The 55,347-nt window shown below is 71.3% G+C and carries 56 protein-coding genes (1 of these 56 only partly in view); 26 read left to right on the top strand and 30 right to left on the bottom strand.

The window, feature by feature from the left end:
* Positions 1–110 precede the first annotated feature (110 nt).
* On the bottom strand, positions 111–1,595 hold the full coding sequence (locus J2Y42_RS18115) for a DHA2 family efflux MFS transporter permease subunit (protein WP_309861461.1): 1,485 nt from the start codon (positions 1,593–1,595) through the stop codon (positions 111–113).
* A 92-nt stretch (positions 1,596–1,687) separates the two neighbouring features.
* On the opposite strand from J2Y42_RS18115, the gene J2Y42_RS18120 reads away from it, so the two are divergent.
* The 6 genes from J2Y42_RS18120 to J2Y42_RS18145 are packed head-to-tail and all read left to right on the top strand — an operon-like array spanning position 1,688 to position 6,400.
* Positions 1,688–2,401 (top strand): TetR/AcrR family transcriptional regulator, encoded by a 714-nt coding sequence (locus tag J2Y42_RS18120; RefSeq protein WP_309861464.1) that lies wholly within the window; start codon positions 1,688–1,690, stop codon positions 2,399–2,401.
* Complete coding sequence (truB, locus tag J2Y42_RS18125; RefSeq protein ID WP_309861467.1) at positions 2,398–3,309, top strand: tRNA pseudouridine(55) synthase TruB; 912 nt, start codon at positions 2,398–2,400, stop codon at positions 3,307–3,309. Before J2Y42_RS18120 ends, truB begins: the two co-directional genes overlap by 4 nt.
* On the top strand, positions 3,306–3,674 hold the full coding sequence (locus J2Y42_RS18130) for a hypothetical protein (protein WP_309861469.1): 369 nt from the start codon (positions 3,306–3,308) through the stop codon (positions 3,672–3,674). The genes truB and J2Y42_RS18130 overlap by 4 nt, the downstream gene beginning before the upstream one ends.
* Positions 3,675–3,705: 31 nt before the next feature.
* Positions 3,706–4,221: a hypothetical protein gene (locus J2Y42_RS18135; protein ID WP_309861472.1), complete on the top strand. Its 516-nt coding sequence runs from the start codon at positions 3,706–3,708 to the stop codon at positions 4,219–4,221.
* Entirely contained in the window at positions 4,218–5,180 is a 963-nt protein-coding gene (locus J2Y42_RS18140) for a bifunctional riboflavin kinase/FAD synthetase (RefSeq protein ID WP_309861475.1), read from the top strand. Before J2Y42_RS18135 ends, J2Y42_RS18140 begins: the two co-directional genes overlap by 4 nt.
* Positions 5,180–6,400, top strand: coding sequence for an MFS transporter (locus J2Y42_RS18145; protein WP_309861478.1), 1,221 nt, complete (start codon positions 5,180–5,182; stop codon positions 6,398–6,400). The genes J2Y42_RS18140 and J2Y42_RS18145 overlap by 1 nt, the downstream gene beginning before the upstream one ends.
* Positions 6,401–6,493: 93 nt before the next feature.
* Here the strand turns inward: J2Y42_RS18145 and J2Y42_RS18150 are convergent, their stop codons facing one another.
* Positions 6,494–7,468 (bottom strand): ROK family protein, encoded by a 975-nt coding sequence (locus J2Y42_RS18150; RefSeq protein ID WP_309861609.1) that lies wholly within the window; start codon positions 7,466–7,468, stop codon positions 6,494–6,496.
* A 106-nt stretch (positions 7,469–7,574) separates the two neighbouring features.
* Between J2Y42_RS18150 and J2Y42_RS18155 the strand changes: the two genes are divergently transcribed.
* The 5 genes from J2Y42_RS18155 to J2Y42_RS18175 all read left to right on the top strand — a co-directional run bounded on the left by J2Y42_RS18155 (position 7,575) and on the right by J2Y42_RS18175 (position 12,654).
* Complete coding sequence (locus tag J2Y42_RS18155) at positions 7,575–8,543, top strand: sugar-binding transcriptional regulator (protein ID WP_018190379.1); 969 nt, start codon at positions 7,575–7,577, stop codon at positions 8,541–8,543.
* Positions 8,544–8,572: 29 nt separating this feature from the next.
* Positions 8,573–9,610, top strand: coding sequence for a deoxyribose-phosphate aldolase (gene deoC, locus J2Y42_RS18160; protein ID WP_309861482.1), 1,038 nt, complete (start codon positions 8,573–8,575; stop codon positions 9,608–9,610).
* Between the two features lie 14 nt (positions 9,611–9,624).
* The gene (locus tag J2Y42_RS18165; protein WP_309861485.1) at positions 9,625–11,130 is read left to right on the top strand and encodes an aldehyde dehydrogenase family protein; all 1,506 of its coding nucleotides are present in this window, start codon (positions 9,625–9,627) and stop codon (positions 11,128–11,130) included.
* On the top strand, positions 11,127–11,987 hold the full coding sequence (locus tag J2Y42_RS18170; protein ID WP_309861488.1) for an aldehyde dehydrogenase family protein: 861 nt from the start codon (positions 11,127–11,129) through the stop codon (positions 11,985–11,987). The genes J2Y42_RS18165 and J2Y42_RS18170 overlap by 4 nt, the downstream gene beginning before the upstream one ends.
* Before the next feature lie 73 nt (positions 11,988–12,060).
* Positions 12,061–12,654 carry an SGNH/GDSL hydrolase family protein gene (locus J2Y42_RS18175; protein ID WP_309861490.1) on the top strand — a complete coding sequence of 198 codons (594 nt, stop codon included), beginning with the start codon at positions 12,061–12,063 and terminating at the stop codon, positions 12,652–12,654.
* Positions 12,655–12,756: 102 nt separating this feature from the next.
* On the opposite strand, the gene J2Y42_RS18180 is transcribed toward J2Y42_RS18175, so the two are convergent.
* The 9 genes from J2Y42_RS18180 to J2Y42_RS18220 all read right to left on the bottom strand — a co-directional run bounded on the left by J2Y42_RS18180 (position 12,757) and on the right by J2Y42_RS18220 (position 22,920).
* Positions 12,757–14,271: a helix-turn-helix domain-containing protein gene (locus J2Y42_RS18180; protein ID WP_309861493.1), complete on the bottom strand. Its 1,515-nt coding sequence runs from the start codon at positions 14,269–14,271 to the stop codon at positions 12,757–12,759.
* Entirely contained in the window at positions 14,268–15,296 is a 1,029-nt protein-coding gene (locus J2Y42_RS18185) for a DUF917 family protein (protein WP_309861496.1), read from the bottom strand. Before J2Y42_RS18185 ends, J2Y42_RS18180 begins: the two co-directional genes overlap by 4 nt.
* Before the next feature lie 38 nt (positions 15,297–15,334).
* Positions 15,335–16,480 carry a DUF917 domain-containing protein gene (locus J2Y42_RS18190; protein ID WP_309861499.1) on the bottom strand — a complete coding sequence of 382 codons (1,146 nt, stop codon included), beginning with the start codon at positions 16,478–16,480 and terminating at the stop codon, positions 15,335–15,337.
* Positions 16,477–17,571: a DUF917 domain-containing protein gene (locus tag J2Y42_RS18195; protein WP_309861502.1), complete on the bottom strand. Its 1,095-nt coding sequence runs from the start codon at positions 17,569–17,571 to the stop codon at positions 16,477–16,479. Before J2Y42_RS18195 ends, J2Y42_RS18190 begins: the two co-directional genes overlap by 4 nt.
* Positions 17,568–19,121, bottom strand: a complete 1,554-nt coding sequence (locus tag J2Y42_RS18200; RefSeq protein WP_309861504.1) for a hydantoinase/oxoprolinase family protein — start codon at positions 19,119–19,121, stop codon at positions 17,568–17,570. Before J2Y42_RS18200 ends, J2Y42_RS18195 begins: the two co-directional genes overlap by 4 nt.
* Positions 19,122–19,165: 44 nt before the next feature.
* The gene (locus J2Y42_RS18205) at positions 19,166–20,551 is read right to left on the bottom strand and encodes a cytosine permease (RefSeq protein ID WP_309861506.1); all 1,386 of its coding nucleotides are present in this window, start codon (positions 20,549–20,551) and stop codon (positions 19,166–19,168) included.
* A gap of 222 nt (positions 20,552–20,773) precedes the next feature.
* The gene (locus J2Y42_RS18210) at positions 20,774–22,099 is read right to left on the bottom strand and encodes a M20/M25/M40 family metallo-hydrolase (RefSeq protein ID WP_309861509.1); all 1,326 of its coding nucleotides are present in this window, start codon (positions 22,097–22,099) and stop codon (positions 20,774–20,776) included.
* Positions 22,096–22,632 (bottom strand): O-acetyl-ADP-ribose deacetylase, encoded by a 537-nt coding sequence (locus tag J2Y42_RS18215; protein ID WP_309861512.1) that lies wholly within the window; start codon positions 22,630–22,632, stop codon positions 22,096–22,098. Before J2Y42_RS18215 ends, J2Y42_RS18210 begins: the two co-directional genes overlap by 4 nt.
* Before the next feature lie 9 nt (positions 22,633–22,641).
* Entirely contained in the window at positions 22,642–22,920 is a 279-nt protein-coding gene (locus J2Y42_RS18220) for a metal-sensitive transcriptional regulator (protein WP_018190392.1), read from the bottom strand.
* Positions 22,921–23,113: 193 nt separating this feature from the next.
* Here J2Y42_RS18220 and J2Y42_RS18225 point away from each other — a divergent pair, with 193 nt between their 5' ends.
* The 3 genes from J2Y42_RS18225 to J2Y42_RS18235 all read left to right on the top strand — a co-directional run bounded on the left by J2Y42_RS18225 (position 23,114) and on the right by J2Y42_RS18235 (position 26,329).
* Positions 23,114–23,542 (top strand): RbsD/FucU domain-containing protein, encoded by a 429-nt coding sequence (locus J2Y42_RS18225; RefSeq protein ID WP_309861516.1) that lies wholly within the window; start codon positions 23,114–23,116, stop codon positions 23,540–23,542.
* A 109-nt stretch (positions 23,543–23,651) separates the two neighbouring features.
* The gene (locus J2Y42_RS18230) at positions 23,652–23,999 is read left to right on the top strand and encodes a DUF6804 family protein (RefSeq protein ID WP_309861519.1); all 348 of its coding nucleotides are present in this window, start codon (positions 23,652–23,654) and stop codon (positions 23,997–23,999) included.
* 170 nt (positions 24,000–24,169) lie between these two features.
* Positions 24,170–26,329, top strand: coding sequence for a DEAD/DEAH box helicase (locus tag J2Y42_RS18235; RefSeq protein WP_309861522.1), 2,160 nt, complete (start codon positions 24,170–24,172; stop codon positions 26,327–26,329).
* A 97-nt stretch (positions 26,330–26,426) separates the two neighbouring features.
* Here J2Y42_RS18235 and J2Y42_RS18240 read toward each other — a convergent pair whose 3' ends face one another.
* Entirely contained in the window at positions 26,427–26,627 is a 201-nt protein-coding gene (locus tag J2Y42_RS18240; RefSeq protein ID WP_309861525.1) for a hypothetical protein, read from the bottom strand.
* Between the two features lie 62 nt (positions 26,628–26,689).
* Positions 26,690–27,082 (bottom strand): DUF3224 domain-containing protein, encoded by a 393-nt coding sequence (locus J2Y42_RS18245; RefSeq protein WP_309861529.1) that lies wholly within the window; start codon positions 27,080–27,082, stop codon positions 26,690–26,692.
* Between the two features lie 76 nt (positions 27,083–27,158).
* Here J2Y42_RS18245 and J2Y42_RS18250 point away from each other — a divergent pair, with 76 nt between their 5' ends.
* From J2Y42_RS18250 to J2Y42_RS18265, 4 genes are all read left to right on the top strand, one after another.
* The gene (locus J2Y42_RS18250) at positions 27,159–27,773 is read left to right on the top strand and encodes a CYTH domain-containing protein (protein WP_309861531.1); all 615 of its coding nucleotides are present in this window, start codon (positions 27,159–27,161) and stop codon (positions 27,771–27,773) included.
* 117 nt (positions 27,774–27,890) lie between these two features.
* Positions 27,891–28,919, top strand: a complete 1,029-nt coding sequence (locus J2Y42_RS18255; RefSeq protein ID WP_309861534.1) for a 6-phosphofructokinase — start codon at positions 27,891–27,893, stop codon at positions 28,917–28,919.
* 86 nt (positions 28,920–29,005) lie between these two features.
* The gene (locus J2Y42_RS18260) at positions 29,006–29,929 is read left to right on the top strand and encodes an NADP-dependent oxidoreductase (protein WP_309861537.1); all 924 of its coding nucleotides are present in this window, start codon (positions 29,006–29,008) and stop codon (positions 29,927–29,929) included.
* A gap of 16 nt (positions 29,930–29,945) precedes the next feature.
* Entirely contained in the window at positions 29,946–30,353 is a 408-nt protein-coding gene (locus J2Y42_RS18265; RefSeq protein ID WP_309861539.1) for a hypothetical protein, read from the top strand.
* Here J2Y42_RS18265 and J2Y42_RS18270 read toward each other — a convergent pair.
* The 3 genes from J2Y42_RS18270 to J2Y42_RS18280 form a co-directional block, all read right to left on the bottom strand.
* Positions 30,350–30,826 (bottom strand): acetyltransferase, encoded by a 477-nt coding sequence (locus tag J2Y42_RS18270; RefSeq protein ID WP_309861542.1) that lies wholly within the window; start codon positions 30,824–30,826, stop codon positions 30,350–30,352. The two genes, J2Y42_RS18265 and J2Y42_RS18270, sit on opposite strands and share 4 nt — an antisense overlap.
* 36 nt (positions 30,827–30,862) lie before the next feature.
* Entirely contained in the window at positions 30,863–32,158 is a 1,296-nt protein-coding gene (locus J2Y42_RS18275) for an alpha-hydroxy-acid oxidizing protein (protein ID WP_309861546.1), read from the bottom strand.
* 111 nt (positions 32,159–32,269) lie between these two features.
* A complete protein-coding gene (locus J2Y42_RS18280) occupies positions 32,270–32,917 on the bottom strand; it encodes a LysR family transcriptional regulator substrate-binding protein (protein WP_309861549.1) in 648 nt (215 codons plus the stop codon).
* 33 nt (positions 32,918–32,950) lie between these two features.
* Here J2Y42_RS18280 and J2Y42_RS18285 point away from each other — a divergent pair, with 33 nt between their 5' ends.
* A complete protein-coding gene (locus tag J2Y42_RS18285) occupies positions 32,951–33,343 on the top strand; it encodes a DUF5997 family protein (protein ID WP_018190405.1) in 393 nt (130 codons plus the stop codon).
* Positions 33,344–33,358: 15 nt separating this feature from the next.
* Here the strand turns inward: J2Y42_RS18285 and J2Y42_RS18290 are convergent, their stop codons facing one another.
* A complete protein-coding gene (locus J2Y42_RS18290) occupies positions 33,359–33,784 on the bottom strand; it encodes a DUF1622 domain-containing protein (RefSeq protein WP_018190406.1) in 426 nt (141 codons plus the stop codon).
* Positions 33,785–33,813: 29 nt separating this feature from the next.
* On the opposite strand from J2Y42_RS18290, the gene J2Y42_RS18295 reads away from it, so the two are divergent.
* A complete protein-coding gene (locus tag J2Y42_RS18295) occupies positions 33,814–35,316 on the top strand; it encodes an SDR family NAD(P)-dependent oxidoreductase (protein ID WP_309861552.1) in 1,503 nt (500 codons plus the stop codon).
* Between the two features lie 40 nt (positions 35,317–35,356).
* Positions 35,357–37,348, top strand: coding sequence for an amino acid transporter (locus tag J2Y42_RS18300; RefSeq protein WP_309861554.1), 1,992 nt, complete (start codon positions 35,357–35,359; stop codon positions 37,346–37,348).
* A gap of 163 nt (positions 37,349–37,511) precedes the next feature.
* Here J2Y42_RS18300 and J2Y42_RS18305 read toward each other — a convergent pair whose 3' ends face one another.
* From J2Y42_RS18305 to J2Y42_RS18315, 3 genes are read right to left on the bottom strand one after another with little or no spacing between them, the layout of a single operon-like run.
* Entirely contained in the window at positions 37,512–37,778 is a 267-nt protein-coding gene (locus tag J2Y42_RS18305) for a DUF6510 family protein (RefSeq protein ID WP_309861556.1), read from the bottom strand.
* Entirely contained in the window at positions 37,775–38,524 is a 750-nt protein-coding gene (locus J2Y42_RS18310; RefSeq protein WP_309861612.1) for an FAD-binding oxidoreductase, read from the bottom strand. Before J2Y42_RS18310 ends, J2Y42_RS18305 begins: the two co-directional genes overlap by 4 nt.
* Positions 38,525–38,538: 14 nt before the next feature.
* Positions 38,539–39,132 carry a sulfite oxidase-like oxidoreductase gene (locus J2Y42_RS18315; protein WP_309861558.1) on the bottom strand — a complete coding sequence of 198 codons (594 nt, stop codon included), beginning with the start codon at positions 39,130–39,132 and terminating at the stop codon, positions 38,539–38,541.
* Positions 39,133–39,211: 79 nt separating this feature from the next.
* Here J2Y42_RS18315 and moaA point away from each other — a divergent pair, with 79 nt between their 5' ends.
* Together moaA and J2Y42_RS18325 are read left to right on the top strand one after the other, a co-directional pair.
* Positions 39,212–40,303: a GTP 3',8-cyclase MoaA gene (gene moaA / locus J2Y42_RS18320; RefSeq protein WP_309861561.1), complete on the top strand. Its 1,092-nt coding sequence runs from the start codon at positions 39,212–39,214 to the stop codon at positions 40,301–40,303.
* The gene (locus J2Y42_RS18325) at positions 40,296–40,541 is read left to right on the top strand and encodes a MoaD/ThiS family protein (protein ID WP_089912416.1); all 246 of its coding nucleotides are present in this window, start codon (positions 40,296–40,298) and stop codon (positions 40,539–40,541) included. Before moaA ends, J2Y42_RS18325 begins: the two co-directional genes overlap by 8 nt.
* Before the next feature lie 134 nt (positions 40,542–40,675).
* Here J2Y42_RS18325 and J2Y42_RS18330 read toward each other — a convergent pair whose 3' ends face one another.
* The 9 genes from J2Y42_RS18330 to J2Y42_RS18370 form a co-directional block, all read right to left on the bottom strand.
* Complete coding sequence (locus tag J2Y42_RS18330) at positions 40,676–41,716, bottom strand: ABC transporter ATP-binding protein (RefSeq protein ID WP_309861565.1); 1,041 nt, start codon at positions 41,714–41,716, stop codon at positions 40,676–40,678.
* Positions 41,713–42,528: an ABC transporter permease gene (locus J2Y42_RS18335; protein WP_309861568.1), complete on the bottom strand. Its 816-nt coding sequence runs from the start codon at positions 42,526–42,528 to the stop codon at positions 41,713–41,715. The genes J2Y42_RS18330 and J2Y42_RS18335 overlap by 4 nt, the downstream gene beginning before the upstream one ends.
* 16 nt (positions 42,529–42,544) lie before the next feature.
* Positions 42,545–43,357, bottom strand: a complete 813-nt coding sequence (gene modA / locus J2Y42_RS18340) for a molybdate ABC transporter substrate-binding protein (RefSeq protein WP_309861571.1) — start codon at positions 43,355–43,357, stop codon at positions 42,545–42,547.
* Positions 43,354–43,758: a TOBE domain-containing protein gene (locus tag J2Y42_RS18345; protein ID WP_309861574.1), complete on the bottom strand. Its 405-nt coding sequence runs from the start codon at positions 43,756–43,758 to the stop codon at positions 43,354–43,356. Before J2Y42_RS18345 ends, modA begins: the two co-directional genes overlap by 4 nt.
* A gap of 36 nt (positions 43,759–43,794) precedes the next feature.
* On the bottom strand, positions 43,795–44,208 hold the full coding sequence (locus tag J2Y42_RS18350; RefSeq protein ID WP_309861576.1) for a molybdenum cofactor biosynthesis protein MoaE: 414 nt from the start codon (positions 44,206–44,208) through the stop codon (positions 43,795–43,797).
* Positions 44,205–45,197, bottom strand: a complete 993-nt coding sequence (gene moaCB, locus J2Y42_RS18355) for a bifunctional molybdenum cofactor biosynthesis protein MoaC/MoaB (protein WP_309861579.1) — start codon at positions 45,195–45,197, stop codon at positions 44,205–44,207. Before moaCB ends, J2Y42_RS18350 begins: the two co-directional genes overlap by 4 nt.
* On the bottom strand, positions 45,194–46,423 hold the full coding sequence (gene glp, locus J2Y42_RS18360; protein ID WP_309861583.1) for a gephyrin-like molybdotransferase Glp: 1,230 nt from the start codon (positions 46,421–46,423) through the stop codon (positions 45,194–45,196). The genes moaCB and glp overlap by 4 nt, the downstream gene beginning before the upstream one ends.
* A 596-nt stretch (positions 46,424–47,019) precedes the next feature.
* Positions 47,020–48,150: a ThiF family adenylyltransferase gene (locus J2Y42_RS18365; protein WP_309861585.1), complete on the bottom strand. Its 1,131-nt coding sequence runs from the start codon at positions 48,148–48,150 to the stop codon at positions 47,020–47,022.
* A 42-nt stretch (positions 48,151–48,192) separates the two neighbouring features.
* Positions 48,193–49,719 carry a molybdopterin-dependent oxidoreductase gene (locus J2Y42_RS18370; RefSeq protein WP_309861588.1) on the bottom strand — a complete coding sequence of 509 codons (1,527 nt, stop codon included), beginning with the start codon at positions 49,717–49,719 and terminating at the stop codon, positions 48,193–48,195.
* Positions 49,720–49,811: 92 nt separating this feature from the next.
* Between J2Y42_RS18370 and J2Y42_RS18375 the strand changes: the two genes are divergently transcribed.
* The 3 genes from J2Y42_RS18375 (at position 49,812) to J2Y42_RS18385 (ending at position 54,103) form a co-directional block, all read left to right on the top strand.
* Positions 49,812–52,415, top strand: coding sequence for a DUF3516 domain-containing protein (locus J2Y42_RS18375; RefSeq protein WP_309861591.1), 2,604 nt, complete (start codon positions 49,812–49,814; stop codon positions 52,413–52,415).
* Between the two features lie 144 nt (positions 52,416–52,559).
* Positions 52,560–53,774: an anion permease gene (locus J2Y42_RS18380; protein WP_309861594.1), complete on the top strand. Its 1,215-nt coding sequence runs from the start codon at positions 52,560–52,562 to the stop codon at positions 53,772–53,774.
* On the top strand, positions 53,771–54,103 hold the full coding sequence (locus J2Y42_RS18385) for a peptidase (RefSeq protein ID WP_309861597.1): 333 nt from the start codon (positions 53,771–53,773) through the stop codon (positions 54,101–54,103). Before J2Y42_RS18380 ends, J2Y42_RS18385 begins: the two co-directional genes overlap by 4 nt.
* Before the next feature lie 26 nt (positions 54,104–54,129).
* On the opposite strand, the gene J2Y42_RS18390 is transcribed toward J2Y42_RS18385, so the two are convergent.
* Positions 54,130–55,347 carry the end of a MucBP domain-containing protein gene (locus J2Y42_RS18390; RefSeq protein ID WP_309861600.1) on the bottom strand. The gene runs 1,257 nt beyond the window's last position, so 1,218 of the gene's 2,475 nt are visible here — the last part of the coding sequence; the start codon falls outside the window, past its right edge; it ends in the stop codon at positions 54,130–54,132.

Here is a 55,347-nt window from a genome sequence, read left to right on the forward strand (position 1 = left end):
CCCCGCCGCGCCGCCCGCGCCGCCGCCCCCGGGCGGCCCCCCCCTCCTAGTGGGGGAGTTTGGGTTTTCGCGCCGGTCAACACCCAAGCGCCCCCACGAATCTGTGGTGATCAGTCGGCGAGGACGGGGATGGGCTCGGCGTCGGCGAGGGCGGAGGCGGCCGACTCCGGCGCGGCGGCGCGGGCCGCTGCCCGGCGGCCCGGCAGAGCCAGCGAGATCAGGGCCGCGGCGCCGAGCACCCCGGCGCCGACCCAGACGGCCGGGATGGCCGCATCCACGTATCCGGTCGGCGTGAGCGTCCCGCCCGCGCCGGTGAACACCGCGGTGAGGACGGCGACGCCGAGCGCGACCCCGACCTCCCGGAGCGTCGAGTTCGTGCCGGACGCCTTGGCGTGGTCGGCCGGCCGCATGTTCGCGAGGACGGCCGTCGAGCTGGGCGCGAAGACGAGGCCCATGCCGATGCCGGCCAGGAGGAACGGGGGCCACATCTCCGAGTAGGGCAGCGTCGCCGACAGCGTCAGCGCGATCCAGCCCATCGACACGGCGAGAAGGGTCAGGCCGACGACCACCGGGAGGCGCGTCCCGGTCCGCGACGACAGCAGGCCGGTGAGCGGAGCGACGACCATCGGGGCGAGCGTCCACGGCATGGTCATCACGCCCGCCTCGAGCGGAGTGTGGCCCTGCACGACCTGGAGGAACTGGATGAGGATGAAGATCGCCCCGAAGATGCCGAAGCTGAACGTCACACCGACGAGGTTCGCCACCGTGAAGCTGCGGTCGCGGAACAGCCGGAGCGGCAGCAGCGGCGCCGACGTGCGCGACTCCCAGAAGACGAAGGCCACGAGCAGGGCCGCACCGGCGATCAGGGGGATCAGGACTTCGGCGCTGCCCCATCCCGCGTCGTTGCCGCGCACGATCGCCCAGACGACCCCGAGCACACCGGGTGCGGCGAGCAGCAGGCCGACGACATCGGCGCGGACGCGTGCTCCGAAGCTGTTCGGCAGGGCGAGGAGCACCAGCGGGACGGCGATGACGCCGAGCGGGACGTTCAGCCAGAAGATGGCCTGCCAGTTCCATCCCTCGACCACGGCGCCGCCGATGAGCGGGCCGAGCGCGACGCCGAGGCCGGAGATACCGCCCCAGATGCCGATGGCGGCGGGCCGCAGGCGCTCGCTCACGCTTCCGGCGAGCAGGGTCAGCGATAGGGGCAGGAGGGCCGCGGCGCCGGCGCCCTGGAGCGCACGGGCGCCGATGAGCTGCCACGGCTCGGTCGAGAGGGCCGCGGCCGCGCTTGCGAGCGTGAAGATCGCGATGCCGCCGAGGAAGACGGAGCGGCGGCCGAGCCGGTCGCCGAGGCCGACGGCCATCAGCATGAGCGTCGCGAAGGTGAGGGTGTACGCGTTGACCACCCACTGGAGCTCTTCGATGGAGGCGCTGAGGTCCTTGGCGATGACGGGCAGCGCGCTGGTGACGACGAGGTTGTCGAGGGTGGCCATGAACATCGGCAGCGAGGCGGCGACGATCGCCAGCCAGATCGGGATGCGCCGCGAGCGGGCGGTCGTGCTGCCGGCGTCGCGGGTGAGGGGAGCGGACATGCACGCCTCCAAGAAGTGTGGTGGATCGGGAAATGTGGTTATCGGATGATTACAAGAGCTGACACTAGTAATCGGCTGATAACCTGTCAAGCGTGACAGACAAAATCAGCGAGAGGATCCCCTCGGCCGAGCGCCGCGAGCAGATCCTCGAAGCCGCCAGCCGGGTGTTCGGCGAACGCGGCTACTTCGGCGCGACGACGGATCAGATCGCCAAGGCTGCGGGGATCAGCCAGCCCTACGTCGTGCGGATGTTCGGCGGCAAGGAGAACCTGTTCGTCGGCGTGCTGTCGCGGTCGCTCGACCGCCTGCTGGTCGCCTTCACCCGCACGCTGGAGGAGTGGAAGGCTGACGGTTCGCCCGCCGCCCCGACCGTCCCTTCTGTCACCGACGGCACGCCGGTCGCCGGCGCGCAGGGCGCACACGGCGAAATCGGCCGTCGCCTGGGCCTCGCGTACGTGAACCTGATCGAGGACCGCGGTCTGCTGCTGTCGCTCATGCAGGCGTTCAGCATGGGGCAGGACCCGACGATCGGCGCGAAGGCGCGCGACGGATTCCTCGCCATCTACCGGCTCCTGCGCGACGAGGCGGGCTTCGCGCCAGAGGAGGTGCGGTCGTTCCTCGCCGAGGGGATGCTGCTGAACACGCTCCTGGGGCTGCGGCTGCCCGATGAGTACGGCCGGGACGAGGCTGCGACGGAGCTGCTGGAGTGCACGTTCCGGACCAAGCTGGCGCTGGTGCTGGATGTCGCGGCCGAGAGCGGCGGGGGCGTCGCCGGGTCCGCCACGGCGAAGGCGCAGGGCGCATGACCGGCAGCGGTCTCATCCTCGTCGACAAGCCGGCGGGCATGACGAGCCACGACGTCGTCTCCCGGGTTCGGCGCGCCGCGGGAACCCGGAAGGTCGGCCACGCCGGGACGCTGGATCCGATGGCGACCGGGCTCCTCATCCTCGGCATCAACTCGTCCACGCGCTTGCTGACCTACATCGTCGGCGCCGACAAGGAGTACCTCGCGACCATCCGGCTGGGGGCGTCGTCGACGACCGACGACGCCGAGGGCGAGCTGGGGGAGCAGGCGCCGCAGGCCGCGCTCGACGCGGTGACCCCCGAGGCGATCGCCGCGGGCATCGCCGAGCTGACGGGCGAGATCGAGCAGATCCCCTCGTCCGTCAGCGCGATCAAGGTCGACGGCAAGCGCGCGTACGCCCGCGTGCGTGCGGGCGAAGCGGTCGAGCTGAAGCCTCGCGCGGTCACCGTCGCGGAGTTCGAGCTCATCGCCAGCCGCCGCGTCGCGGGCGCGATCGACCTGGACGTACGGGTCGTCTGCTCGTCGGGGACGTACATCCGCTCGCTCGCCCGTGACCTCGGCGCTGGCCTCGGCGTCGGCGGTCACCTGACGGCGCTGCGTCGCACCCGGGTCGGCGCCTACGACGTGCGCGACGCGCACGACCTCGCTACGCTCGACGCGGACGCCGCGCTGATCCCGGCGGTGGATGCGGCCGTCCGGCTGTTCGAGCGGCTCGACCTCACCGAGCAGCAGGCGATCGACCTGACGCACGGCCGTCGCATCCACATCGCCGACCGGGAAGGCGCAGGCGGTGTGCCGGTCGCGGCCGTCGCCCCGAACGGAGCGCTTGTCGGACTCATCGAGTTCCGCGGAAAGGAAGCACGGACCCTGGTGAACTTCCCGACGGACGAAGCGGTCGGCCCCGCATGATCGAGTGGTTCGTCACACTCCAGGTGATCGTCGCGTGCGCTGCCGGCATCCTGTGCATCGTGCTCGGGCTGATCGGTCGTCTGCCGGGCGACGTGTCGATGGGCGCGGTCGCGCTCGTAGAGGTGCTGCTGCTGCTGCAGCTGGTCATCGCGATCATCGCGCCCGCTGCGGGCAATCCGCCGTCCGGCAGCCTCGCCGAGTTCTACATCTACCTGATCTCGGCGATCATCCTGCCCCTGGCGGGCGGATTCTGGGCCCTGGTCGAGCGCAACCGGTGGAGCACCGTCATCCTGGGCGGCGTCTGCCTCGCCATCGCGGTGATGGTCTACCGGATGGGTCAGATCTGGTTCGTGCAGGGCGCGTGACCGTCTCCGCGGGCAAATAGAATCGAAGGCGATGTCCCACCACACCATGTCCGCGCGCACCGACTCCGATCCGTCCTCCCCGAGGCGGCGGATGACGGGGGTGGGCCGGGTGCTCGTCTTCGTCTACGGCGTACTGGCGCTGGCGGCGACCGGCCGCAGCGTATTCCAGATCATCGACCGCTTCCACGAGGCGCCCGTCGCGTTCACGCTGTCCGGGCTCGCCGCCGTCGTGTACATCGTCGCGACCGTCGCCCTGATCGCACCGGGCCGCTTCTGGTACCGCGTCGCGTGGGTCACCATCAGCTTCGAGCTGGCCGGGGTGCTGATCATCGGCACGCTCAGCCTGTTCGCGCCCGCCGTGCTCGGGCTGCACGACATCGACCCGTTCGGCCGCGACGCCACAGTGTGGTCGGTGTACGGGATGGGGTACCTGTTCATCCCGCTGGTGCTGCCGGTGCTCGGGATGCTGTGGCTGCGGAAGCACCGGCCGGCGGACGCTCCCGGAGATGGTGCGGCGGCTGTGGCCGACGCGGGGGCGGCCTCGTGAAGGTCTTCCATGCGGTCTCCGAGGTGCCCGACGGCTGGGGGCCGAGTGCCGTCACCATCGGTAAGTTCGACGGGGTGCACACCGGCCACCGCGCGGTGATCGACCGGCTGCGCACCGTCGCCGCGGAGCGCGGACTCGTCTCGACGATCATCACGTTCGACCGCAACCCGCTCGAGGTGCTCGCTCCCGACAAGTGCCCGCCGTCGCTCGTCAGCAACGCGCAGAAGCTCGACCTGCTCGCGTCGACCGGCGTCGACGCCACCCTCATGGTCACGTTCGACCGGGCGCTCGCGGGGCTCGAGCCCGAGGAGTTCGTGCACCACACCCTCGTCGACCGGCTGCATGCCGCGGCGGTGCTCGTGGGCAGCGACTTCCGGTTCGGTGCGCGCGGCGCAGGTGACGTCGAGCTGCTCCGGCGGCTCGGCGAGACGTACGGCTTCACCGTCGAGCTCATCGACGACGTGCGGCCGGAGCACGGCCGGCGGGTCTCATCCACCTGGATCCGGGAGCTGCTCGCCGACGGCGACGTCGCGCACGCGACCCAGCTGCTCGGCGCCCCTCCGACCGTGCGCGGGCTCGTGGTGCACGGTGCGGCACGCGGGCGCGAGCTGGGCTTCCCGACCGCGAACCTCTCGCCGGAGTCGGAAGGACTCATCCCCGCCGACGGTGTCTACGCCGGCTGGCTGACCGACGCGGGGGAGCGGTACCCGGCCGCGATCTCGGTCGGCAACAACCCGACCTTCGAGGGCGTTCCGCAGAAGCAGGTGGAGGCGTACGTGCTCGACCGCGAGCTCGACCTCTACGACCACACGGTCGAGGTCGCCTTCGTCGAACGCATCCGCGGGATGGTCGCGTACACGGGCATCGAGCCGCTCATCGCGCAGATCGCGGACGACGTGGAGCAGGCGCGGCGCATCCTCGGCGTCGTCCCGGCGGCCGACGCCGACGAGCGCTCCTGATGGCGGGCGTGAACCCGGCTGCCGACCGGCGGCCGCTCTGGCACGGGCGCGCGATCGCGCTGCTCGGCATCCTGCTGGTCGCGGCGAACCTCCGCACCGCCGTCGCCGCGCTGTCGCCGATCTTCGCCGAGATCCGCACCGACTTCGACGTGTCGAGCATCGGCGTCGGACTGCTCGGGATGCTGCCGCCGGTGTGCTTCGCGGTGTTCGGCCTGGTCGCGCCGACCTTCACGCGGCGGCTGAGCCTCGAGGCCGTCGTCGTGCTCGCGCTCGGCGTCATGCTGGCCGGCCACCTCATCCGTGCGGCCGCGCCCTCGTTCGCGGTGCTGGCGATCGGGTCGGCGGTGACCTTCGCGGGCATGGGCGTCGGGAACGTGCTGCTGCCTCCGCTGGTCAAGCGGTACTTCCCCGACCGGATCGGGTTGGTCACTTCGTTGTACGCGACCATCATGTCGGTGTCGACGCTGCTGCCGCCGCTCGTCGCGGTTCCGGTCGCCGATGCGGCCGGATGGCACGTCTCCGTCGGGATGTGGGGCGTGGTCTGCGCGCTCGCCATCCTGCCGTGGCTGCGCATCCTGATCACGCACCGTCCGGCTCATCCCGACCGCGATGTGGAGGTCGAGAAGGCGCAGCCGGCGATGGCGGGGCGCGTCTGGCACTCGCCGCTCGCGTGGGCGATGGCCGTGCTGTTCGCCGTGTCGAGCCTCAACGCGTACGCGATGTTCGCGTGGCTTCCGGAGATCCTGCACGACGTGGCCGGGCTGACCCCGCTCGAGGCGGGAGCACTGCTGTCGGTGTATGCCGGGATGGGCATACCGGCCGGGCTGCTGGTCCCGATGCTGGCCGCGCGGATGCGGAATGTCGCCTGGCTGATCTACGCGGGCGTCGCGTTCTTCGTCCTCGGGTACCTCGGTCTCATCCTCGCGCCCGGCGTCGCGACGTGGTTGTGGGTGGCGCTGGCCGGGCTGGGGCCGCTGCTGTTCCCGCTGTGCCTCGTGCTGATCAACATGCGGACGCGGACGCACGCGGGCTCCGTCGCGCTCAGCGGGTTCACGCAGGGTCTCGGCTACACGCTCGGCGCCCTCGGCCCGCTCGCGGTCGGCGTGCTGCACCAGCTCACGGGCTCCTGGACGCTCGCCCTCGTGGTGCTGACCGCCACGGCTCTCGCCGCCGCCGCGGCCGGCGCCGTCGCCGCCCGCCCCAAGTACCTCGAAGACTGACCCCCGCCCCAAGCCAACAGCTCCTGACTTTTTCCGCGAATCCGGCTGAAATCGGCGGAAAAACTCAGGAGCTGATGGCTTGGGGGTGGGGGATTAGGGGAGGAGGGAGGCGCGGTGGATGAGGGCGGCGGCCCCGATGAGCGGACCCTCGGAGGAGAGAGCGGACGGGACGATCCGCACCTTGCGCACGAACGGGAAGTAGTGGTGCTCGATGACCTCGCGCATGTGGTCGAAGAGGTCCGGCGTCGAGTGCGAGAAGCCTCCGCCGATCGCGACGAGCTCCAGGTCGAGCAGCGCCGTGGCCGACGCGATCGCGCGGCCGACGGCCTCGCCGGTGCGGGCGATCGCCTCGCGCGCGACGAGGTCGCCCGCGACGTACGCCGCCGCCAGCTCCTCGCCGGTCGTGCCCTCGAAGCCCTGCTGCCGCGCCCACGCGACGGTGTGCGGCCCGGAGGCCATGGCCTCCAGCGCGTACGGGTTGCCGAACGTGTCCTCGCCCTTGATGTCGCCGACCTCGACGTGCCCGATGTGGCCCGCATTGCCGGTCGGGCCGGTGATCACGCGGCCGCCCACGATGAGCCCGCCGCCGATCCCGGTCGAGATGACCATCCCCATGACGTTGTCGACGCCCTGCGCCGCGCCCACCCAGTGCTCGGCCATGGTGATCGCCACGCCGTCCATCTCGAGGGTCACGGGAACGTCGAGGGAGAGCTCGGCGGCGACACCGGCGACAAAGTCGCGCATCGGGTAGTCGCGCCAGTGCGGCACGTTGAGCGGCGAGACGAGTCCGCGCTGCCGGTCGATCGGGCCGGCGCTACCGATGCCGACGCCGATGATGGCGGCGTCGGAGGGGAGGGATGCGGCGGCCGCGCGCACGACGCCGCCGACCGACTCCTCGAGCTCCGGGACGGTGGCGTTCCGCCCGGTCGGACGGCGGTGCCGGGAGCCCTCGACGAGGCGGCCCTCCGCATCCACCAGGGCGGCTTCGACCTTCGTTCCGCCGAAGTCGACGGCCAGGACGTAGGGGGTGGGCGCGGTGGCGGCTGTCAGCGCGGGGTCTGCGAGCAAGGGGTCTGTGGGCACGACCCAACGATAAACGAAACGGCCACTGCTCATTTGAGCATCCACCACGCACATGTTGCTCACGCGCGCACGCCGTTCCTAAGCTGGACGGGTGGCCCTGAACGATTCGGACGAGATCCTCGCCGTCAAAGCCGCGGAACTGTACTACGAGGCCGGCAAGACGCAGGACGAGATCGGCGTCGCCCTCAACGTCTCGCGCTGGAAGGTCGGCCGCCTGCTCGTCGCCGCCCGTGAGCACGGCTTCGTGCGCATCGAGATCGTCCACCCCAGCGCGCGCCGCTTCTCGCTCGAACGCGAGCTGTGCGGCTTCTACGGCCTGATGGATGCGGTGGTCGTGCCCGCGGCGGAGTCCGACTCCGAGGTGCAGGGCCGGGTGGCGCAGGCCGCCGCCGACTACCTGACCACGCTGCGTCCCGTCCCGCGCACGCTCGGCGTGAGCTGGGGCCGCACGCTCCATGCCGTGGCCGCACGCTTGCGGCCGGGCTGGGCCGTCGGGGTCAACCCCGTGCAGATCAACGGAAGCGTCTCGTCCACGCGCCAGGCGACCGCCGCCGCCGACACGGCCGTCGTCATCGCGCGCAAGGCGCAGGGCACCGCGACCCTGCTCCCGAGCCCGGCGATCTTCGAGCACGCCGCCACCCGGCGGGCGATCGAGGCCGACCGCTCGGTGCAGAGCGTCCTCGAACTCGCCCGCGACGCCAGCGCCTATCTGTTCAGCGCGGGCGTCGTCGACACCAGTTCCGTCCACGTCGACTCCGGCTACCTCTCGGTGGAGGATGTCGCCGCACTCGCCGAGAAGGGCGCGGTCGGCGACGTCGTCGGCCGCTTCATCACCGACGACGGACAGGTCGCCGACCCGGAGCTCAACTCGCGGACGCTGGGGCTCAGCCTCGACGAGCTCCGCTCGGCCCGCACCTCCATCGCCGTCATCGCCGGGGAGGCCAAGCACCGCGTCGCCCACGCCGTCGTCGCGAGCGGCCTCTGCACCACGCTCATCACCGACGAATCCACCGCCAACGACCTGCTCGGGCGCGCGGCGCCCGGCACCACCGCTCCGTAGCATCCGAGCTGCACCACCTGGAGGAACACGTGACCATCGAGACAACGCCGCCCGTGCGCACCCTCGCACCCGCGGCCCGCGCCGTCGAGGTGCTCGGCGGCGACCTGACGGAGGGATCGCTCCGGCGGTACCTCAACGGCATCCCCGGAGTGGATGCGGTGGGCCTGGAGCAGCGCGCGGCCGGCCTCGGCACCCGCTCCATCAAGACCACCAGCAAGAAGTGGGCGCTCGACACCGTCATCGAGCTGATCGACCTCACCACCCTGGAGGGCGCCGACACCCCCGGCAAGGTGCGGTCGCTCGCGGCCAAGGCGCTCACGCCCGACCCGTCCGACCCGTCCACTCCGCGCCCCGCCGCGGTCTGCGTCTACGGCGACATGGTGCCGTACGCCGTCGAGGCCCTGGGCGCCGCGCACGCCGGCGCCGTCCGCCGGGCCGGAGGCACCGGGGGCGTCAACGTCGCCGCCGTCGCGACCGCCTTCCCCAGCGGACGCGCCTCCTTGAAGGTCAAGCTGGCCGACACGGCGGATGCCGTCGCCGCGGGCGCGGACGAGATCGACATGGTCATCGACCGCGGCGCCTTCCTCTCCGGTCGCTACGGGCTCGTCTTCGACGAGATCGTCGCCGTGAAGGAGGCCTGCCGCCGCGAGGACGGCACGTACGCGCACCTCAAGGTGATCCTGGAGACGGGCGAGCTGAACACGTACGACAACGTGCGCCGCGCCTCCTGGCTGAGCATCCTCGCCGGCGGCGACTTCATCAAGACGTCCACAGGCAAGGTGTCGCCCGCCGCGACGCTCCCGGTGACCCTGCTGATGCTGGAGGTCGTGCGCGACTGGCACCGGCTCACCGGCGAGGAGATCGGCGTCAAGCCGGCCGGCGGCATCCGCTCGTCGAAGGACGCCATCAAGTACCTCGTGACCGTGGCGGAGACGGTCGGCGAGCAGTGGCTGCAGCCGCACCTGTTCCGGTTCGGCGCCTCCAGCCTCCTGAACGACGTGCTCCTGCAGCGCCAGAAGCTGGCCACCGGGCACTACTCCGGCGCCGACTACGTGACGATCGACTGAAAGCTGACCAGACCATGAGTTTCCTCGAATACGCACCGGCTCCCGAGTCGCGGTCGATCCTGAACCTGCGCGACCAGTACGGCCTGTTCATCGACGGCGAGTTCGTCGACGGGCACGGCACGCCGTTCCAGACGATCTCTCCCGCGACGGAGGAGCGCCTGGCGACCATCGCCACCGCCGACTCCTCCGACGTGGATGCGGCCGTCGCCGCCGCCCGCCGCGCCTACGACCGCGTCTGGTCGCGGATGAGCGGCAGCGACCGCGGCAAGTACCTCTTCCGCATCGCGCGGCTCGTCCAGGAGCGCGCCCGCGAGCTCGCCGTGGCCGAGAGTCTCGACAACGGCAAGCCGATCAAGGAGAGCCGGGATGTGGACGTCCCGCTCGTCGCCGCCTGGTTCTTCTACTACGCGGGATGGGCGGACAAGCTCGAGCACGCCGGCCTCGGCCCCGCGCCCCGCGCGCTCGGGGTCGCCGCGCAGGTGATCCCGTGGAACTTCCCGCTGCTGATGCTCGCGTGGAAGATCGCCCCGGCCCTCGCCGCGGGCAACACGGTCGTGCTGAAGCCGGCCGAGACCACCCCGCTGACCGCGCTGCTGTTCGCCGAGATCGTGCAGCAGGCCGACCTCCCGGCGGGCGTCGTGAACATCGTCACCGGTGCCGGGGAGACCGGGCGCGACCTGGTCGCCCACCCGGACGTGAACAAGGTCGCCTTCACCGGCTCCACCGCCGTCGGGCGAGAGATCGCCCGCACGGTCGCCGGAACATCCAAGAAGCTGACGCTGGAGCTCGGCGGCAAGGCCGCCAACATCGTCTTCGACGACGCCCCCATCGACCAGGCGGTCGAGGGCATCGTCAACGGCATCTTCTTCAACCAGGGCCACGTCTGCTGCGCGGGCAGCCGTCTGCTGGTGCAGGAGAGCATCCACGACGAGGTCGTCGAACGGTTGAAGAGCCGCCTGTCGACGTTGCGCCTCGGCGATCCGCTCGACAAGAACACCGACATCGGCGCGATCAACTCGGCCGAGCAGCTGCAGCGCATCCGCGAGCTGTCCGACATCGGAGAGGCGGAGGGGGCGGAGCGCTGGACGGCGGACTGCGAGATCCCCGAGAACGGCTTCTGGTTCGCGCCGACCATCTTCGACAACGTGTCCACCAGCCACCGCATCGCCCGCGAGGAGATCTTCGGCCCCGTGCTGTCGGTGCTGACCTTCCGCACCCCGGCCGAGGCGATCGCGAAGGCGAACAACACGCCGTACGGGCTGTCGGCCGGCATCTGGTCCGAGAAGGGCAGTCGCATCCTGGCCGTCGCCGATAAGCTGCGGGCCGGCGTCGTCTGGGCCAACACCTTCAACCGCTTCGACCCCGCCAGCCCGTTCGGCGGCTACAAGGAGTCCGGCTACGGCCGCGAGGGCGGTCGCCACGGTCTGGGCGCGTACCTCGTGCCCGGCCGCTCGTCGGCGCCCGCGTCGCCGCTCCGCATCCCCGCCGTCCGCCCGACCCGCAAGGGAGCCTCCAAATGAGCCGACTGGCTGTTCCGAAGACCTACAAGCTGTACATCGGCGGGAAGTTCCCGCGCAGCGAGTCCGGCCGCACCTACGAGGTCGTCTCCGCGAAGGGCGCGTTCCTGGCGAACGCGGCCAAGGCCTCCCGCAAGGACGCCCGCGACGCGGTCGTCGCCGCGCGTGCTGCCGTCTCCGGCTGGTCCGGCGCCACCGCCTACAACCGCGGCCAGGTGCTCTACCGGATCGCGGAGCTGATGGAGGGGCGTCGCGCCCAGTTCATCGACGAGATCCAGAAGTCCGAAGGCGTGTCGGCGTCCGCGGCGACCGCGCAGGTCGACGAGGCCATCGACCGCTGGGTCTGGTACGCGGGATGGGCCGACAAGTTCGCGCAGGTCGCGGGCAACGCCAACCCGGTCGCCGGCCCGTACTTCAACATCTCGGTGCCCGAGCCGACCGGCGTCGTCGCGATCGTCGCACCGCAGGACTCCAGCCTTCTCGGGTTCACCAGTGCGGTCGCCCCCGCGCTCGTCGCCGGCAACACGGTCGTCGTGATCGCGAGCGAGCGCTTCCCGCTCTCGGCGATCAGCCTCAGCGAGGTGCTCGCGACGAGCGACGTGCCGGGCGGAGTCGTCAACATCCTGACCGGGTCGCCGGCCGAGATCGCGCCGTGGCTGGCATCGCACGCCGACGTCAACGCGCTCGACCTCGTCGGCGCGGGCGACCTCGACTGGGTCGATCTGCAGATCGCCGCGGCCGACACGCTCAAGCGCGTCCTCACGCCCGAGAACGGCCCGGACGCGGCCGCGCCGTCGCTCGACCGGATCTCCTTCTTCACCGAGACGAAGACGGTCTGGCACACGAAGTCGCTGCTCTAGCCCGCTCGCGCCCGCTTTCCTTCCCCTCGTCGCGGATGTGGGGGAGGATGGGGGCGAGGAACGGGGACACGGTATGACGGATGAGTGGAGACCCGAACGCGGTGAGCTGGCCCTCGTCGGCGACAGCCTGACGCAGGGAGGCGACTGGGATGCGCTGCTCCCGGGCGAGGCGGTCCGCAACTTCGGGATGGCCGGAGACACCACCGACGACGTGCTCGCTCGGCTCGGTGACGTGATCGACACGCGGCCGGCCCTGGTGGCGCTCCTCATCGGCACCAACGACCTGGCCTGGCGCCGCTCGGTGGAGCACGTCGTGCGCAACGTCGAGACCATGCTCGTCACTCTGCGCAAGGAACTGCCGGAGACGCGCATCCTCGTCCAGTCCGTGATGCCGCGCGGTCACGAGTTCGCCGACCAGATCCGCGACATCAACCGACACCTGTGGCAGTTCGCGCCGACCGTGCACGCGGGCTGGCTCGACCTGTGGCCGGCGATGGCGCTGGAGGACGGCGAGCTGAACCCGGCGTACACCGAGGACCGCCTGCACCTGAACGCCGAGGGCTACCGCGTGTGGGCCGGCGAGCTCGTCCCGGCGCTGGAGCGCCTCCGCGAGCTGCCCCCGTCGAGCCGCGCCATCACCCTCCCCGACCTCGGCGGCGCCGCCTAACCCCTCCCGCGCCTCCCCCCTCCGCCCACCGTCGAGTGCGCAAACTTTGCACGCGACGCCCCGCGGGGGCGTGCAAAATTCGCGGACTCGACGGTGGGCGGATCAGCGGCGGAGCGCACGGCACGCGAGATGCACGGCGAGGCGCGTCTCGGGGTCGGACAGGTCGAGACCGAGCAGCTCCTGGGCGCGGGCGACGCGTGTGGAGACCGTGTTTCGGTGGAGGCCCAGGGCCTCGGCGGTCGCGGCGATGCCCGACTCGTGATCCAGGTACGCGGCGAGCGTCTCGACGAGTTCCGGCCCGCGGGCGATCAGCGGGGCCAGCAGGGATTCGGCGGCCGGGACGAACGTGTCGCTCTCCGTCCACGACAGCAGCAGCTGCTCCAGTCCGAGCGCGTCGATCCGCACGAAGTAGCCGGTCGCCGAGCGGCCCGCGGCGATGCGGGCGGCATCCGACGCTCCGTCGATCGTGGCGACCAGCCCCGCCGCTCCGCTCTCCAGCGTCCCGACACCGGTCGCGACGTTGAACACCCGGCGGGCGGCGGTGTGCACTGCCAGCAGTGCCCGCACGCTCTCCTCGACGCGGCTCGGCGGGGGAGGCGCGGCGAAGCTGAGCCAGCCCGTCACGCCGCGTCCGCTGGTGGCGGCGTGGGAGTCGACGGGCAGCACCGTCAGCTCCCTGGTGACTAAGCGCAGCAGCTGGAGTGTGTCGACGCGGGAACGCCCGACCAGCCGGAACCCCAGGTGGTATCCGGTCGTGCGCCAGCCGCGCTCGAGCATCCGCTGCTCCAGATCGGAGTCGCGGCTGTCGCGAAGCTCGAGGAAGTCGCGCAGCAGGCCCGACGCGACGGCGGCATCGTTCACGTCGGCGACCTCGTCGATGAGGATGCGCGCCGCCACCGCCGGCATGGCGACCTCCGCCGCGACGGCCAGGGCGCTCAGCTGGACGGGTCCCAGACCCTGCCCGAACACTGCCAGCCGTAGGCCCGCTCGGCTCGGGCTGTCGACGCGGACGGAGGCGGCGGAGCCCTCCGGCAGCTCGACCGTGCTGATCCACGGGCCGAAGTCGATCGCGGCGTGAACGGCAGGCGGGAGCGACTCTCCGGCCTCCAGCAGCACGCCTTCGCTGTCGATCAGGGCGACGCCGTGGCCGACGCTGGCCGAGAGGTGCCGCAGCAGGTCTGCGAGGTTGTCGGCGTGGTACTCGATCGACTGCGCGACGCGGCGGACGTAGCCGAGGGTGAGCGCATCCCGGCCCTCGCGCAGCTCCCAGCCCGCACGCGCGAGCGCCATCGGGTCGGTCGCGCCGAGGAGCGCCAGCCCTAGACGCTCCGCGAGCGAGCGGGTGCCGCTGCCGAATCCCTCGGCCTCCGGGAGCACCAGCCCCCGGTAGCCGCGGTCGCGCACGCGGCGCACCAGCGCATCCTGCTGCCACGGCGTCGCCGGAGGCGGGACGGTGAGCACCGCCAGTCGTCCGTCGCCGTCGGCCGGCAGCCCGGACTCGTCCGCGGCGACGATCAGCTCCCGCCAGACGACCGATGGATGCGCTCCGGCGATCCCGCGCAGCCCGCCGTTCGCGGGATGCGCGAACAGCGCGGCGAGGTCGAGTCCGTCGCTCACGCGGGCACCTCCAGCCCGCGCAGCCCAAACCCGGCGGGCGTGATGTGCCGTTCCCGGTCGGGGGAGGACGTCCACCATGCCGGGGCCTCCAACGCCAGAACGATCACGTTGCGGGCGAGGGTGATCTCGTCGACCTGGAGGACGTCGCCCGAGACCGAGTCGAGCGCCACGATGATCTCGGGGCTCGCGGCGGTGGTCACGCCGTCGCGCACGACGGCCAGCAGCTCCGACCGCGCCACCAGCCGAAGGAGCGCGCCGCCATCGTCGTCGAGCTGGATGGCGCTCACGTACGGGTCTTCGATCGAGGCCTCGACTCCGGCCACACGGCCCGTGCCGAGGAGCCGAGCGCCGAGCGCTTCCGCGAGTGCGGCCGGCGCCAGGCTCCGGTCGGCGCCGCCTTGGCCGAGACGGAGGGCCCGCGTGGGGGTGCCGAGCACCCCGTGCTCGGTGAGATCGCCGACGGTGAACCCGGCGATGAGCACGGCGCCCGCACCACCGGCCTGCACGATGGCGGCGCGCACTTGGCTCTCGACATCGGCCGGGCGCGCGGTGTCGATCACGACGACACCGCCTCCGGTGTCGCAGACCGCGACGACGCCGGGCACCACATCCACCAGCAAGGAGATCTGGTCGAGCCGGGGAAGCGCGCGCCCCATCAGGTCGGCGTCCACCAGCTCGAGGCGGTCGGCCAGGAGCAGCGGGCTGAGCCCGTTCATCCCGGCTCCCTCGAGCCCGCACACGGCGCGGGCGCGCACGCCCGTCCAGCGCTCGGCGGCGGCCAGGAGCGGCCCGAAGGCGTCCGCGGCGGGAAGACGCTCGGTCAGGAGGTAGGTCGACCCGGCGAACGCCACCGCGACGCACGGCGTGGACGGGTCGAACTCGTCCGGCTCCCGCAGGGTGATCGGCCAGATCGGGGCGTCCTGCACCATGAGCTCGAGCATCGTGGTGGCCCCGCCGCCTCCGGAGCCGAGCAGGGAGTACCCCCGGGCGAGAGCCGGCAGGCTCTCCTGACCGAGAGTCCTCATGCCCTCCAGAGTAGGCGGAGACCGCCGCGGCGACGGCGTCAGACCAGCGCCTGCGCCGTCTCGACGGGCACGAACTCCTCGGTCAGCCCGAACGCGCGCGGGCCGAACGCGGCGAGCGCCGCGGGCGTCCGCATCATCTCCGGGGTGGAGATGCCGAGCACGCGCACGCGCTGTCCGTAGCGCAGACCCTCGGTGGTGATCGGCTCTCCCGACTCGATGTCGGTGACGCAGATCAGGTCGGGCACGATCGCGACGAGCTCGCCGTCGCGATGCGCCGTGAGGTTCTCGTTCTGGAAGCGGATCTCGAGCGTGCTGCCCGAACCGCCGGAGCCGCTCGGGCCGCTCGTCGCGTCGAGCGACGAGATCGTCGCCCGGCCCTTCGCGAAGCCCTCGGTGGTGCGGCGCTCCACGTCCGTCACCTTGCCGGCGAACAGCTCCCGTACCTCCGAGTACAGCGTGGTGGAGAGGGTCTGCGCGATCGCCTCGAAGGGCGAGCGGTGCTCCTCCCGCGCCTCCCGGATGGCCCGGCCCAGGGCGAGCGCCATCGAGAGCGTCCGCGGGACGGCGGTGCGCTTCACGTCGGCGCCGCTCATCGCGTACTCCGCGATGTGCCCGACCCCGCCCAGCCGGATGGTGATGCCGCGCGCCAGCCACTCCATCTGCCGGTCGTCGTCGCCGGTGTCGATGATGACGGTCTCGCCGCGCTCTCCGGCAAGCGCCAGGGGAGAGCCGTGCACGCCGTACACGGCGAACGTCTCCATCGAGAGCTCGGGGAACGCGCGTCCCATGCCGTCCGCATCCACGACCGGCAGTCCGGTCTCCGCGGCGACGATCAGCGGGATCATCGAGTTGATGCCACCGCACTCGATCGGCATGGTGGCGTCGGCGGACCGGCCGAGGTGCGCCTCCAGCGTCCGCAGCGCGAGGGTCGGCTCCGTGCCCGCCGGGATCTTCTCGATCATCACGGTCGGAGCACCCATCTGCGCCGTCGGGATGACGAACGTGTCGTCCGCGAGGTCGTCCGGGTCGAGGATGGTGATGCCGCGCTCGCCGAGGGCGCCCTCGCTCAGCACCCGGGCGACGAGCATCTGACCGATGTACGGATCGCCGCCGCCGCCGGTTCCGAGGAGGGTCGCGCCGCGGGCGAGGTCCGGGAGGTCGGCCGCCGTCAGCGTCCAGCTCACGCGGTCACCCCCTCGAGGGTGCGCTCGACGGTTCCATCGAAGCGGTGTGACGGCAGGTCGTAGCCGAAGTATCCGGGGCCGACCATGGCGAGCGCCTCGGCGCTGTGCCAGCGCGGGTCGCTGGGCGCGGCGATCACCCGCACCCGCTGGCCGTACCGGAGCCCCTCGGTGGTGATCGGCTCCCCGCTCTCGGCGTCGAGCACGATGATCAGATCGGGAGTGGTCACGAAGACCTCGTCGCCGGACCGGGCGATCAGGTGCTCGTTCTGGAAGGCGAGGTCGAGCGACGACTCCGCGCCCTCGATGCGGGCGCGTCCGCGGGCGAACCCGGCCGTGGTGCCGCGTTCCACATCCACCACCTTGCCGGAGAAGAACTCGCGGCCGCCGAGCAGCTCGACGGTCGCCGCGACCGCGTCGGTCTTCGCCGCGCGGGCGGCGGTGATCCCGGAGCCGATGGCGAGGCAGTGCGTGAGAGACCCGGGGACCAGCGCCTCCCGGGCGACCGCGCCGCTCATCGGGAAGCCCGAGATCATGATCGAGCAGCCCATCTCGACGCACGCGACGCGGGCGATCCGCTCGGTCCAGTGATTGTCGGCGGTGTTCAGCACGCCGACGTTGCCCTTCTCGTCGCCGAATGCCAGCGGGGACGCCGTGACGCCGTACAGGGTCGGCAGCACCATCTGCAGCTCGGGGAACGCGCGGCCCATGCCGTCGGCATCCACCAGCGGCAGCCCGAGCGCGGCGGCCGCGGCCACCGGGATCGTGGAGTTGACCCCGCCGATCTCGGCGCACGCCACGTGGGTGACCGGCCGGCCGAGGTAGGTGCCGAGGGCATGGACGGGTGCGATCACCTCTTCGAGGCTGGGTAGCTTCTCGACCATGACGGTCGGGGCGCCCATCATCGCGACGGTCAGCACCAGGGCGTCGTCGGGCACCTCGTCGAGGGAGACGACGGTCACCGGTCCGTGCTCGGCGAGCGCCTGGGCGGCCAGCAGCGACCCGATGTACGGGTCTCCGCCTCCTCCGGTTCCGAGCACCGCGGCGCCGCGGGCGAGCTCGGCGATGCGGTCGGCGGTCAGCGTCCAGCTCATACCCGCACCTCCATCGCCAGGTCGCCGACGGCCTTGACCCGGATGCGGGTCGCGTTGCCGGGCAGGTACGGGATGGGCACCTCGTCGAAGTCGACGATCGCGACCGACGTGGGGGAGGCGCCGGCCGCGATCGCCTTGTCCACCGCCTCCGCCCGAACGGCGGCGATGGCCTCCTCGCGGCGGCCGGGCTCGACGGCGTACACCTTGTCGATCTCGCCCCCGACCTGTGCGATGGATGCGCCGATCGCGTTGGCGACGGCGTAGTTGTCGGGCCGATGCACGGCTCCGAAGATCGGCAGCTCGTCCGGCAGCAGGATCGAGCCGCCGCCCACCGCGACGACGGGGATGGGGTCGGGGGAGGTGCGCATCCGGTCGACGGCCTCCGCGACGCGTTCGGCGATGCGGTCGAGCACCCGCTGCACGAACGCGGGGTCGAGGTGGGCGACCTTCGCGGGGTCGCCGATGTCGGCGCGGCCGGCCGCGACGGCGATGTCCGTCGCGGTCAGGGTCGAACCGCCGAAGACGAGGGCCTCGGAGGTCAGGCGGTAGCCGACCGACTCGGGCCCGACCTCCGCCGTCTCGGTGTCGACGATGGACCCGCCGCCGATGCCGATCGAGAGCACGTCCGGCATCCGGAAGTTGGTGCGGACGCCGGCCACCTTGACCTCGTTGGCGGTCTCGCGCGGGAAGCCGTTGACGAGCAGGCCGATGTCGGCCGTCGTTCCGCCGATGTCGACCACCGCGCAGGTCTCGAGGCCGCTGGTGAGGGCGGCACCGCGCATGGAGTTGGTCGGACCGGATGCGAAGGTGGCCACCGGGTAGAGGCGCACGTAGTCCTCGTCCATCAGCGTCCCGTCGTTCTGGCTGAGGAAGATGGGCGCGTCGATGCCCTGGGCGCGCACCGCCGAGGTGAGGCCGTCGACGATCTCGGAGGCGAGCTCGCGCAGCGCCGCGTTGATGATCGTGGCGTTCTCGCGCTCGAGCAGACCGATGCGCCCGATCTCGTGCGACAGCGAGATGGCGACGCCGTCGCCCAGCTCGTCGGCGAGGATGGCCGCCGCCTGCGTCTCGACGTCGTGGTTCACGGGCGAGAAGACGGATGAGATGGCCACCGACCGCACGCCGTTGGCCGCCATGTCCGCCGCGATGCCCTTGAGCTCGGCGACGTCGATCGGCGAGATGGGACGGCCGTCGAACTCGTAGCCGCCGTGCGCCAGGTAGCTCCGGCCGCCGATCGCACTGATGAGCGACTCCGGCCAGTCCACCAGCGGGGGAAGGGCGCGCGTGGCGGGCAGGCCGAGGCGGAGGGCCGCGGTGGGCGCGAGCCGCTTCGCCTCGACGAGCGCGTTGATGAAGTGCGTGGTGCCGATCATCACCGCGTGGATGTCGTCGCCCCGGAAGTCCCGCGCCGCCCGCAGCGCTTCGATCGCGCTCACGATGCCGCTGGTGACATCCGGGCTCGTCGAGTTCTTGACGCCGGCCAGGGTGGTCCGTCCGTCCATGAGCACTGCGTCGGTGTTGGTGCCGCCGACGTCGATGCCGATATGCATGTTGTGTCGCTTTCTGTGGTGATGGGGCGGTTCGGGAGCTGGGCTCAGTTGGAGGCGACGGCCTCGGGGCCGGAGGGGGCGTCCGCCGCGGGTGCCGTCGTCGCTTCGTCCGCACCGGCCGGAGCCTGGATGGTGGTGGCTCGGCCGACGCCGCGGACCCAGCCGAGCTTGCCGGCGATCGTGTAGAGCACGATCGAGAGCAGCAGCGACCAGATGGCGGGGATGCCCCAGGTCACGAAGTAGCCGACCAGCGAGGAGACCAGCCACACGACCAGGGTGACGGGGACGATCCGCGGTGCGTGCTCGGGGAGGCGGCCGGAGGCCCGGGTGGCGTCGAGGTCGCCGCGCCAGCGGCGGACGAAGAAGTACTCGGCGACTATGATGCCGGCGATCGGCGGGAAGGCGACGCCGAGGATCGTGAGGAAGCCGGTGAACTGGGCGAGGATGCCCGCGGCGGCGAGCACGGAGCCGACGATGCCGAGCACGATCGTCGTGGTGACGCGGTGCAGGTTCTTCGAGATCGCGGTGGAGATGAAGTTGACCAGTCCGAGCGTCGACGAGTACAGGTTCCAGTCGTTGATCTTCAGCGTTCCGGTGATGACGATGATGAGCCCGACGAAGCCGATCGACGAGGTCACGATCGCGACGATGTCGCCGCTCGCCGCCGCGTGGGCGAGCAGCACGCCGGCCAGGCCGATGACGAACTCGCCGAGCGTCACGCCCAGCACCGTCTGCTTGACGACGTCGGCCCGGCTGCGGTTGAACCGCGTCATGTCGGCCGTGATGATCGCGCCGACGATGAGGCCGCCCGCGACGATCCCGGTTCCCTGCCAGACCGACATCGTCGGACCGGGCGCGGGCGACGTCAGCAACTCGCCGAGCGGGTGCTTGCTGAGCTCGCTGATGATCGACCAGCCGACGAGGATGAGGAACAGCGGGACGGTGATGTTCGCCAGCCATTGCATCCCGACGAAGCCGCACGCGACGATGGCGGTGACGGCCAGGCCGAACAGCAGGCTCCAGACCCACACCGGCATGACGCCCGGCATGAGCACGTTCAGCGACTGGGCGGAGATGGCGGACTGGATGCCGAACCAGCCGATGAGGCTGATGCCGATCGCGAGGCCGACGAGGGAGGCGCCGATCTCGCCGAAGCCGGTCCAGCGGGCCAGGAGGGCCGTGTTCAGCCCCTCCTTCTGCCCGATGATGCCGACGATGCACATGATCACCTCGAGGATGATCGAGCCGAGGAGCAGCGCGAGCGCCGCTTCGCCGAAGGTCATGCTGTAGCCCAGGGTCGCCCCGAGCAGGAACTGCGAGAGAGCCGAGACCTGACCGAAGCGCTGCACCGCGATCCCGAACCACGGCTTGCGCGCGTCGGGGGTCACACGGGAGAGGGCGAAGTCGTCGGCATGAGCTGTGCGTGCCATTGGGTGTCCTTCATACGGGTGGAGGGGGACGGTTGCCCGAAACCGTAGCTGCGCCCTCGCCCGCCACGGAATGTGCACCCCGCACGACTTCGCCCCGCCCCTGTGCACTTCGCACACCCTCCGCCCCCGCCGTCGAGTCCGCAAACTTTGCAGACGCCGCGCCGTCGCGATGTGCAAAGTTTGCGGACTCGATGGTGGGCGGAGGGGCGGATTGGAGGTGGGTCAGGAGGCGCGGAGCAGGTGGGTGTAGACGGCGATGCCGCGGCGCCAGGTGGCGACGTGGATGCGCTCGTCGCGCGCGTGCAGCGCGCCCCGCTCCTCGGCGCTCAGCTCGAACGGGGTGAACCGGTAGACCGCGTCGCAGATGCCGGTGAAGTGCCGGCTGTCGCTCGCGCCGAGCATGATGTACGGCGTCACCACGGCGCGCGGGTGCACGGCTCCGATCGCGGTCGCGAGACGGTCCCACTCGGGGCCGTCCGCGGGGGAGACGGGGGACGGCTCGCTCGCGTCGACCGCCTCCACCCGGACGGCGTCGTCGCGGATCGCCCGGCGGATGTGGTCGAGCGTCTCGGCGACCGACGACCCGACCGCGATCCGGGTGTTGACCACGGCCTCCGCCCTCTCGGGAAGCGCGTTCGCGGCGAGGCTCCCGCGCAGCTGCGTCACGGCGGTCGTGGTCCGCACGATCGCCCGCGTCTCGTCGCTGAGCCGGCCGAACACGACACGCAGCGCGGGCTGCAGCCGGCGGGCACGCGTGAAGACGGCGCGCAGGGGACCGGTCGCGTGTGCGCCCAGCGTCTCCACCATCCGCAGGTTCGTCTCGGTCAGGCGGGCGGGGAACGGCCGGTCGTTGAGGCGGGTGATGGCGCGCGCGAGCCGGACCGTCGCGGTCGTCTTCGGGGGAGTGGAGGCGTGACCGCCGATCTGCTCGACGGTGAGCCGTACGCTGGTGATGCCCTTCTCGCTGACGCCGATCACCGCGATGGGCTTGCTCACGCCCGGGAAGACGCGTTCGACGACGGCGCCGCCCTCGTCGAGGACGAGTGCCGGGCGGATGCCGCGCTCGGCGAGCACCGAGGCGATCGTCCGCGCTCCCGAGCCGACGGTCTCCTCGTCGTGTCCGAAGCTCAGGTACACGTCGTTCGCCGGCTGGAACCCCTCCCGCACCAGCGCCTCCACCGCCTCCAGGATCGCGACGAGCGCGCCCTTGTCGTCGATCGCCCCGCGCCCCCACAGCAGCTGCTGCTCGCCCGAGCCGGTCAGCTCGGCGGCGAAGGGCGGATGCGTCCAGCCCTCCTCGGTCGCGGGAACCACGTCGTAGTGCGCCATGAGAACGGTGGGCGCCCCGTCGCTCCGGCCGCGCCAGCGGTACAGCAGGGAGTGTCCGTGCCGCTCCTGCTCCAGGGCGCCGTGCAGGGCCGGGTAGAGCTGCGGCAGCGTGGCGACGAACTCGTCGAACACCGCCCAGTCGGTCTCCTCGACGGCGTTGCGGGACATGGTGGGGATGCGCAGCAGAGCCCGGACGCGGTCGAGTGCTTCCGCGGTCACTCGCCGGCCGCTTCCCGGAACGCGTCGAACGCCTCGTCGGAGAAGAGGACGAAGCGCACGTGCTCGACCGAGCCGACCCCGGAGGACAGCACGGCGCGGACGGTACTGATGGCGATGCGCGCCGCGTCATCCATCGGCCAGCCGTAGACGCCGGCCGAGATCGCGGGGAAGGCGACGCTGCGGGCGCCGAGCTCGCGGGCGACGCGGAGGGACGAGCGGTAGGCGTTCTGCAAGAGAGGGGTGCGGTCCTCGCTGCTCGACCAGACCGGCCCGACCGCGTGGATGACCCACTTCGCCGCGAGGTCGCCTGCGGTCGTCGCGACGGCCTGGCCGGTGGGCAGGCCGTCCGGGAGGGTCGTCGCGCGGAGCTCGCGCGTGGCCTCCAGGATGGCGGGTCCACCGCGGCGGTGGATGGCGCCGTCGACCCCACCGCCGCCGAGGAGCGAGCTGTTGGCGGCGTTGACGATCGCATCGACGGTCTCGTCGGTGATGTCGCCGCGGACGATGCGGATGAGCTCTTCGCGGTCACTCATGCGCTGCGCCTAGCCGCGGTTGTTGGAGAGCTCGTACACCTTGAGCAGCTCGACGATCGCGTCGTCCCGTGCGCTGCCGCCCTCCTCGAACATCTCGGAGACGTGCGTGCGGAGGTGGTTCTCGACCAGCAGCTTGTTGAGCGAGCCGAGGGACTTCTGGATGGCGAGGGACTGCGTGATGATGTCGATGCAGTAGTCCTCGTTCTCGATCATCTTCTCGAGGCCCCGGAGCTGGCCTTCGAGGATGCGCGTGCGGTGCAGCGCCCGCTTCTTGATGTCTGCGATCACCCCCTCAGGATAGCCCCGGACGGCGCATACCCGGCCGGGGTACGCCGCCCGGTTCGCGCAGCGCATCTCGACGGCGTGTGCGCGCGGTGGACAGACAAGTATCCCCCTAATGGGGGGCGTGTGTGGACATACCGGTGGGTCTATCCTCCACGTAGGGGTTGAGAAATATTCGTTTAACAGGAAAGGCCCGACTTTGCTGAAGAACCTCAGCCCGCTGCTGTCCGGTGCGCTCTTGAGCGCGCTCGACGCGATGCATGATGGCGCGACGCTTACCCTCGTCGGCAGCGGCTACCCGGAGGACAAGATAACAACGCCCGTCGTTCACCTCGGTGACGACGTCACGACTGAGGCCGCCGCCGAGGCGATCCTCTCCGTGTTCCCGCTCGACCAGGACGATGCATCGCCGATCGTGTTCCTCGACCTCACCGACGAACCCTACGACGTACCCGACGTCGCGTTCGCCGTGAACGGGATCGCATCCGACGCCGAACTCCGTCGAGTCCCGATGACCCGCCTCGAGCTCGAACCGTTCCTCGAGCTCGCCCGAAACTCCAGCGTCACGGTCCGTGTCGGATCCGACGCGCCGCCCTGCGCATTCCTGTTCCGCCGCGGAGTGCTGTAGCCGACAGCGACCCGCACCACACAGCGTCGCCCGCCCGACCGGAGAGAACGTCTCCGCCATCGGGCGGGCGCACCATTTCCGGCATCCGGGTGCGTAGAGTTGACTCCCGATGCCCGCACCCCACACTCCGCAGCAGCCCGCCTTCAACCGCGCCGCGCTGGTCCCCGGCCTGCTCGGGGCGATCGTGCTCCTCGCCGGCCTCGCCCTGATCGGCGGCGAGTGGTACCTGTACGTGCGCTACGCGGTCAGCATCCTCGCGCTCATCCTCTGCGTCTTCGCCGGACAGGCGCGGATGTGGTGGTGGTTCGCGGGCCTCATCCCGCTCGCCGTGGTCTGGAATCCGGTCTGGCCGCTGCCGCTCGACGGCGTCGCGCTGCAGGGCCTCTCGATCGCGGGAGCCGTCGTATTCGTCGCGGCGGCGGTCACGATCAAGATCCCCGCAGACACGCGTCGCTGAACGGCCGGACATCCGGTAAAATGGGTGGTGCGCGGCCATCCTGTGTCGCGCTCCCGGCGTCACTCGCGGCGAACACGGTCCACTCGGTACCCGACCTCCCCGCCCCGCCGGCCTCACGCCCAAACGGCGTCGCACCCTCCGGCAGTGCGCGACGCCTCTCCTGGAGGACCATGTCTCGTTCCGGTCAGCGCACCAGCCCGACCAGGCCGCAGCAGCGGAAGAACCGGCACGCCAACAACGACGGACTCATCCCCGTCCTCGCCCGCAAGGTGCGCGAGGTCGAGGCGAAGGCCGCCGACGGCAAGAAGCTCGGGCCGACGAACCGCACCAAGTTCCAGGTGATCGCGTTCCTGATGCGCGAGGAGCGCGCTAGGGCGAAGTCCGACCCGGACCTCAGCGACGCCGCGCGTGCGGAGCAGCTGAAGCGGCTCGACGGCATCGCGACCATCCTGGCGAAGACGGCGGCGCGCGACACGTCGCTGATCTCGCTGCTCGAGAGCGAGTCGCCCTCGACGGCCACCGCGCAGAAGATGCGCCGCGACTGGCTCCTGGAGTCGGGAACCGAGCTCTCGCCCGACGACCTGATCATCACGATCGAGCGCCCAGTCACCAAGCAGGACAGCGTCATCCCGCCGGAGCTTGCGGAGAAGCAGGTCGTCCCGCCGTCGGTGAAAGCGCGCCAGCTGTCCAACCCGTTCCTCGCTCCCGACTTCTCCCGGCTCAGCCCGGCCGCGCCGACACCGCGCCGCCGGCTCGACTCGTGGGAGCTGCTCGGCCCGCTGTTCAAGTCGTTCGAGTACGGCGCCGGAGGCCAGGCGGCCAGCATGGAGCTGCCGCCCGCCCCGCTGATCGACCGCTACTCCCCGCAGGGCCTCGAGCTGATGCACCACCAGTCGCGCTTCATCGAGAGCGTGCGACTCGGCCACCGCAGCTTCCTGCTCGCGGACGAGCCGGGCCTCGGCAAGACGGCGCAGTCCGTCCTCGCCGCCTCGGTCGCGGGGGCGTATCCGCTGCTCGCCGTCGTTCCCAACGTCGTCAAGATGAACTGGGCGCGCGAGGTGGAGCGCTGGACTCCGCAGCGCCGCGCAACCGTCATCCACGGCGACGGAGAGGGCCTCGACGCCTTCGCCGACATCGTCATCGTCAATTACGAGGTGCTGGATCGGCACCTCTCCTGGCTGAGCACGCTCGGCTTCAAGGGGATGGTCGTCGACGAGGCGCACTTCATCAAGAACCTGCACTCGCAGCGTTCGCGCCTGGTGCTGGGCCTGGCGGACGCCATTCGCTCGACCACGCCGGACCCGCTGATGATCGCCCTGACCGGTACGCCGCTGATCAACGACATCGACGACTTCAAGGCGATCTGGCAGTTCCTCGGCTGGATCGACGGCAACAAGCCGACCGCGACCCTGATGGAGCATTTGGAGGAGACCGGGCTGACCCCGGCCGACTTCGGCTTCTACGCCGCCGCCCGCGAGGCCGTCATCGACATGGGGATCGTGCGCCGGCGCAAGCTCGACGTCGCCTCCGACCTGCCGAGCCGTCGTGTGGTGGACCTGCCGGTCGAGCTGGACGACGAACTCGGGCGCTCGATCCGCCAGGCGGAGAAGGACCTCGCCGCCCGGCTCGTCACGCGTTACCAGCGCGCGGCGGCCGCCGGTCGGCCGGACGGCTTCGAAGGCGACGACGAGGCGCACAAGAAGCACCTCATCCGGCTGGTCGCGCAGTCCGAGCTGGAGGACTCGAAGTCGGCGAAGTCCGGCGAGAACGTCTTCACGATGGTCCGCCGGATCGGCCAGGCGAAGGCCGGCCTCGCGTCGGACTACACGGCCCAGCTCGCCCGCTCGGTCGGCAAGGTGGTGTTCTTCGCCAAGCACATCGACGTGATGGATGCGGCGGAGGAGGCCTTCGCCGCCCGCGACCTGAAGACGATCTCGATCCGTGGCGACCAGTCCGCGCTGTCACGGCAGAAGGAGATCGACGCGTTCAACAACGACCCGGAGGTCGCGGTCGCGGTCTGCTCGCTCACGGCGGCGGGCGTCGGCCTGAACCTCCAGGCGGCGTCGAACGTCGTGCTCGCCGAGCTGTCGTGGACGGCGGCCGAGCAGACGCAGGCGATCGACCGCGTTCACCGCATCGGTCAGGAGGAGCCGGTCACGGCGTGGCGGATCATCGCCGCGCAGACGATCGACTCGAAGATCGCCGAGCTCATCGACGCCAAGCAGGGACTCGCCGCGCGCGCCCTCGACGGCAGCGATGTCGAGGTCGGCTCGGCCGACTCCGTGCAGCTCGACGCGCTCATCCACCTGCTGACGGACGCCCTCGCCTGACCTGCGGCGCTCTCCGAAACCGCCGGCTCACCCCGCCGGCTCCTGAGTTTTTCGCGTTCCGAACGCCGAATCGGGCGAAAAAGTCAGGAGCTGGCGGCTAGGCGATCTCGGCGTCGTCGGGGTCGATCGGCACCGGGCGGTCGTCGTCGGGGAGCAGCTCGCCGTCCTCGTCCTCGACGACCGGCACGTCCTCCGGGTCGTGGATGACGGGCTCCGGCTCGTAGTCGGCCTCCTGCGCCTCGCGGAAGTCGTCGAGGTCCTCGTCGTCTCGGTACTCACGTCCTCTGGGGTCGCTCATGCCCCCACGGTACAGCGGGGTGCCGCAGGCGTGAAGGGTGGTCTCACCCCGGCTCGATGAGGTCAGTCCAGCTCGAAGACGAAGAACGCGCCGCGGTCGTCGTGCTCGATCCGCGCCGCCCCGCGGAAGTCGGCGAAGTCGTCCGTCCCCGTTCCCGGCACGATGTTCCCGAAGGCCGAGCTGTCGCCGGGATGCTGCAGCGCGCCGTGGTGGACGGTGAACGATCCGGCCCTCCCGTCCTCCAGCCGGCCGGTGATCCGCTCTGCGGCGAGGTAGCCGCGCCCGCCCTCTTCGGTTCCGGAGGAGACGAAGTGCGCGACCGACTCGCCCACCAGTCCCTCGGTATAGGTCTTCCGCATGACGACGGCGCCCACCCAGTTGCCGTCGATGCCCGGCAGGTCGGCCGGCTCCCAGCCGGTGACGTCGAAGCGGGCGGTGATCGTCTCTGAGGTCATGCGTTCACGGTAGGCGCTGCGGAGGACGGTCCGCTTGTAATTTCGCGACAGACGAATTGTGGGCTAGACAGGGGATATGCCCCACCACTCCCAGACCGAGATCGAGCGCAAGTACGACGTCGACGCCGAGGCGCAGCATCCTCAGCTCGTCGGCGTCGGCACGATCGCGGTGCAGGGCGAGCCCGAGCGGCACGAGCTCGTGGCCACCTATTTCGACACGGCCGACCTCGCGCTCGCCCAGCACCGGACCGCGGTCCGTGTGCGCCGCGGCGGCCACGACGCCGGCTGGCACGTCAAGCTGCCCGCCGACGAGGGCCGCACCGAGCTGCACTGGGAGCTCACCGAGGGCGACGAGCCGCCCGCGGAGCTGCGTCAGCACCTGCGGGAGCTGATCGGCGACGAGCCGCTCGTCCCGATCGCCCGGGTCACGAACCAGCGCGACAGCGTCCTGCTGCAGGATGCCGCCGGCTTCGAGGTGGCGGAGCTCACCGATGACCACGTCCGCAGCGAGAACCTCCGCAGCGGCGGGACGCAGGAGTGGCGCGAGTGGGAGGTGGAGCTCCTCAGCGGAGCCCCCGACTCCCGTCAGCGCCGCAACGCCCTCCTCGACGAGATCGAGGAGCACCTCCTCGCGGCAGGAGCCCGGCCGTCCGCCAGCTCGTCCAAGCTGCAGCGCGCCCTCGGCCTCTGACACCCGACTGGTCTACCCGGCTCGTTTACCACCCGCCGCGCTCAGCGTCCAGTGCGATTTTGTGCAGGACCGGGCATCCGGGCATGATTCAGGGGACGCCTTGAGAAACGGAGCAGCATGAAGATCGGCATCCTCACCAGCGGCGGCGACTGCCCGGGCCTGAACGCGGTGATCCGCGGCGCGGTCCTGAAGGGCGACCGCGTGTACCGCTCCGAGTTCGCCGGCTTCCGTTACGGCTGGCGCGGTGTGGTCGACGGCGACATCATGCCGCTCGACCGGCACAGCGTCCGCGGCCTGTCCCGCCAGGGCGGCACCATCCTCGGCTCCAGCCGCACCAACCCTTTCGAGGGCGACAAGGGCGGCCCGGAGAACATCCAGCGGATGATGGATGAGAACGGCATCGACGCGATCATCGCCATCGGCGGGGAGGGCACCCTGACGGCTGCTCGCCGTCTGACCGACGCCGGTCTCAAGATCGTCGGCGTCCCGAAGACCATCGACAACGACCTCGCCGCCACCGACTACTCGTTCGGCTTCGACACGGCGGTCGAAATCGCCACCGAGGCGATCGACCGCCTGCGCACCACCGCCGAGTCGCACCAGCGCTGCATGGTCGTCGAGGTCATGGGCCGTCACGTCGGCTGGATCGCCCTGCACTCGGGCATGGCGGGGGGCGCCCACGCCATCCTCATCCCGGAGCAGCCGCAGTCGATCGAGCAGATCTGCGAGTGGGTCGAGTCGGTCCGCGACCGCGGCCGCGCGCCCGTCATCGTCGTGTCGGAGGGCTTCCATCTCGACACGATGGAGGAGGCGCACTCGCACAAGGGACTGGACGCGTTCAACCGGCCGCGCCTCGGCGGGATCGGCGAGATGCTCGCGCCGATGATCGAGGAGCGCACCGGCATCGAGTCGCGTGCCACCGTGCTCGGCCACATGCAGCGCGGCGGCGTCCCGAGCGCGTACGACCGCGTCCTCGCCACCCGCCTCGGCATGGCGGCGGTGGATGCGGTGTACGAGGGCCGCTGGGGCTCGATGGTGTCGCTGCGCGGCACCGACGTCGTGAACGTCTCGATCGCCGACGCGACCGGCGGTCTGAAGACCGTTCCTGCGGCCCGCTACGAGGAGGCCGCGCTCCTCTTCGGCTGAGCGCTCGCTGCACCTGTGGCTCTCTCCCTGCTGTTCCGGGGGTGTCGGGGCTAGGCTCCGTGCTACCAGAGGGAAGGAGCCCGTCCGTGCCGCGTTTCGTCCAGTTCGATGAGTTCGGCTCCCGCGACTACCTGCATGTGGTGGAGCGGGAGAGACCGTGGCCGGGACCCGGTCAGGTGCTGGTCCGCGTAATGGCGGCCGGGCTCAATCCGATGGATGCGAAGGCGTACCGCGACGAGCGGGCCGCCGCGCGCATGGGCGTGACGCTGCCGAGCGGGATCGGGCAGGACTTCGCCGGGTTCGTCGAGGAGATCGGCGAGGGCGTCACGCGCTTCGAGCTCGGACAGGCCGTGCTCGGCACGGCGCCGTTCGCCTCCATCGCCGACTTCGTCGTGGTGCCGGAGGACGGCCAGGTGATCGCGAAACCGGACCCGCTGACGTTCGAGGCGGCCGGATCGCTCGGCGTCGTCGGCCGGACCGCGTTCGCGACGGTGCGCTCCCTGGGCATCCGCGAGCGCGACACCGTGCTGGTGAGCGCGGCCGCTGGAGGGGTCGGCGTGCTCGCCGCCCAGCTGGTCGTCCGCGCGGGAGCGACGGTGATCGGCACGGCAAGCGAGGAGAACCACGAGTTCCTCGAGTCGCTCGGCGTCATCCCGGTGACCTACGGCGACGGGCTCGCCGAGCGGGTACGCGACGTCCTCGACGACGACCGGGTGACCGCGGTGCTCGACAACCACGGCCCGGAAACGATCGAGGCGGCGCTGGAGCTCGGCGTGCCGATCGAACGCGTCAACTCCATCGCGGTCTTCGGGCCGGAGGCGCGCGGAGCGCAGAACGTCGGCGGGCGCGCCGCCACCAACGACGACCTCGCGGAGCTCGCCGACCTGCTCGCCGAGAACGAGCTGGTGCTGCCGATCGACTCGATCTATCCGATCGAACGGACGGTGGAAGCGTACGGGCGGCTCGAGGGCGGCCACGTGCGCGGCAAGATCGTCATCGTCACCGACTGACCGCAAAGGAGCATCCATGATCGCAGAGGACATCGCCCGGCAGCTTCGCACGGCGGGGTTGCGCTGGCAGCCGTCGTCGGGTGACACGTTCGCCATCGACCGCCCGGGCATGGACGGGGAGCGTTTCACCGTCAGTGAGATGACGATCGAGCCGCACCACTTCGACACCGGGACCATCCTCGGCTTCAACGGAACGACGGAGTGGGCGCTCGACTCGCTCGCCGTCGAGGACGCCCTGTGGATCCCGCGCGAGGACCAGCTGCGCGAACTGCTCGGCGGCACCTTCCGCCACCTGGCGCGCACGCCCGACGGCTACCGTGTGACCGTGCTGATCGAGGGGGAGGAGCGGTACTTCGAGCACGACGACGCCGCCACCGCCTATGCGCAGGCGCTGCTGGCGCTGATCGGGGCGTCGGTCTCCTAGCGGGGTCGCTCCGCCGGTGCGAGCTCGAGGTGGAGCAGCGGATACGGACGCCCGGCCTCGTCGGTCGCACTCCGACCGACGACCTCGAATCCGCGTGAGCGGTAGAAACCGGCGGCTGACGCGTTCTGCTCGTTGACGTCGACGCGGACGACGGCGTAGTCGCGGATCGCGTGATCGAGAAGCGCCGTGCCGATCCCGCCGCCGCGCTCGGCCGCATCCACGAAGAGCATCTCCAGGGTGCCGTCGAGCACACCGGAGAAGCCGACGGGACGGCCGTCCCGCTCGGCGACCGACAGCGTCACGGCGGGCAAGTAGTCGGATGCCAGCCGCGCCTCGATCTCGTCGCGATCGGTCGCGGAGAGGAAGTCGTGCGTCGCATCCACGGCTCGGCGCCAGATCGCGACGAGGGCCGGGTACTCGGCTGCTCCGGCGGAGGGGCGGATGTTCACGGGTGACGTGGATGCGGACGTCATTCTCAGGCTCCCTTCGGCCGACACCGGTCTTCCAGCCTAGTGAGCGACCGTCTCCCGCGAAGTCGACAGGATGCCCGCATCCAGCTCGGCGACGCTGCGGACGCCGGCGAGACCGAGGGTGATGTCGAGCTCGGCGATCGTGTTGCGCAGCAGCTCCCGCACGCCCGCCTCGCCGGCGACCGCGAGAGCGTAGGCATACGGTCGGCCGATCGCGACGGCCCGGGCACCGAGGGCGAGGGCGATCACGGCATCCGCCCCGCCACGGATGCCGCTGTCGAAGATCACCGGCACCCGTCCGTCGACCGCCGCCACGACCCCGGGGAGGGCGTCGAGTGCGGCCACTTCTCCGTCGATCTGGCGTCCGCCGTGGTTCGAGACCTGCACCGCATCCATCCCGGCGTCGAGGGCGCGGCGCGCGTCGTCGGGATGCAGCACGCCCTTCAGCACGATCGGCAGCCGGGTGCGCTCGCGCAGGAACGCCAGGTCGTTCCACGTCAGCGACGGGTCGGCGAACACGTCGAGGAACGTCTCGACCGCGGCGAGCGGCTCTCCCGACCGCAGCTTCTCGCGCAGCGGACCGGGGTGGTGGCGCAGGATGCTGGCGAACGCCGCGACGGCCGCGGGTGTCGGCGTCGGGCGCGGACCGGATGCGACGACCGCCCGCTCGCGCACCAGCTGCTGGAACACCGGATCGGAGGTGTACTGCGCGATCCCGAGACCCCGGCTGAAGGGAAGGTAGCCGAGGGCGAGGTCGCGCGGCCGCCAGCCCAGCACATGCGTGTCGAGGGTGACCACGATCGCTTCGCAGCCGGAGCGCTCCGCCCGCTCGACGAGGCTGGCCACCAGGTCGCGCGACGAGCTCCAGTACAGCTGGAACCAGCGGGATGCGCCGGCCGCGACGTCCTCCATGGCGCCGACGACCTCCTCCATCGGCTGCGATGCCTGGTTCGAGAGCACGGCCGGCACGCCGAGCGCGGCGGCGGCGCGGGCCGCGGCCGCATCCCCTCCGCGCCGGGCGAGCTCCAGCACGCCGATCGGGGCGAGCAGCAGCGGGGTCGGTCGCCGGACGCCGAACAGCTCGACGGAGAGGTCGCGCGCCGACACGTCGCGCAGGACGCGCGGGACGATGCGCCGGTGTCGGAATGCCTCCGCGTTCGCGTCCGCCGTGCGCTCCAGCCCGGCGGAGCCGGCGATGTACGCGAACGCCGCTCGGCTCAGCCGTCGCTGTGCCGCTCGCTCCAGCTGGGGGTATCCCACGGGGATGCGCGGGACACGGCCTGCGACACCATCGCGGTAGATCTCGGACTGGGCGTCGCGCCCGGCGCTGCTCATGCCTCCCATCATGCCCCTCCCGCCGGGCGACGCATCCGTGGGGCGCGACGCGCCGTTATGCGGGGCGGATAACGGCGTGTTGCGACCCCTGGATGGAGATCGGTGGGCGCGTCAGCGGCGGCGCGGGCGCTTGGGGGAGCCGGGGCGACCGCGCCCGGAGGGTGCGCGGCCGCTGGGCGCGCGGCCGCCCGCCTTGCGGCCGTCCGCCGCCTCGCGCGCGGCGACCTCCGGGTTGCGCGAGCTGTGCGCCGTGCGTCCGCGCACGATGCCGATGAAGTCGTCGACCAGGGGATGCTGTCCCTCGCGCGGCCAGGTCAGGCCGATGCGGCTCTGCGGGCCGTCCTCGAGGGGGAGGGCCACCACATCCTTCCGGCGGAGGGCCTTCGCGACCGATGCCGGGAGCAGCGCGATGCCGTCGCCGGCGGCGACACTGCGCATGAACGCCTCCGACGGCTCGCGGGCAACCCGGGGCTCGCCGTCGAGGTCGGCGAGGTGCAGGTGCTCCTCGAGGGTGAGCAGGTGCTCGTGGTGCACGACCACGACGACGTCCTCCGCGTACAAGGGAATGAGGTGGCGGTCGTCGTCCGCCTCGGCGTCGCGGGCGAACACCATGTCCGCATCTCCGGCCGCGAGCACGCCGAGCGGATCGTCGCTGGGCCGCACCACCAGCTCGACGTCGGGGTATCGCTGCTCGAAGGCGCGCGTCCACTTGCCGACGGTGACACCGAGCGGGAAGGCGATCGCGAAGCGGGAGGACACCTGTTGAGGGTAGCGAACGGTAGCCTGGAGAACATGAAGGCGCAGACCATGAAACCGGCCACAGCGGCCAAGAAGCTCGGCATCTACCTGCCGGCGGCGCCCGACGACTTCCGCGACCGCGAGATCAGCAGGACCGAGCTGGATGCGCTGAACGCCGAGCCGCCGGAGTGGCTGCAGACCCTGCGCGCCGAGGGTCCGCATCCCCGCGACGTGGTGGCACGCAAGCTGGGCGTCTCGAACTCGGGCCTCGCCCGCGGCGGGGTGACCGAGGCGCTGACCACCGCCCAGATCAAGGACCTGCTGGCCGATCCGCCGCAGTGGCTGGTCGACGAGCGGGCGACGCAGGCGGCGGTTCGCGCCGAGAACGCGCGCGTCAAGCAGCGCGACGCGGAGCGGGCGGCCCGGCGCGCGGCCGAAGAGGAGTAGGCGGAGCGGGGGCCGTCAAGCTCCGCGCGGCTCCGGAGTGCCATCCGGTGTGCGGTTCGCCGAGCGGGCGGCCCGCGCGATGGTCTCCGGCCCGGTGACCAGAGCGCGCCGCCACGGCGCGACACCGTCGATCTCGACCTGCAGCGAGAAGCTGAGGATGGTGCGGATCAGCACGATGATCCCGAGCACCACCGCATCCGTCAGCGACGGCGTCGACGTGACCGTCTTCACCAGGTCGGCCGCGACGAGGATCTCGAGGCCCAGCAGGATGACGCCGCCGAAGCTCTCGCGCAACGTCCGGAACGCCGCGGCGCCGCTGCGCTGACGCCGCCAGGCGACGAGCGACAGGCCGATCGCGACCACCAGGCCGATCGCCATCGCGGCGACACCGGCGAACTCGAAGGCCGTGCCGGTCGCCTCGAACAACGCGTGCGCATCCATGTGCTCATGGTGCCACGTAGAATTCTCCGGTGCCTCCCGAAACCCCGGCGTCCTCCGGCCTCGACCCCGACGAACTCGCCGTCACCCTCCGCGTCCTCGGACAGCTGCACGAGCTGGACCAGGAGCATCCCGACTACGTGACCGTCCGTCGCGCGACCGCGCACATGTTCAAGGCGTCGAAGCAGGCCAGGAAGCGCGAGCTGCGCGCCCAGGTGCAGGCGGCCGACCGCGCCGTCATCGCCGCAACCGCCACCGGTGCTCCCGACCGCATCGACGACGAGACCCGCGGGCGCGAGCTGACCTCCGGCACGACCGCCTCCCACACCGCCGGAACCCTCATCACCCCGCGCGCCTGCTACATCTGCAAGCAGGACTACACGCAGGTCGACTGGTTCTACCACCAGTTGTGCCCGTCGTGCGCCGCCTTCAGCCACGCCAAGCGCAACGCGACCACCGACCTGACCGGCAAGCGCGCGCTGCTCACCGGCGGCCGGGCGAAGATCGGCATGCACATCGCCCTGCGGCTGCTCCGCGACGGCGCCCACCTCACCATCACCACCCGGTTCCCGCGGGATGCGGTGCGCCGGTTCTCGCAGTTGCCCGACGCCGGCCGCTGGATCGACCGGTTCCGGGTCGTCGGCATCGACCTCCGCGACCCGGCGCAGGTCATCGCGCTGGCCGACTCGGTCGCCGAGCGCGGACCCCTCGACATCCTGATCAACAACGCGGCGCAGACCGTCCGTCGCTCGCCCGGCGCGTACTCGCTGCTGGCGGAGGCGGAGACGCAGCCGCTTCCCGACGGTCCGCTGCCGGAGCTGGAGACGTTCGGGCACACCGCGGATCCGCATCCCCTCGCCCTGGAGCGCTCGGTCGCGGCGCACCCGCTGCTGTCGGCGGCCGACGTCCGCGGCACGATCGCCGAGGTCGCCGGTGCGGCCGCGCTCACCGCCGACGACCTGGCGGCGGTCGCGATGGCCGCCGGTTCGTCGTCGCTCGAGAAGCACGCCGACGGCTCCGCCATCGACGCGGGCGGGCTCGTCCCCGACGTCGCGCGCGTGAACAGCTGGACGCAGAACATCGGAGCGATCGACGCGCTGGAGCTGCTCGAGGTGCAGCTGTGCAATCAGACCGCTCCCTTCATCCTGATCGACCGGCTGCGTCCCTCCCTCGCCGCCGCCGGCCGGTCGTACATCGTCAACGTGTCGGCGATGGAGGGCGTCTTCGGCCGCCGCTACAAGGGACCGGGGCACCCGCACACGAACATGTCGAAGGCCGCGCTCAACATGCTCACGCGCACGAGCGCGGGCGAGATGTTCGAGACCGACGGCATCCTCATGACGAGCGTCGACACGGGATGGATCACCGACGAGCGCCCCCACCACACGAAGGTGCGGCTCGCGGAGGAGGGCTTCCACGCCCCCCTCGACCTGGTCGACGGCGCCGCTCGCGTCTACGACCCGATCGTCCGAGGAGAGGCAGGAGAGGACCTGCACGGCGTCTTCCTCAAGGACTACCGTGCCTCGGCCTGGTGACCGCTACGCTGACGACGAAGGCATGAGCGGAAGGATGCCGATGTCGAGCACTCCCGACCAGCAGCTTTCCCCCGTGCCCGGTCAGGCGCGCCCCACCCCGGCACGGGCGAAAGGCGGCGCGCTCCGGCACTGGCTGCTCACCGGGCTGGTGGATGAGCGCGGCACCCAGCAGGGACCGCACGGCCGCAACCCCGAGCGAACCCACCCGTGGTGGCAGGTCATGTGCCTCACCGGTGTCGACTACTTCTCCACCCTCGGCTACCAGCCGGCCATCGCGGCGCTCGCCGCCGGCCTCGTCTCGCCGTTCGCGACGCTGGTGCTCGTGGCTCTCACCCTGCTCGGCGCACTGCCGGTCTACCGCCGGGTGGCGCGGGAGAGCTTCAAGGGGTCCGGCTCCATCGCGATGCTGGAGCGGCTGCTTCCCTGGTGGGCGGGCAAGCTGCTGGTGCTCGTGCTGCTGGGCTTCGCGGCGACGGACTTCATGATCACGATCACGCTGTCGGCGGCGGACGCCTCGGCGCACGCGATCGAGAACCCGTACGCGCCGGATTGGTTCCACGGCAACAACGTGCTGATCACGCTCGTCCTGCTCGCGCTGCTCGGCGCGGTGTTCCTCAAGGGGTTCAAGGAGGCGATCGGCATCGCGGTGGTGCTGGTCGCCGTGTACCTGGCCCTCAACGTGGTCGTGGTGACCACCTCCATCGTGGAGGTGTTCCAGCATCCCACCGCGGTCGACGACTGGTGGAGCGCGCTGTTCCGGCAGAACGGCGACCCGCTCGTCGTCGTCGGGATCGCCCTGATCGTGTTCCCTCGACTCGCCCTCGGCCTCTCCGGTTTCGAGACCGGCGTGGCAGTCATGCCGCAGATCAAGGGCCGCCCGGACGATGACCCGTCGTACCCGAGGGGCCGCATCCGCGGTGCCGGCCGGCTGTTGACGACGGCCGCGATCATCATGAGCGTCTTCCTCATCACGTCGAGCTTCACGACCACCCTGCTCATCCCGCAGAAGGACTTCCAGCCCGGCGGCCCCGCCAACGGACGCGCGCTCGCGTACCTGGCGCACGAGTACCTCGGCAACGGGTTCGGCACCGTCTACGACGTCAGCACCATCCTCATCCTCTGGTTCGCGGGCGCCTCGGCCATGGCCGGTCTGCTCAACCTGGTGCCGCGCTACCTGCCCCGGTACGGGATGGCGCCGCAGTGGGCGCGCGCGGTGCGTCCGCTCGTCCTCGTCTTCACGGCCATCGCCTTCCTGATCACCCTGGTCTTCGAAGCGAGCGTGGATGCGCAGGGCGGCGCGTACGCGACCGGCGTCCTGGTGCTCATCACGTCCGCCTCCCTCGCGGTGACGCTGTCGGCGCGGCGGAAGCGGCAGCGGAAGCGGACCGTCGCGTTCGGCGTCATCACGGCGATCTTCGTCTACACGACGGTCGACAACATCATCGAGCGGCCGGACGGCCTCCGCATCGCGACCCTGTTCATCCTCGCCATCCTGATCGTGTCGATCGTGTCGCGCATCGGGCGGTCGTTCCAGCTGCGCGCCACGTCCGTCACGTTCGACGTGACGGCGCTCGACTTCATCCTCGAAGACGCGGAGGAGGGCGAGATCCGCATCATCTCGCACGAGCCCGACGTCGACACGGACAAGGAGTACGCGCAGAAGAACAAGGACGAGCGGAAGTTCAGCCACATCCCGCAGCGGTCGCGCACCATCTTCCTCGAGGTGCTGCCGTCGGACTCCTCCGACTTCGAAGAGGACCTGGAGGTGCAGGGCGTCGTCAAGCACGGTTACCGGGTGCTGCAGGTGCGCAGCGGAAACGTGCCGAACACGATCGCGGCCGTGCTGCTGGAGATGCGCGACATCACGGGCGTGGTGCCGGCCATCTACTTCGAGTGGACGGAAGGCAATCCGATCTCGAACATGTTCCGTTACCTGATCACGGGCGTCGGAGAGGTCGCGCCCGTGACCCGCGAGGTGCTGCGGGAGGCCGAGAGGGACGTCAAGCGCCGTCCGGCCGTGCACGTGTCCTGAGCGCCGCGTGTCCTGAGCGGGTCGGGGCCTGCGTCGGAGAAAGTGGCTCACATCTCCGACGGGCCGCGGTGTGGATGGAGTTTCGCGGCGAAGGGCGCCGGATCTCCGACGGGAGCGGGAGAGTCTCCGACGGGAGACGACCCGGCGCGGGCGACGGCCGCGGCTACTCGACCGCGAACTCCAGCCAGGCGAGGCCGCGCAGGTCGAGGCAGAGGCGGCCGGCGCGCTCCGACGCGACGGCCAGCACGTCGCCGCAGACCGAGCAGCGCATGACGAGGCCGTGCTCGTCCAGATAGACCCGGCCGCGGGCGACGACCGACTCGTCGCCGCAGTTGCCGCAGCAGCCGACCGCCGTGGTGACGTCGGCCGCGAAGACCTCCGACAGCATCCCGGCCGCGGCGTTGCCGTCGAGGAAGTCCTGATCCGTCATGGCGTGCCTCCGATGCCGCCGTAGCGTTCGGTGCGGATGCGCGCCGCCTCGTGACCCGCGTCGACGAGCCAGCCGGAGACCGCCTCGACGAACGGCGTGGAGCCGCAGATGAAGAAGGTGGGGGAGTCGGAGGCCGGGATGGTGAGACGCATGAGGCCTTCGGCGGTGAGCCGGGCGGGCGCCGGTGCGCCCTCCGGAGCCTGCCGCGTGTAGACGTAGTCGAGCTGAAGCGGCGAGGCCGTGTCGGCGGCCAGCGCCGCGAGTTCGTCCGAGTAGTACCCGGAGGCGGGGGAGCGCAGCGAGTAGAGCATCCCGAACGGTGCGGGGCTCGCGGCGGCGGCGTGCGCCCGGGCCATCGACATGAGCGGGACGACACCGGAGCCGCCCGCGATCAACTGCACCGGCGTGGTGTCGCCGTCGCGCCAGACGAACCAGCCTCCGACGGGACCGCGCACCTCCAGCTGGTCGCCGTCGGCCAAGTCGCGGACGAGGTAGGGGGAGACTTCGCCGTCGGCGAGCTCCTCCACCGTCAGCTCCAGCTCGTCGTCGGGGAGGTCATGCGGTTCGATGGCTCCGCGTCCACCGCCGGAGGCGATCGAGTACGACCGGACCGCCTGGTAGCCGTCGGGCGCCGTCAACCGGATGTCGACGTGCTGCCCCGCGAGGTGGCCGTGCAATCCGGGGATGCGCAGCCGGATGGTGCGGGCCGTCGGGGTCTCCATCCGTGTGGCGACGACGTCGGCCACCCGCCATACGCTGCTCACCAGTAGCGCTGTTCCTTCCAGGGGTCGCCGTACATGTTGTAGCCGTTCTGCTCCCAGAAGCCCGGCTGGTCCTGCGGGAGCATCTGCAGCCCGTTGACCCATTTGGCGCTCTTCCAGAAGTACAGGTGCGGCACGAGGAGCCGGGCGGGACCGCCGTGCTCGGGCTCGAGGTCCTTGCCGTCGAAGCTGTGCGCGACCCACGCCTTGCCGCCGAGCAGGTCGGCGAGCGGCACGTTGGTCGTGTACCCGCCGTAGCTGTGCGCCATCGTGTACTCGAAGCTGGTGTCGACATCCGCGAACAGGGTGTCGAGAGCCACACCGCGCCACGACGTCCCGAGCTTCGACCAGCTGGTGACGCAATGGATGTCGGTGCTGACGTCCTCCTGCGGGAGCGCGAGGAACTCATCCCAGCTCCACCGGTGGACGTCGCCCTTCTCGGTGGTGATGGTGAACGCCCAGTCGTCTTTGGCGATACGGGGCGTCGGCCCGGCCGAGAGCACCGGGAAGCCCTCGGTCAGATACTGACCCGGGGGCAGGCGGGGGTCGTCGGCCCTGCGACGGCCGGAGAAGCCGGAGGAGATGATTCCCATGGGGGCAGCTTATTGCCGCGTGCGCCTCCGGGTCTACGACGGACTCGGTGTTGTCGGGAGGGCGGTCTAGGGTGATGTCATGACCGCCGTCAACCTGGGGCTCCCGCTGAGTGCGCAGCGCCAGGCCGCGCCGCCGTCGGCCCCCAACACCGTGGGGCGGCCCGAGCATCCGGGCCTCATCGACCGGTTCGGGCGCGTCGCTCGCGACCTGCGCGTGTCGGTGACCGAGAAGTGCTCGCTCCGCTGCACGTATTGCATGCCGGCGGAGGGACTGCCGGCGATCCCGCGGGACGATCTGCTCAGCGCGACCGAGATCGCACGGCTCGTCGGCATCGGCGTCCGTGACCTGGGTGTTCGCGAGGTGCGGTTCACGGGCGGCGAGCCGCTGATGCGCGCCGACCTGGCCGAGATCATCGGCCGTTCGGCGGCCGTGGCTCCCGGAGTGGACCTCTCGATAACGACCAACGGCATCGGGCTCGACCACCGCATCCGCTCGCTCGTCGACGCCGGCCTCACCCGGGTCAACGTCTCACTCGACACGGTCGACCGCCAGCACTTCGCGCGGCTCACGCGGCGCGACCGGCTGCCGGCCGTGCTCGCCGGAATCCACGCGGCGCACGCAGCGGGGCTCACTCCGCTGAAGCTCAACGCGGTGATGATGCGCGACACCCTCGACGACGCTCCCGACCTGCTCGCGTGGGCGCTGGAGAACGGCTGCAGGCTGCGGTTCATCGAGCAGATGCCGCTCGACGCCGACCGGTCGTGGCTGCGCGAGAACATGGTGTCGGCCGAGGAGCTGCTGTCGGTGCTGGGCAAGCGTTTCACCCTCATCGAGGCGGGTCGCGACGACCCGCACGCACCGGCGGAGGAGTGGCTGGTCGACGGCTGGACGGTGGATGGGCTCCCCGCCACCGTGGGGATCATCGCGTCGGTCACGCGCTCGTTCTGCTCGGCCTGCGACCGCACCCGCATCACCGCCGAGGGAACTGTGCGGTCGTGCCTGTTCGGCGACGACGAGACCGACCTCCGCGGGCTGCTCCGCGGCGGCGCGGACGACGCCGAGATCGCCCGCTGGTGGCGCGCGGCCATGTGGGGCAAGCAGGCCGGCCACGGGATGGACGCGGCCGGGTTCGCCCCGCCGGTGCGGAGCATGGGGGCGATCGGTGGCTGAGGTGCTGGTGCGCTACTTCGCGGCGGCGGAGGAGGCCGCGGGCCGTCCCGAGGAGCGTGTGGAGGTCGCGGACGCGACCGTGGGAGGGCTGCAGGCCGAACTCGTCGCGCGCTACGGCGAGCCGATGGAGCGCGTGGTGCGCTCCGGTTCGTTCCTCGTCGGAGGCGTCGTCTCGCGCGATCCCTCCCGCGAGCTCACCGCCACCGTCGACGTGCTGCCGCCCTTCGCCGGCGGCTGACCCCCGTCCCGTCCCGTCCCGTCCCTGTCGCGCGCACCCGTCCACCCACCGTCGAGTCCGCAGATTTTGCACGGGATCGGGCGTCGGAGCGTGCAAAGTTTGCGGACTCGACGGTGGGCGGAGGCCCGAGGGGGTCAGGCGGGGTAGACGGTTGCGGCGGCGGGCGGAACGCCGAGGGTGACGCGGTCGCCGACGCGGAGGCGGAGGTCGGCGACGTCGGCGGGCGGCACCAGCGCGTCGAGGCGGTCGGTGCGCACGCGGACGAGGTCGGCCTGCGGCTCCAGACCGGTCACGATCGCGCGGATGCGGTCGGGCCGGTCTGTCTCATCCCCGTCGGGCAGGACGCGCACCGCGGACGGACGCACCGCCGCCAGCGCGCGAGCGCCCACCTCGACGGGCGCGACCGCGGTGCCGCGCAGTCGCATCCCGTCGCCGGTGACCAGCCCGTCGGCCGTCCGCACCCCGGCCACCAGCGTCAGCCCCGACAACTCAGCGGTGAAGGGATTCCGCGGCCGTTCGAGCACCTGCCGCGTCGGCCCCTCCTCGATCACGCGGCCCTCGTGCATGACCGCGACCCGGTCGGCGAGGAGGTACGCGTCCAGAGCGTCATGCGTGACGAGGACCGTCGTGCGCCCCGCCAGCACGCCGGCGAGCGTGCCTCGGAGCTCTGCGGCGACGGCGACATCCAGCGCCGACAGCGGCTCGTCGAGGAGCAGCAGCCGCGGCTCGGCGGCCAGCGCCCGCGCGACCGCGACCCGCTGCGCCTGCCCTCCGGACAGCTCGGCGGGACGCCGGTCGGCGAATTCCGCGGTCGCGGTCCGGCGCATCCACTCGTCGGCCCGCCCGGCGGCGTCGGCACGGCCGGCGCCCGACGACCGGGGCCCGAAGGCGACGTTGTCGCGGACGCTGAGATGCGGGAACAGCAGCGCGTCCTGCGCGAGCAGCGCGACGCCGCGCTGATGCGGCGGCCGCCAGGTGCCGGGGAGGTCGAACAGGATCTGGTCGCCGAGCGTCGCACGACCCTCGTCCGGGCGGACGAGCCCGGCCAGCATCCCGAGCACCGTCGACTTGCCCGCGCCGTTCGGACCGAGCAGGGCGAGCGTCTCGCCGTCGGCGACGGAAAGCTCGACCGCGACGTCCCGCGCGGCGAGCGACGCCGCGACGTGGAGGCTCATGCGGCCTTCTCGCGAACCTCGGCGTCTGCGCGCACCCGGCGAAAACGGAGTCCCTCGCCCGCGCCGTGGGCGACCGCGACCACCGCGATGGCCACCGCCACCAGCACCAGCGACAGCGCGACGGCGGCGTCGGGATCGGTCTCCCGCTGCAGGTAGATCTCCAGCGGCAGCGTCCGGGTGACGCCCTGCAGACTGCCCGCGAACGTCAGGGTCGCGCCGAACTCGCCGAGCGCCCGGGCGAACGACAGGATCGACCCGGAGACGATCGCCGGAAGCACCAGCGGCAGCGTCACCCGGAACAGGACGGTGGATGGGCGGGCGCCGAGCGTCGCCGCCACCGCCTCGTAGCGCTCACCGGCAGACCGCAGTGCGCCCTCCAGGCTGAGCACGAGGAAGGGGAGCGCGACGAAGGTCTGCGCGATCACCACCGCGGGCGTCGAGAAGGCGACATCGAGCGCGCCGCCGAGCAGCCCGCGGCGGCCGTACAGGGCGAGCAACGCGAGGCCGCCGACGACCGGCGGCAGCACCAGTGGCAGCAGCACGACCGCCCGCACCACCCGGCTGCCCGCGAACGGCACGCGCGCGAGCACGATCGCCATCGGCACGCCGAGCACCAGGCAGGCGGCCGTCGCGAGCAGCGACGTGCGGAGGCTGAGGAGGAGCGCATCCACCGACGACGGCGAGGTGATGAGGGGGATGAAGTCCGCCCAGTCGACGCGGGCCGCCATCGCGAGCAGCGGCAGCACGATGAACAGACCCCCGATCGCGGCGACCACCACGATCCAGCGCGGAACGCCCAGCCGGATGCTCACAGCGGACCCGCGCCGATCACGGCGCCCCGAACCCGGCGGCGGCGAGCACCGCGCGCCCCGCGGGCCCGGTCACGTATGCGACGAACGCCTTCCCACCCGCGGCGTTCGGCGCCTGGGCCACGACGGAGATCGGGTACACGTTGACGGTCTTCGCCGCCTCTGGAAACGGCACGGACTCGACAGCCGAGCCGGCACCCTTCACGTCGGTGGCGTAGACGATCCCGGCGTCCGCCTCGCCCGATGTCACCTTGCCGAGGACGTCGGTCACCGACGACTCCTGGCTCACCGGCTTCAGGGTCACTCCGGCCGACTTCTCCACCTTCTCGGTGGCGGCCCCGCACGGCACCTGCGGTGCACACACGACCGTCTTGACGGACGGGGAGGCCAGGTCGGCGAGCCCGGTGACGTGCGCCGGGTTGCCGGGTGGCACCGCGATGGCGAGCACGTTCGTCGCGAAGTCGACGGGCGAGCCGCTAATGACCTTCGCATCCACCGCCTTCGTCATGTTCGTCTCATCGGCCGACGCGAACACGTCCGCCGGGGCTCCGGCGGTCAGCTGCGAGACCAGATCAGAGGAGCCGGCGAACGAGAACGTGACCTTGGCACCGGGATGCGCGGCTTCGAACCGCGTGCCGAGCTCGGTGAACGTCTTGGTGAGCGAGGCGGCGGCGACCACCGTGATCGTGCCGCTGACCCGGTCTGAGGAGCGCGGAGCCGACGGCGTGGATGCGGCCGGGCTGCTGCATCCGGCGAGGGCCAGGGAGCACAGCGCACCAGCCGCGACCGCCGCGGTCGCGAGCCTGCCGAGACGACGGGGGCGCGCGCTCATCGGGCCACCGCCGGAGCCTCGACGATGACGTTGGTCGCTTTCACGACGGCGACGGCGACCGACCCGAGTTCGAGGCCCAGTTCGCGCACGGCCTCGCTGCTGATCAGCGACACCACGCGATGCGGGCCGCACTGCAGCTCCACCTGCGCCATCACCCGGTCCATGACGATGTCGGTGACCAGCCCGACGAAACGGTTGCGCGCCGAGCCCGCGACGCCGGAGGGGTCGCCGGGCAGCACGGCGTTCTGCTTGGCGAGCTGCGCCAGCTCCAGTCCGTCCACGACCGTGCGACCGGCCTCGTCGCGGGAGCTGCCCAGCACGCCGCCGTCGATCCAGCGGCGAACCGTGTCGTCGCTCACTCCGAGATAGAGCGCGGCGTCTTTGATCCGAATCTGCGGCATGTATGCCATCTTACGACCGCAGATGCGGAAAAGTGTCTAGAGGCCCACCCACTCCGAGTCGCCGTCGGTGAAGTGCTGCCTCTTCCAGATCGGCACCCGCGCCTTGATGATCTCGACCAGCTCGGCGCAGGCGGCGAACGCCTCGGCGCGATGCGGGGCGGCGACCGCGGCGATCAGCGCGAGGTCGCCGATGGTGAGCGAGCCGACGCGGTGCTGCGCTGCCACCCGCAGCCCGGTGGTCCGCGCGACCTCCTCGCAGCACTCCCGGAGGAACGCCTCCGCCTCGGGATGCGCACGGTAGTCGAGCGACACGACGCCCTTTCCGCTATCGTGGTCGCGCACGATGCCCTGGAAGGACACCACGGCCCCTGCGTCCGTGCGCCAGACGAACTCGTCGACGGTCGAGGGCTCCAGCGGGTCACCCGTGACGGTGGCCAGGATGTCGCTCATGCGTGGTCTCCTCCCCGCAGCTGGTCGAGCAGGTGCGGGAGCAGGTCGTCCAGCACCGCGAGTCCGTCGGCGACGCCGCCGCGCGAGCCGGGCAGGTTGACGACGAGCGTCGACCCCGCCACACCGACCAGCCCGCGACTGAGCGCGGCGAGAGGTGTGGCGGATGCGCCGCGCGCACGCAGGGCCTCGGCGACGCCCGGAAGCTGCCGGTCGAGCACGGCGGCAGTCGCCTCCGGTGTGCGGTCGGTGGGCGAGACGCCGGTTCCGCCCGTCGTGATGAGCACGCGGGGACCCTCGGCGGCCGCCTGGCGCAGGGCCGCATCCACGTCGGCGTCGGCGACCACGCGCACGTCGGCCGGGAGGCGACGCTCCGCCAGCCAATCGGCGATCACCGGGCCTGTGGTGTCGTCGTAGACGCCGGTCGCAGCCCGGGTGGAGACGACGAGCACGATCGCGGGCACGGCACCGGCCGGGGCTATGGATGCGCACTCAGCCGGCGCATCCACCTCCTCGCCGTCGCGCCGCCACTCGCCGCGCTTTCCGCCGCTCTTCGCGACCAGGCGGATATCGGTGAGGCTGGCGGACGGATCCACCGCCTTCACCATGTCGTGCAGGGTGAGGCCGGCGACCGCGACCGCTGTGAGCGCCTCCATCTCGACGCCCGTGCGGCCGTGCGTCCGGGCGACCACCTCGATGTCGATCGCGCCCGCCTCGGGGTCGAGTTCGAAGTCGACGCGCACACTGTTCAGCGGCAGCGGATGGCAGAGCGGGATGAGCTCGCTCGTGCGCTTCGCGCCGCCGATGCCCGCGATGCGCGCGGTGGCCAGCACATCCGCCTTGGGCAGGTCGTCGGCGGCGACCAGGCGGATCACCTCGGGGGTGGTCACGAACCGGCCGCGCGCGACCGCCTCGCGGTCCGTCGCGGGCTTGCCGCCGACGTCGACCATGCGGGCGCGGCCGTCGGAATCGAGGTGGGTGAGCTGCGTCATAGTGTCCAGACTGTCACGGCGGCGCCCGCGTCGATCGCCTCGGCCTCGGCGGGCACGTCGATGAGGACGTCGGCGCGGGCCATCCCGGCGACGAGGTGCGACGACGGGCCGGAGACGGGGGACACGGCTCCCGACCCGTCGAGACTGCCGCGGAGGAACTGGCGCTTGCCTGGAACGGACCGCAGGCCCTCGCTCAGCGCCGCCTCGACCGGGGGCACGCCCGGAAGACCGGCTGCCGCACGCAGCGGGTCGCGGAGGAACACGACGAACGACACCTGGGTGCTGACCGGGTTGCCAGGGAAGGCGAACACCGGCACGCCGCCGACCACGGCGGTCGCCTGCGGACCGCCCGGTTGCATGGCGACGGTCGTCACGTCGGCGCCATGGGGGAGGAGCACCTCGCGGACGACCTCGTAGGCCCCGCGGGAGATGCCGCCCGAGGTGATGACGAGATCGCTTTTGTGCAGCGCATCCTCGAGGATGCCCTCGAACGCCGCGGGGTCGTCGTCGCTGCTCGCGCGCACCGATACGATCGCTCCCGCCTCCTCGACGAGCGCGGCGAGGGCGATGCCGTTCGCGTCGTAGACCTGGCCGAAGGCGGGCGTGCCGGATCCGACGAGTTCTGTTCCCGTCGTCAGCACGGCCACGCGGAGGCGAGCCCGCACGCGGACGCTGGCGATCCCGGCGGCGGCGAGGGCCGCGAGGTGCCGGGGGCCGAGCCGGGTGCCGGCCGGGAGGAGCACATCCCCCCGGTGGACGTCGCTGCCGCGCTCGCGCACGTACTCGCCGACGCTGCGCGACCGGCGGATCTCGACGATCGCTCCGGCCAGGTCGTCGTCGCGCCCGAGGACGAGCTCGGTGTCCTCCACGGGCACGATCGTGTCGGCGCCCGACGGCACGGGGGCGCCGGTCATGATGCGCAGAGCGGTGCCCGCGATCAGGGTCATGGGGCTGGTGTGCCCGGCCGGGATGTCGCCGGACACCTCCAGCGCGACCGGCACCGAGCGGATGTCGGCCGCGCGCACCGCGTAGCCGTCCATCTGGGAGTTGCGGAAAAGCGGGAGGTCGACCTCCGATCGCACCTCGTCGGCGGTCACCCGGCCGAGTGCCGCCTCCAGCGGGACGGTCTCGGTGTCGGGCTCCTCGGAGAGCGGTGCGAGCATCCGCGCGATCAGGCCGGCGTGCTCTTCGACGCTGCGGGGGTTCGCGGAGGGATCGCGTGTCATGCGTTCAGTATCCCGCGTCCGCCCGTCTCGCGGCGTGCCGCTTCGCGGCGCACCGGCCCCGACCAGTGCCTCCCGTCGGAGATCCCGCCCCTCCCGTCGGACATCCCGCCCCTCCCGTCGGAGATCCCGCCCCTCCGCCGGCGCATCTCCATCCCCACCGCCTCCCGTCGGAGATTCGGGCCCATTTGTCCGACCGAATGTGGTGCGCCTCCGAGGCGCGCCATCGTGCTGATCGCGCCACCCGTGCGCCGTCGCGACATTTGCGCCAAATGTCGGTTTAGGGGAGCTCTTTCCGCACATTTGCGCCAAATGTCGGTTTAGGGGAGCTCTTTCCGCACATTTGCGCCAAATGTCGGTTTAGGGGCGTTCTTTCCGCACGATTGCGCCAAATGTCGCTTTACGCGTGCTCTTTCCGCACATTTGCGCCAAATGTCGCGTTACGCGTGCTGTTTCCGCACATTTGCGCCAAATGTCGCTTTAGGCGTGCTGCTTCCGCACACTTGCGCCAAATGTCGCTTCACGCGCGCTATCGCGACATTCGCGCCGAATGTGCGGTCACGCGCTCGCTTTCCGCACATTCGGCACGAATCGCGCCGTCAGTAGCGCGGCATCCCGGGGTCGACGTCTCGTGCCCAGGCGTCGAGGCCGCCCGCGAGCACCAGGCCGGGCCTCCCGGCGTCGGCGAGCAGCCGCCGAGCGGTCTCGGCCCGGATGCCGTGGTGGCAGACGATCACGAGTGGCGCGTCCGGCAGCCGCTCGGCCACCCCCGCCGCGTCCCGCTCGACCACACCGAGCGGCACCAGCAGCGAGTCGGGCAGCTCGACGATGTCGGCCTCCCACGGCTCCCGCACGTCCAGCAGCGTATGCGGCTCACCCGCCACGAGCCGCGCGTGCAGCTCGGCGGGCGACATGGTGTCGGACACCCCGCAGAACAGGTCGTAGTCGATCAGCTCCGTAACCGGGGCCGCCTCCGGATCGCGCTCGTAGGCCAGCTCGCGGAACGTCCCGCGCAGCCCGTCGTGGATGACGACCCGGCCGAGCAGCGGATCGCCCGTCCCGGTCACCAGCTTGATCGCCTCGCTCACCATCAGCCCGCCGATCACGCCGCACACGGAGGGCAGCGCGCCCGCCTCGGCGCAGCTCGCCACGGTGCCGGGCGCGGGCGGCACCGGGAACAGGTCGCGGTATGTCGGCCCGTGCGCGGCCCAGCTGAGCCCCGCCTGGCCACCGGTCTGGTGCACGGCTCCCCACACGACGGGGATGCCCGCGAGGGTCGCCGCGTCATCCACCAGATACCGGGTCGGGAAGTTGTCGCTGCCGTCGAGCACCAGGTCGAACCCGGCGAGGATGCCCGGCGCGTTCTGCGATGTCAGCCGCTCGGCGTAGAGGCGCAGCTCGACCTCGTCGTCCAGCGCCCGCACGGCGTCCGCGGCGGATTCCACCTTGGCGCGCCCGACAGCGGCGGGCGTGTGGATGGCCTGCCGCGGCAGGTTGCTCGGCTCCACCCGGTCGTCGTCGACGATCCCGATCGTTCCGACCCCGGCCGACGCGAGCAGCGGGAGCACCGCCGAGCCCAGGCCGCCGGCGCCGACGACGAGCACCCGTGCTGCCCGCAGCCGGCGCTGGGCGACCGGACCGAAGCCGGGCAGCTGCGTCGTGCGGGCGTAGCGGGCCGTCCGCTCGGCGGACAGTTCGGGACCGGGTTCGACCAGAGGCGGGAGAGCCATACGCTCAGCCAATCACATCCACGGACACTCTCGTCCCGCCCGTCAGACCACGGTGACCCGCACCGAGTGCAGGCCGGTCGCGCCGTCGGGCACGACGTCCTGCACCGCGGCCGTCTGCACCTTCCCCTTCGCGTCCGTCGCGCGGACCCGCAGCGTATGCGCGCCTGGCGTCGCCTCCCAGGCGAACCGCCACTGCCGCCAGGTGTCGGCCGAGATGGCATCGGCGAGGGTCGCCTGCTGCCAGGGCCCGTCATCCACCTTCACCTGCACCGCGCTGACGCCGATGTGCTGCGACCACGCCACGCCGGCCACCGCGACCGTGCCGGCCTTCACCTGCCGACCGGAGGCGGGCACGTCGATCCGCGACGACAGCTTCACCGGCCCGCGTTCCGACCAGCCGCGATCGGTCCAGTACGCGGTGTGCCGGTCGAAACGCGTGACCTCCATCGACACCACCCACTTGGTCGCCGACACGTAGCCGTAGAGGCCCGGCACCACCATCCGGACGGGATAGCCGTGCTCGAGCGGCAGCGGCTGGCCGTTCATCCCCACGGCGAGGATGGCGTTGCGCTCATCGGTCAGTGTCTCGATCGGGGTGCTCGCCGTCCACCCGTCCTGGCTTTTGGACAGCACCATGTCGGCGTCGGCGGACGGCTTGGCGCGCGCGAGCAGGTGACGGATCGGGTAGCCGAGCCAGGTCGCGTTGCCGATCAGGTCGCCGCCGACCTCGTTGGAGACGCAGGTGAGTGTCGTCGTGGACTCCTCCAGGGGCAGCGCCAGCAGCTGGGCGAAGGTCAGCTCGACCTCGTTCTCGACCATGCCGGTGATCCGCAGTTTCCAGTCGTTCGGGTCGATCCCCGGGATCTGCAGCGCCGTGTCGATGCGGTAGAAGTCGGCGTTCGGCGTGACGATCGGCGACAGCCCCGGGATGTCGAACGACGCTCCGGCCGGGATGGGCGGGGCCGTCTCCGCCGGTTTCGGCAGCCGGATCGCCGCGCGGGTGGCGGAGGCCGCCCGGAAGCCGCCGGCCACCACCTGGCCGACGATCAGGGCGAGCGCCCCTCCGGCTGCGGTCGCCGCGGTCGAGCCGACGAACCGGCGGCGCGAGACCCGGCCGTTCGGGGCGACCCGCGTCGGCTCGGTGTCGCGCAGCATCCGCATGAGCCAGCCGAGAACCAGGATGGCGACCCCGGCCGCGAGCACCGACGGCAGCGCATCCACGATGCTGTTCCCCGAGCGGGTGAGCGCGGCCAGCACGCCGACCGCTCCGCCGAGGCCGATGAGGATGCGACCGAGCGGCGGCCGCACCCGCTCCAGCCAGCCCGCGATCCCTGCGCCGACAACCACGACGACGGCCAGCGAGACGATGAGGAACGCCTTGTCGCCGGTGCCGAACAGGCCGATGACGGCCTCCTTCAGCCACGGCGGCGCGAGGTCGATGAGCAGCGCGCCGACCGTGAGGATCGGGCTGCCGTTCTGCACGACGAACGCGCTCACCAGCTCGGCCGCACCGACGCCCGCGACAACGCTCGCGACGCCGGCCCCGGCCGGCCGCCAGAAGTCGGACATGGGGCAAACCTATGACCGTCGCCTGGGCGCGCGCCACGAGCGGGTCCGCCGCGCCACGCGCGGCCGCCGCGACGTGGGAGGCTGGGGGCATCATGTCCGATGCCTCGCCGTCCTCCGCCGCGCCCCAGAGCCCCCGGCGACTCCGCCTCGAGGACATCCCCGGCTGGGCCGGCCCCGGCTCGGTCACCGAGGACGCCGTGTACGACACGTTCGTCGCCTGGGTGGAGGAGGGCGGCATCCGGCTGTACCCGGCCCAAGACGAGTCGGTGATCGAGGTCGTCGGCGGCGCCAATCTCATCCTGAGCACACCCACAGGCACCGGCAAGTCGCTGGTGGCGGTCGGCGCCCACTTCGCCGCGCTCGCCCGCGGAGAACGCACGTATTACACCGCGCCGATCAAGGCGCTGGTCTCGGAGAAGTTCTTCGCGCTCGCCGACATCTTCGGGGCCGAGAACGTCGGCATGACGACCGGCGACTCGGCGGTGAACCCGGATGCGCCGATCATGTGCGCGACGGCGGAGATCCTGGCGAACCTGGCCCTCCGCCACGGGGACGAGACGCCCGTCGGGCAGGTCGTCATGGACGAGTTCCACTTCTACTCCGACCCCGACCGCGGCTGGGCCTGGCAGGTTCCACTGCTGACCCTCCCGCACACCCAGTTCGTGCTGATGTCGGCGACCCTCGGCGATGTGACCGCCCTCGCGGAGGACCTGGAGCGCCGCACAGGGCGGACCACCGCGACCGTGACGGGGGTCGAGCGGCCTGTTCCTCTGCACTACTACTACGAGGTCACGCCCGTCCATGAGACGATCGAAGACCTGCTGAGCACCGGTCAGGCGCCCGTCTACGTCGTGCACTTCTCGCAGCTGGCGGCGCTCGAGCGGGCGCAGTCCCTCTCCAGCGCCAAGATCGCCACCCGGGAGCAGCGGGATGCGATCGCCGAGCTGATCGGGGGGTTCCGCTTCACGACGAGCTTCGGCAAGACGCTGTCCCGTCTGCTGCGGCAGGGCATCGGCGTGCACCACGCGGGGATGCTGCCCAAGTACCGCCGGCTCGTCGAGCAGCTCGCCCAGCGCGGGATGCTGCGCGTCATCTGCGGCACGGACACCCTCGGCGTCGGCATCAACGTGCCCATCCGGACTGTGCTCCTCACGGCGCTCACCAAGTTCGACGGCACACGGATGCGGCAGCTGAACGCCCGCGAGTTCCACCAGATCGCCGGGCGCGCGGGACGGGCGGGATACGACACCGCCGGCACCGTCGTCGCCCAGGCGCCCGAGCACGAGTCCGAGAACCTGAAGGCGCTGGAGAAAGCCGGGGACGACCCGAAGAAGCGCCGCAAGATCGTCCGCAAGAAGGCTCCGGAGGGCTTCGTCTCGTGGGGCGAGCCGTCGTTCCGGCGTCTGATCGAGGCGGAGCCGGAGACGCTCACGTCGTCCATGCAGATCACCAGCGCCATGCTCATCAACGTGATCGGCCGCGGCGGCGACGTCTACGGGCACGTGCGCGCGCTCGTCTTCGACAACCACGAGCCGTGGAAGCGCCAGCTCGCCCTCGCCCGGCGCGCGATCGAGCTGTACCGCTCGCTGCTGACCGCCGGCGTGGTCGAGTCGGTCCGCACGGGTGAGGGCGTCGAGATCCGGCTCACGGTCGACCTGCAGCCCAACTTCGCCCTCAACCAGCCGCTCTCGCCGTTCGCGCTCGCCGCCTTCGAACTCTTCGACCGGGAGTCGCCGTCGTACGCGCTCGACATCGTCTCGGTCGTGGAGGCGACGCTCGACGACCCGCGGCCGGTGCTCTCCGCCCAGCAGTTCCAGGCGCGCGGCGAGGCCGTCGCCGCGATGAAGGCCGACGGCGTGGAGTACGAGGAGCGCATGGAGGCGCTCGAGGAGGTGACGCATCCCAAGCCCCACGACGTGCTACTGCACGAGGCGTTCGCCACCTACGCGTCCAGCCAGCCGTGGGTGGCCGACTTCGCGCTCAGCCCGAAGTCGGTCGTGCGCGACCTCTACGAGCGGGCGATGACGTTCGGCGAGTTCATCGCGTTCTACAAGCTGGCGAGGTCGGAGGGCGTGGTGCTCCGCTACCTCTCCGACGCCTACCGCGCGCTCAACCAGACGGTCCCGCTGGAGGCGCGCACGGAGGACCTGCGCGACATCATCGAGTGGCTGGGCGAGCTGGTGCGCCAGGTCGACTCCAGCCTCCTCGACGAGTGGGAGGAACTGGTGCACCCGGATGCCGCCAAGCACGCCGCCGAGTCCACGGAGCTGGCCCCTCCCGCACCGCGGAACGTCACCACCAACCGGCGCGCCTTCTTCGTGCTGGTGCGCAACGAGCTGTTCCGCCGGGTCCAGCTCGCCGCCCTCGACCGCGTCCACGATCTCGGCGCGCTGGAGGCCGAAGCGGCCGCGCTCGCCGGGGGAGCCGCGCCCTTCACGGAAGCGCAATGGGATGCGGCTCTGGAGGGCTACTACGCCGAGCACGACGAGATCCTCACCGACGCCTCCGCGCGCTCGGCGCAGCTGATCCTCGTGGACGAGAAGCCCGACGGAGCAGAGGGGATCTGGCGGGTGCGCCAGATCATCGCCGACCCCGAGGGCGACCACGACTGGGGCATCACCGCGGACGTCCTCCTCGACGACTCCGCACGCGAGGGCGTCGCGGTGATCCGGGTCACGGGGGTCGGCCGGCTCTAGCCCCGCGAACGGGGTCGCGGCGGGTTTGACCTGACTGAGGCGTCGTGTGAGTATCGTCACGGTGTCGTAACGCGCCAGGTCCCTTGCATGAACCTCCGATGAATGTTTGCGTCGGGGGAGGCATCCCACACGAGAAAGAGAACGGTGGACCTCACCCTCATCGTCGTGCTGGTCATCGCGCTGGCGCTCTTCTTCGACTTCACGAACGGCTTCCACGACACGGCCAACGCGATGGCGACCCCCATCGCGACAGGCGCCATGCGGCCGAAGGTCGCCGTGGCCCTCGCCGCCGTGCTCAACCTCATCGGAGCCTTCCTCTCCACGGAGGTCGCCAAGACCATCTCCGGCGGCATCATCAAGGAGGGTGACGGCGGCGTGCAGATCACGCCGGTGCTCATCTTCGCCGGACTCGTCGGCGCGATCGTCTGGAACATGATCACCTGGCTGTACGGCCTGCCGTCGTCATCCAGCCACGCGCTGTTCGGTGGCCTCATCGGGGCCGCGATCGTCGGCGCCGGCCTCCAATCGGTCGACTTCGTCGTGGTGCTCGACAAGGTCATCCTCCCGGCCATCATCGCCCCGTTCACGGCGGGTGTCGTCGCCTGGAGCGCGACCAAGCTGGCGTATTGGATCACCCGGCGCTACGACGGTCGCCCCGACGGTCGCGGCGGCTTCCGGTACGGGCAGATCTTCTCGTCCTCGCTCGTCGCCCTCTCGCACGGCACCAACGACGCCCAGAAGACCATGGGCGTCATCACCCTGACGCTCATCTCTGCGGGCTTCCAGGAGGCTGGTTCCGGGCCGGAGGGCTGGGTCGTCATCGCGTGTGCGCTCGCCATCGCGATCGGCACGTACTCGGGTGGCTGGCGCATCATCCGCACCCTCGGCCGCGGTCTCACCGAGGTGAAGCCGGCGCAGGGATTCGCGGCGGAGACGAGCACGGCGGCCACCATCCTCGCGTCCAGCCACCTCGGTTTCGCCCTGTCGACCACGCAGGTCGCCTCGGGCTCGGTGATCGGCTCCGGCCTCGGCCGGCGCGGGTCGTCCGTGCGCTGGGGCACCGCGGGCCGGATCGCCATCGGCTGGCTGCTGACGCTGCCGTCGGCCGCCATCGTCGGTGCCGTGGCCGGGTTGCTGGCCAACCTCGGACCGATCGGCGTCGTGATCGACACCGTGGTCGGCACCGCGGTGGTCGTCTACATCTTCTGGCGCGCGCGTCGCAACCGCGTCAGCAGCGAGAACGCGGTCAAGCCGCTGCCGGTTCAGGGCAGGAGCGAGGTCGCGGCGTCCGGCAAGGTCGTCAAGATCGAGAAGGTGAAGCCACTCAAGAAGGAGCGGCGCAGGAGGGAGTCCGCATGATCGACTGGGCGTCCTTTCTCGTCGTCTTCGGCGCAGCGCTGCTCGGCTCCTGCGTCGTCGTAGCCCTCTACGCGCTCGGGACGCGCCTGCTGGCCGCGGCCGGCCGCGCGCTGTTCGTCGAACCGGTGGAGTTCACCGACGCGATCACCGTCCTGACTCCGGAGCGTGCGGCGAAGCTGCAGCGCAAGGCCGAGAAGGCGCAGCGGAAGAACCCGCTGAGCACGGGGCAGAAGCGGCTCGCGCTGACGGGCGCGTACGCGTGCTTCACCGGTTGCGCGCTGGCCGTTCTGTACGGGCTGTACCTGATCATCCCGTTCTTCCACCAGTAACGGCGGTCAGCCCTTCTGGCTGAGGATCAGCCCTTCCAGGTGAGGGTCATGTGTCCGTGCGGCTCCGACGTGATGGCCTCTTTCACTCCGGTCAGCTCCGGGGTGACGTCGAGGAGGTCGTACGTCTGCTCCACGTGGCCGAGGGGCGCGACGTTGCCGTATCCGACGTCCTGGAGGGTGAACGTGGTGCTCGGGGTTCCGAGCCGGACGGAGATCTCGACGAGCGTGTCGGACTTCCGCACAGCGGTGTAGGTGTTGCCGTCCTTCGTGACGGTGGCGATGCCGGCGGCATCCCAGTTCAGTGCGACGCCGCGGAGGCTGTCGCAGCGGCGTGCTCCGCTGATCGAGACGATGCTGTCCGTGTACGTGAAGGCGATGATCGGGACCGCCGCGCGATAGGTGTAGCCGTTCCAGTAGATCTTGCCGGGGGCGACGGTCGTGTTCTTGAACAGGTCGACGGTCTGGCCTCCGGAGAAGGCGACCGTCGTCCTGTGGTCGCCCCAGGTCACGGTGTTGTTGCCCTTCGGCGCCCGGGGCTGCGCGTCCTTCCGGCCCGTCAACTCGGACGTCACGTCGACGAACTCGACGCTCCGCTTGGCCCGACCCGTCGGCGCGCTGTTCGTGTAGCCCATCCCAGGCACGACGAGGGTGGTGGATGGTGCTTTGAGCGTCATCCGGACCTCGACCAGGGTGTCGCTCTTCCTCGTCAGCGTGACGGCGTTCCCCAGCCAGTTCACGGTCGCCGAGCCGCTCGCGGTCCAGGTGACCGGCTGGCCGTCGAACAGGTCGACGCGACGGACGCCGTCCACCTCGGCGAGCCGGTCCAGGTACGTGAACGCGGTGACCGGGAAGGCGGTCCGGTATCCGTAGCGGGCGAAGAACTGCTCGCCAGGCGCTCGCCGGTCGACGCGGTTGATGTCGGTCGTCTCGCCCCCGGAGAAGGTCGCGCCGAGAGTGTAGTCACCCCAGGTGAGCTGCACGTGCCCGTGCGGTTCGGTCGTCACCTCCTCCTTGACCCCGGTGAGCTGGGGGGTGATGTCGAGCAGATCGAATCTCTGGTGCACACGACCCGCTGAGGCGGAGCTGGCATAGCCGAGGTTCCGGACCACGAATGTCGTGCTGGGGGTCCCCAGCTGCACGGCCACCTCGACCAGCGTGCTGGACTTCTTCGTCGCCGTGTAGGTGTTTCCGCCGTCGGTGACCACCGCGGTTCCCGAGGTGTCCCAGCGCAGTGACGCACCGGG

The organism is Leifsonia sp. 1010 (assembly GCF_031455295.1).
Taxonomy (GTDB): domain Bacteria; phylum Actinomycetota; class Actinomycetes; order Actinomycetales; family Microbacteriaceae; genus Leifsonia.

What these genes read in the sequence shown, in the direction of transcription:
- truB (WP_309861467.1), top strand. Translation starts at nt 2,398, where the DNA reads ATGACCGGCAGCGGTCTCATCCTCGTCGACAAGCCGGCGGGCATGACG.
- J2Y42_RS18165 (WP_309861485.1), top strand. Translation starts at nt 9,625, where the DNA reads ATGAGTTTCCTCGAATACGCACCGGCTCCCGAGTCGCGGTCGATCCTG.
- J2Y42_RS18265 (WP_309861539.1), top strand. Translation starts at nt 29,946, where the DNA reads ATGATCGCAGAGGACATCGCCCGGCAGCTTCGCACGGCGGGGTTGCGC.
- J2Y42_RS18375 (WP_309861591.1), top strand. Translation starts at nt 49,812, where the DNA reads ATGTCCGATGCCTCGCCGTCCTCCGCCGCGCCCCAGAGCCCCCGGCGA.
- J2Y42_RS18275 (WP_309861546.1), bottom strand. Translation starts at nt 32,158, where the DNA reads ATGAGCAGCGCCGGGCGCGACGCCCAGTCCGAGATCTACCGCGATGGT.
- J2Y42_RS18270 (WP_309861542.1), bottom strand. Translation starts at nt 30,826, where the DNA reads ATGACGTCCGCATCCACGTCACCCGTGAACATCCGCCCCTCCGCCGGA.
- J2Y42_RS18290 (WP_018190406.1), bottom strand. Translation starts at nt 33,784, where the DNA reads ATGGATGCGCACGCGTTGTTCGAGGCGACCGGCACGGCCTTCGAGTTC.
- J2Y42_RS18255 (WP_309861534.1), top strand. Translation starts at nt 27,891, where the DNA reads ATGAAGATCGGCATCCTCACCAGCGGCGGCGACTGCCCGGGCCTGAAC.
- J2Y42_RS18200 (WP_309861504.1), bottom strand. Translation starts at nt 19,121, where the DNA reads ATGCATATCGGCATCGACGTCGGCGGCACCAACACCGACGCAGTGCTC.
- J2Y42_RS18205 (WP_309861506.1), bottom strand. Translation starts at nt 20,551, where the DNA reads ATGGCACGCACAGCTCATGCCGACGACTTCGCCCTCTCCCGTGTGACC.
- J2Y42_RS18170 (WP_309861488.1), top strand. Translation starts at nt 11,127, where the DNA reads ATGAGCCGACTGGCTGTTCCGAAGACCTACAAGCTGTACATCGGCGGG.
- J2Y42_RS18145 (WP_309861478.1), top strand. Translation starts at nt 5,180, where the DNA reads ATGGCGGGCGTGAACCCGGCTGCCGACCGGCGGCCGCTCTGGCACGGG.
- J2Y42_RS18215 (WP_309861512.1), bottom strand. Translation starts at nt 22,632, where the DNA reads ATGAGTGACCGCGAAGAGCTCATCCGCATCGTCCGCGGCGACATCACC.
- J2Y42_RS18330 (WP_309861565.1), bottom strand. Translation starts at nt 41,716, where the DNA reads ATGAGCCTCCACGTCGCGGCGTCGCTCGCCGCGCGGGACGTCGCGGTC.
- glp (WP_309861583.1), bottom strand. Translation starts at nt 46,423, where the DNA reads ATGACACGCGATCCCTCCGCGAACCCCCGCAGCGTCGAAGAGCACGCC.
- J2Y42_RS18385 (WP_309861597.1), top strand. Translation starts at nt 53,771, where the DNA reads ATGATCGACTGGGCGTCCTTTCTCGTCGTCTTCGGCGCAGCGCTGCTC.
- J2Y42_RS18130 (WP_309861469.1), top strand. Translation starts at nt 3,306, where the DNA reads ATGATCGAGTGGTTCGTCACACTCCAGGTGATCGTCGCGTGCGCTGCC.
- J2Y42_RS18300 (WP_309861554.1), top strand. Translation starts at nt 35,357, where the DNA reads ATGTCGAGCACTCCCGACCAGCAGCTTTCCCCCGTGCCCGGTCAGGCG.
- J2Y42_RS18185 (WP_309861496.1), bottom strand. Translation starts at nt 15,296, where the DNA reads ATGAGGACTCTCGGTCAGGAGAGCCTGCCGGCTCTCGCCCGGGGGTAC.
- J2Y42_RS18240 (WP_309861525.1), bottom strand. Translation starts at nt 26,627, where the DNA reads ATGAGCGACCCCAGAGGACGTGAGTACCGAGACGACGAGGACCTCGAC.
- moaCB (WP_309861579.1), bottom strand. Translation starts at nt 45,197, where the DNA reads ATGACGCAGCTCACCCACCTCGATTCCGACGGCCGCGCCCGCATGGTC.
- J2Y42_RS18115 (WP_309861461.1), bottom strand. Translation starts at nt 1,595, where the DNA reads ATGTCCGCTCCCCTCACCCGCGACGCCGGCAGCACGACCGCCCGCTCG.
- moaA (WP_309861561.1), top strand. Translation starts at nt 39,212, where the DNA reads ATGACCGCCGTCAACCTGGGGCTCCCGCTGAGTGCGCAGCGCCAGGCC.
- J2Y42_RS18350 (WP_309861576.1), bottom strand. Translation starts at nt 44,208, where the DNA reads ATGAGCGACATCCTGGCCACCGTCACGGGTGACCCGCTGGAGCCCTCG.
- J2Y42_RS18315 (WP_309861558.1), bottom strand. Translation starts at nt 39,132, where the DNA reads ATGGGAATCATCTCCTCCGGCTTCTCCGGCCGTCGCAGGGCCGACGAC.
- J2Y42_RS18235 (WP_309861522.1), top strand. Translation starts at nt 24,170, where the DNA reads ATGTCTCGTTCCGGTCAGCGCACCAGCCCGACCAGGCCGCAGCAGCGG.
- J2Y42_RS18245 (WP_309861529.1), bottom strand. Translation starts at nt 27,082, where the DNA reads ATGACCTCAGAGACGATCACCGCCCGCTTCGACGTCACCGGCTGGGAG.
- J2Y42_RS18305 (WP_309861556.1), bottom strand. Translation starts at nt 37,778, where the DNA reads ATGACGGATCAGGACTTCCTCGACGGCAACGCCGCGGCCGGGATGCTG.
- J2Y42_RS18370 (WP_309861588.1), bottom strand. Translation starts at nt 49,719, where the DNA reads ATGTCCGACTTCTGGCGGCCGGCCGGGGCCGGCGTCGCGAGCGTTGTC.
- J2Y42_RS18250 (WP_309861531.1), top strand. Translation starts at nt 27,159, where the DNA reads ATGCCCCACCACTCCCAGACCGAGATCGAGCGCAAGTACGACGTCGAC.
- J2Y42_RS18365 (WP_309861585.1), bottom strand. Translation starts at nt 48,150, where the DNA reads ATGGCTCTCCCGCCTCTGGTCGAACCCGGTCCCGAACTGTCCGCCGAG.
- J2Y42_RS18345 (WP_309861574.1), bottom strand. Translation starts at nt 43,758, where the DNA reads ATGCCGCAGATTCGGATCAAAGACGCCGCGCTCTATCTCGGAGTGAGC.
- modA (WP_309861571.1), bottom strand. Translation starts at nt 43,357, where the DNA reads ATGAGCGCGCGCCCCCGTCGTCTCGGCAGGCTCGCGACCGCGGCGGTC.
- J2Y42_RS18175 (WP_309861490.1), top strand. Translation starts at nt 12,061, where the DNA reads ATGACGGATGAGTGGAGACCCGAACGCGGTGAGCTGGCCCTCGTCGGC.
- J2Y42_RS18135 (WP_309861472.1), top strand. Translation starts at nt 3,706, where the DNA reads ATGTCCCACCACACCATGTCCGCGCGCACCGACTCCGATCCGTCCTCC.
- J2Y42_RS18285 (WP_018190405.1), top strand. Translation starts at nt 32,951, where the DNA reads ATGAAGGCGCAGACCATGAAACCGGCCACAGCGGCCAAGAAGCTCGGC.
- J2Y42_RS18195 (WP_309861502.1), bottom strand. Translation starts at nt 17,571, where the DNA reads ATGAGCTGGACGCTGACCGCCGACCGCATCGCCGAGCTCGCCCGCGGC.
- J2Y42_RS18230 (WP_309861519.1), top strand. Translation starts at nt 23,652, where the DNA reads ATGCCCGCACCCCACACTCCGCAGCAGCCCGCCTTCAACCGCGCCGCG.